The organism is Mesorhizobium sp. WSM4308 (genome assembly GCF_002294905.1).
In the GTDB taxonomy this organism is placed as follows: Bacteria; Pseudomonadota; Alphaproteobacteria; order Rhizobiales; family Rhizobiaceae; genus Mesorhizobium.
The window spans coordinates 1-57,671 of the sequence record NZ_NSFW01000028.1 but is presented as its reverse complement, the minus strand read 5'-3'; the positions used below and the strand labels follow the sequence as shown (position 1 = coordinate 57,671).

At 61.4% G+C, this 57,671-nt stretch carries 45 protein-coding genes and 5 pseudogenes (1 of these 50 running past the window's edge); 20 read left to right on the top strand and 30 right to left on the bottom strand.

The window, feature by feature from the left end; all coding sequences use genetic code 11:
- The 11 genes and pseudogenes from trbE to CK227_RS34305 all read right to left on the bottom strand — a co-directional run.
- A protein-coding gene (gene trbE / locus CK227_RS34350) for a conjugal transfer protein TrbE (protein WP_063169232.1) crosses the window boundary here: on the bottom strand, positions 1-1,633 show its 5' portion. It extends 818 nt beyond the left edge of the window; the window shows 1,633 of its 2,451 coding nt (coding positions 1-1,633); its start codon is at positions 1,631-1,633; its stop codon lies beyond the left edge, outside the window.
- Positions 1,627-1,899, bottom strand: a complete 273-nt coding sequence (locus tag CK227_RS34345) for a VirB3 family type IV secretion system protein (RefSeq protein WP_024502852.1) — start codon at positions 1,897-1,899, stop codon at positions 1,627-1,629. Before CK227_RS34345 ends, trbE begins: the two co-directional genes overlap by 7 nt.
- Complete coding sequence (locus tag CK227_RS34340) at positions 1,899-2,207, bottom strand: TrbC/VirB2 family protein (protein ID WP_024502851.1); 309 nt, start codon at positions 2,205-2,207, stop codon at positions 1,899-1,901. Before CK227_RS34340 ends, CK227_RS34345 begins: the two co-directional genes overlap by 1 nt.
- Before the next feature lie 12 nt (positions 2,208-2,219).
- On the bottom strand, positions 2,220-3,188 hold the full coding sequence (gene trbB, locus CK227_RS34335; RefSeq protein WP_024502850.1) for a P-type conjugative transfer ATPase TrbB: 969 nt from the start codon (positions 3,186-3,188) through the stop codon (positions 2,220-2,222).
- Positions 3,185-3,598: a CopG family transcriptional regulator gene (locus CK227_RS34330; RefSeq protein ID WP_063170364.1), complete on the bottom strand. Its 414-nt coding sequence runs from the start codon at positions 3,596-3,598 to the stop codon at positions 3,185-3,187. Before CK227_RS34330 ends, trbB begins: the two co-directional genes overlap by 4 nt.
- Positions 3,599-3,714: 116 nt before the next feature.
- Positions 3,715-5,739: a conjugal transfer protein TraG gene (locus CK227_RS34325; RefSeq protein ID WP_063169233.1), complete on the bottom strand. Its 2,025-nt coding sequence runs from the start codon at positions 5,737-5,739 to the stop codon at positions 3,715-3,717.
- A 219-nt stretch (positions 5,740-5,958) separates the two neighbouring features.
- Positions 5,959-9,423: a Ulp1 family isopeptidase gene (locus tag CK227_RS34320; RefSeq protein WP_063169234.1), complete on the bottom strand. Its 3,465-nt coding sequence runs from the start codon at positions 9,421-9,423 to the stop codon at positions 5,959-5,961.
- A gap of 833 nt (positions 9,424-10,256) precedes the next feature.
- Positions 10,257-12,563 (bottom strand): S9 family peptidase, encoded by a 2,307-nt coding sequence (locus tag CK227_RS34315; protein WP_063169235.1) that lies wholly within the window; start codon positions 12,561-12,563, stop codon positions 10,257-10,259.
- Positions 12,564-13,230: 667 nt separating this feature from the next.
- Positions 13,231-13,462 (bottom strand): annotated as a pseudogene (locus CK227_RS37660) (IS5/IS1182 family transposase); the annotation flags it as partial.
- A gap of 86 nt (positions 13,463-13,548) precedes the next feature.
- Positions 13,549-14,593: pseudogene (gene fni, locus CK227_RS34310) on the bottom strand (type 2 isopentenyl-diphosphate Delta-isomerase).
- An 88-nt stretch (positions 14,594-14,681) separates the two neighbouring features.
- A pseudogene (locus CK227_RS34305) lies at positions 14,682-15,575 on the bottom strand (hypothetical protein); the annotation flags it as partial.
- A 902-nt stretch (positions 15,576-16,477) separates the two neighbouring features.
- Here CK227_RS34305 and CK227_RS34295 point away from each other — a divergent pair.
- Genes CK227_RS34295 through CK227_RS34280 form a run of 4 tightly spaced genes read left to right on the top strand, consistent with a single transcriptional unit; the run spans position 16,478 to position 19,432 of the window.
- Positions 16,478-16,774: a DUF2604 domain-containing protein gene (locus CK227_RS34295; RefSeq protein WP_024505654.1), complete on the top strand. Its 297-nt coding sequence runs from the start codon at positions 16,478-16,480 to the stop codon at positions 16,772-16,774.
- A complete protein-coding gene (locus tag CK227_RS34290; protein ID WP_024505653.1) occupies positions 16,767-17,384 on the top strand; it encodes a putative metal-binding protein in 618 nt (205 codons plus the stop codon). The genes CK227_RS34295 and CK227_RS34290 overlap by 8 nt, the downstream gene beginning before the upstream one ends.
- Positions 17,381-17,869 carry a Mov34/MPN/PAD-1 family protein gene (locus CK227_RS34285; RefSeq protein WP_024505652.1) on the top strand — a complete coding sequence of 163 codons (489 nt, stop codon included), beginning with the start codon at positions 17,381-17,383 and terminating at the stop codon, positions 17,867-17,869. Before CK227_RS34290 ends, CK227_RS34285 begins: the two co-directional genes overlap by 4 nt.
- A 3-nt stretch (positions 17,870-17,872) precedes the next feature.
- Entirely contained in the window at positions 17,873-19,432 is a 1,560-nt protein-coding gene (locus tag CK227_RS34280; RefSeq protein ID WP_024505651.1) for an E2 ligase fold family C protein, read from the top strand.
- 206 nt (positions 19,433-19,638) lie between these two features.
- Here CK227_RS34280 and CK227_RS34275 read toward each other — a convergent pair whose 3' ends face one another.
- The 7 genes from CK227_RS34275 to CK227_RS34245 all read right to left on the bottom strand — a co-directional run bounded on the left by CK227_RS34275 (position 19,639) and on the right by CK227_RS34245 (position 27,606).
- A complete protein-coding gene (locus CK227_RS34275) occupies positions 19,639-22,107 on the bottom strand; it encodes a S8 family peptidase (protein WP_063169237.1) in 2,469 nt (822 codons plus the stop codon).
- Positions 22,108-22,124: 17 nt separating this feature from the next.
- The gene (locus CK227_RS34270; protein WP_024505649.1) at positions 22,125-23,111 is read right to left on the bottom strand and encodes an ATP-binding protein; all 987 of its coding nucleotides are present in this window, start codon (positions 23,109-23,111) and stop codon (positions 22,125-22,127) included.
- 355 nt (positions 23,112-23,466) lie between these two features.
- Complete coding sequence (gene rlxS, locus CK227_RS34265; RefSeq protein ID WP_063169238.1) at positions 23,467-25,437, bottom strand: relaxase/mobilization nuclease RlxS; 1,971 nt, start codon at positions 25,435-25,437, stop codon at positions 23,467-23,469.
- Between the two features lie 178 nt (positions 25,438-25,615).
- Positions 25,616-26,299 carry a lytic transglycosylase domain-containing protein gene (locus CK227_RS34260; RefSeq protein ID WP_024505647.1) on the bottom strand — a complete coding sequence of 228 codons (684 nt, stop codon included), beginning with the start codon at positions 26,297-26,299 and terminating at the stop codon, positions 25,616-25,618.
- The gene (locus tag CK227_RS34255; RefSeq protein ID WP_024505646.1) at positions 26,287-26,835 is read right to left on the bottom strand and encodes a S26 family signal peptidase; all 549 of its coding nucleotides are present in this window, start codon (positions 26,833-26,835) and stop codon (positions 26,287-26,289) included. Before CK227_RS34255 ends, CK227_RS34260 begins: the two co-directional genes overlap by 13 nt.
- On the bottom strand, positions 26,832-27,101 hold the full coding sequence (locus CK227_RS34250; RefSeq protein WP_024505645.1) for a helix-turn-helix domain-containing protein: 270 nt from the start codon (positions 27,099-27,101) through the stop codon (positions 26,832-26,834). Before CK227_RS34250 ends, CK227_RS34255 begins: the two co-directional genes overlap by 4 nt.
- 181 nt (positions 27,102-27,282) lie before the next feature.
- Positions 27,283-27,606: a DUF736 domain-containing protein gene (locus tag CK227_RS34245; protein WP_024505644.1), complete on the bottom strand. Its 324-nt coding sequence runs from the start codon at positions 27,604-27,606 to the stop codon at positions 27,283-27,285.
- Positions 27,607-28,616: 1,010 nt separating this feature from the next.
- Here CK227_RS34245 and CK227_RS36520 point away from each other — a divergent pair.
- The 3 genes and pseudogenes from CK227_RS36520 (at position 28,617) to groL (ending at position 31,041) form a co-directional block, all read left to right on the top strand.
- Positions 28,617-28,964, top strand: coding sequence for a hypothetical protein (locus CK227_RS36520; RefSeq protein WP_063169239.1), 348 nt, complete (start codon positions 28,617-28,619; stop codon positions 28,962-28,964).
- 62 nt (positions 28,965-29,026) lie between these two features.
- A pseudogene (gene groES / locus CK227_RS34240) lies at positions 29,027-29,320 on the top strand (co-chaperone GroES); the annotation flags it as partial.
- A 65-nt stretch (positions 29,321-29,385) separates the two neighbouring features.
- The gene (gene groL, locus CK227_RS34235) at positions 29,386-31,041 is read left to right on the top strand and encodes a chaperonin GroEL (protein ID WP_063169240.1); all 1,656 of its coding nucleotides are present in this window, start codon (positions 29,386-29,388) and stop codon (positions 31,039-31,041) included.
- A gap of 157 nt (positions 31,042-31,198) precedes the next feature.
- On the opposite strand, the gene CK227_RS34230 is transcribed toward groL, so the two are convergent.
- From CK227_RS34230 to CK227_RS34220, 3 genes are all read right to left on the bottom strand, one after another.
- On the bottom strand, positions 31,199-32,200 hold the full coding sequence (locus CK227_RS34230; RefSeq protein WP_063169241.1) for a zincin-like metallopeptidase domain-containing protein: 1,002 nt from the start codon (positions 32,198-32,200) through the stop codon (positions 31,199-31,201).
- A gap of 732 nt (positions 32,201-32,932) precedes the next feature.
- The gene (locus CK227_RS37655) at positions 32,933-33,217 is read right to left on the bottom strand and encodes a thioredoxin domain-containing protein (protein WP_224570942.1); all 285 of its coding nucleotides are present in this window, start codon (positions 33,215-33,217) and stop codon (positions 32,933-32,935) included.
- A gap of 171 nt (positions 33,218-33,388) precedes the next feature.
- On the bottom strand, positions 33,389-34,603 hold the full coding sequence (locus tag CK227_RS34220) for a cation:dicarboxylase symporter family transporter (protein WP_210326676.1): 1,215 nt from the start codon (positions 34,601-34,603) through the stop codon (positions 33,389-33,391).
- Between the two features lie 706 nt (positions 34,604-35,309).
- Here CK227_RS34220 and CK227_RS34215 point away from each other — a divergent pair.
- Positions 35,310-35,699, top strand: coding sequence for a hypothetical protein (locus CK227_RS34215; RefSeq protein ID WP_024505560.1), 390 nt, complete (start codon positions 35,310-35,312; stop codon positions 35,697-35,699).
- 189 nt (positions 35,700-35,888) lie between these two features.
- On the opposite strand, the gene CK227_RS34210 is transcribed toward CK227_RS34215, so the two are convergent.
- The 3 genes from CK227_RS34210 to CK227_RS34205 all read right to left on the bottom strand — a co-directional run bounded on the left by CK227_RS34210 (position 35,889) and on the right by CK227_RS34205 (position 36,906).
- Positions 35,889-36,134 (bottom strand): hypothetical protein, encoded by a 246-nt coding sequence (locus tag CK227_RS34210; RefSeq protein ID WP_063169243.1) that lies wholly within the window; start codon positions 36,132-36,134, stop codon positions 35,889-35,891.
- 174 nt (positions 36,135-36,308) lie between these two features.
- Positions 36,309-36,443 carry a hypothetical protein gene (locus CK227_RS37935; protein ID WP_256754986.1) on the bottom strand — a complete coding sequence of 45 codons (135 nt, stop codon included), beginning with the start codon at positions 36,441-36,443 and terminating at the stop codon, positions 36,309-36,311.
- The gene (locus tag CK227_RS34205; RefSeq protein WP_224570941.1) at positions 36,436-36,906 is read right to left on the bottom strand and encodes a hypothetical protein; all 471 of its coding nucleotides are present in this window, start codon (positions 36,904-36,906) and stop codon (positions 36,436-36,438) included. Before CK227_RS34205 ends, CK227_RS37935 begins: the two co-directional genes overlap by 8 nt.
- 599 nt (positions 36,907-37,505) lie before the next feature.
- Here CK227_RS34205 and CK227_RS37650 point away from each other — a divergent pair.
- Complete coding sequence (locus CK227_RS37650; protein WP_063169245.1) at positions 37,506-37,754, top strand: DUF6074 family protein; 249 nt, start codon at positions 37,506-37,508, stop codon at positions 37,752-37,754.
- A 365-nt stretch (positions 37,755-38,119) separates the two neighbouring features.
- Here CK227_RS37650 and CK227_RS34195 read toward each other — a convergent pair whose 3' ends face one another.
- From CK227_RS34195 to panB, 4 genes are all read right to left on the bottom strand, one after another.
- Positions 38,120-38,752, bottom strand: a complete 633-nt coding sequence (locus CK227_RS34195; RefSeq protein WP_063169246.1) for an acyl-homoserine-lactone synthase — start codon at positions 38,750-38,752, stop codon at positions 38,120-38,122.
- 92 nt (positions 38,753-38,844) lie between these two features.
- Positions 38,845-39,564: a LuxR family transcriptional regulator gene (locus CK227_RS34190; RefSeq protein WP_063169247.1), complete on the bottom strand. Its 720-nt coding sequence runs from the start codon at positions 39,562-39,564 to the stop codon at positions 38,845-38,847.
- A gap of 98 nt (positions 39,565-39,662) precedes the next feature.
- Positions 39,663-40,571: a pantoate--beta-alanine ligase gene (panC, locus tag CK227_RS34185; protein WP_063169248.1), complete on the bottom strand. Its 909-nt coding sequence runs from the start codon at positions 40,569-40,571 to the stop codon at positions 39,663-39,665.
- Positions 40,568-41,404: a 3-methyl-2-oxobutanoate hydroxymethyltransferase gene (gene panB / locus CK227_RS34180; RefSeq protein WP_063169249.1), complete on the bottom strand. Its 837-nt coding sequence runs from the start codon at positions 41,402-41,404 to the stop codon at positions 40,568-40,570. Before panB ends, panC begins: the two co-directional genes overlap by 4 nt.
- 171 nt (positions 41,405-41,575) lie before the next feature.
- Here panB and CK227_RS34175 point away from each other — a divergent pair, with 171 nt between their 5' ends.
- The 10 genes from CK227_RS34175 to CK227_RS34130 all read left to right on the top strand — a co-directional run bounded on the left by CK227_RS34175 (position 41,576) and on the right by CK227_RS34130 (position 52,969).
- Positions 41,576-42,538, top strand: a complete 963-nt coding sequence (locus CK227_RS34175) for a membrane protein (protein WP_024505567.1) — start codon at positions 41,576-41,578, stop codon at positions 42,536-42,538.
- Between the two features lie 62 nt (positions 42,539-42,600).
- A complete protein-coding gene (gene nadA / locus CK227_RS34170; protein WP_063169250.1) occupies positions 42,601-43,575 on the top strand; it encodes a quinolinate synthase NadA in 975 nt (324 codons plus the stop codon).
- Positions 43,572-45,113: an L-aspartate oxidase gene (locus tag CK227_RS34165; RefSeq protein ID WP_063169251.1), complete on the top strand. Its 1,542-nt coding sequence runs from the start codon at positions 43,572-43,574 to the stop codon at positions 45,111-45,113. Before nadA ends, CK227_RS34165 begins: the two co-directional genes overlap by 4 nt.
- A 1-nt stretch (position 45,114) precedes the next feature.
- On the top strand, positions 45,115-45,996 hold the full coding sequence (gene nadC, locus CK227_RS34160; RefSeq protein WP_063169252.1) for a carboxylating nicotinate-nucleotide diphosphorylase: 882 nt from the start codon (positions 45,115-45,117) through the stop codon (positions 45,994-45,996).
- Positions 45,997-46,170: 174 nt separating this feature from the next.
- Positions 46,171-47,139 carry a biotin synthase BioB gene (gene bioB, locus CK227_RS34155; RefSeq protein ID WP_224570943.1) on the top strand — a complete coding sequence of 323 codons (969 nt, stop codon included), beginning with the start codon at positions 46,171-46,173 and terminating at the stop codon, positions 47,137-47,139.
- Positions 47,136-48,275, top strand: coding sequence for an 8-amino-7-oxononanoate synthase (locus tag CK227_RS34150; protein ID WP_024505572.1), 1,140 nt, complete (start codon positions 47,136-47,138; stop codon positions 48,273-48,275). Before bioB ends, CK227_RS34150 begins: the two co-directional genes overlap by 4 nt.
- Positions 48,272-48,907: a dethiobiotin synthase gene (bioD, locus tag CK227_RS34145; RefSeq protein ID WP_063169254.1), complete on the top strand. Its 636-nt coding sequence runs from the start codon at positions 48,272-48,274 to the stop codon at positions 48,905-48,907. Before CK227_RS34150 ends, bioD begins: the two co-directional genes overlap by 4 nt.
- Positions 48,907-50,172 (top strand): adenosylmethionine--8-amino-7-oxononanoate transaminase, encoded by a 1,266-nt coding sequence (locus tag CK227_RS34140; RefSeq protein WP_063169255.1) that lies wholly within the window; start codon positions 48,907-48,909, stop codon positions 50,170-50,172. Before bioD ends, CK227_RS34140 begins: the two co-directional genes overlap by 1 nt.
- Complete coding sequence (locus tag CK227_RS34135; protein WP_063169256.1) at positions 50,169-51,152, top strand: beta-ketoacyl-ACP synthase III; 984 nt, start codon at positions 50,169-50,171, stop codon at positions 51,150-51,152. Before CK227_RS34140 ends, CK227_RS34135 begins: the two co-directional genes overlap by 4 nt.
- A gap of 173 nt (positions 51,153-51,325) precedes the next feature.
- The gene (locus tag CK227_RS34130; protein ID WP_063169257.1) at positions 51,326-52,969 is read left to right on the top strand and encodes an MFS transporter; all 1,644 of its coding nucleotides are present in this window, start codon (positions 51,326-51,328) and stop codon (positions 52,967-52,969) included.
- Between the two features lie 234 nt (positions 52,970-53,203).
- On the opposite strand, the pseudogene hemN reads toward CK227_RS34130, so the two are convergent.
- Both hemN and CK227_RS34120 read right to left on the bottom strand, forming a co-directional pair.
- Positions 53,204-54,530: pseudogene (hemN, locus tag CK227_RS34125) on the bottom strand (oxygen-independent coproporphyrinogen III oxidase).
- Positions 54,531-54,994: 464 nt separating this feature from the next.
- Positions 54,995-55,351 (bottom strand): hypothetical protein, encoded by a 357-nt coding sequence (locus CK227_RS34120; RefSeq protein ID WP_024505577.1) that lies wholly within the window; start codon positions 55,349-55,351, stop codon positions 54,995-54,997.
- Between the two features lie 681 nt (positions 55,352-56,032).
- Between CK227_RS34120 and CK227_RS34115 the strand changes: the two genes are divergently transcribed.
- Positions 56,033-57,172, top strand: coding sequence for a porin (locus CK227_RS34115; RefSeq protein ID WP_063169258.1), 1,140 nt, complete (start codon positions 56,033-56,035; stop codon positions 57,170-57,172).
- Positions 57,173-57,671 lie beyond the last annotated feature (499 nt).

Here is a 57,671-nt window from a genome sequence, read left to right as displayed (position 1 = left end):
CCTCCGGCGTGACGGTGACGTTCTCGTGGGCAACAAGGCTGGCGATCCATTCGGCCGCCCAGCTTCGGCTAGCCTGGTCGTTGATGCTGCGCAGTGGCTGAAAGGCAAGGGAACCGTCCGCTCCTAGCGCGTGGTGTTCTCCACCCATGGCAAGTGTTGCAGCACGGGCCGAATTGCCTTTGTCGAAGACATAAACCTGGGCGCCGGCGTAGCGCCTGAACTGCAGAGCAATCAGAGCAAGCAGAACCGACTTGCCGGCGCCGGTCGGACCAACAACCAGCATGTGGCCGACATCTTCGACGTGGGTGGAAAGCCGAAACGGTGTCGACCCACTGGTCTCGGCAACGAAAAGCGGTGGCGCTTCGGTTTGGGTGACTTTCGCGAGATGCTCGTTTGTCGCAGGACCGGCCCAAACCGACGACAGCGGCATGAGATGGGCAAGGTTCAATGTATGAACGAGCGGTTGGCGAACGTTAGCGTAGACATGGCCAGGCAATGAGCCGAGCCAAGCCTCGACCGCATTGACGCCTTCTCGGATCGTGGTGAAGCCGAGCCCATTGATGATGCGCTCGACCGCGCGAAGCTTCTCTGCAGCGGCTTGGCGATCCTCGCCCCACACCGTCACGGTGGTGGTGAGATAGCCGAAACTCACATGATCACCGCCCAATGCCTGAAGGGCTTCGTCGGCATCGAGCGCCTTGTTGTCGGCATCGCTATCGACAAGCGGGACCGGCTCGTTGGTAATGACCTCGCGTAGGATTGCCACGATCGATTTGCGCTTGGCAAACCACTGCCGGCGCAATCGCGTCAGCGTCTTCGTGGCTTCCGTTTTCTCGAGCGGAATGAAGCGCGTCATCCAGCGATAGGCGAAATCCTGATGATTGAGGGTATCGAGGATTCCGGGCCGGGTGAGGTTCGGAAAGCCGAGGATGGTCAGTGTGCGAAGATGCTGCTCACCCAGCATCGGCTCCAGGCCACCGGTAAGCGGCGCATCGACCAGGATTGCATCCAGATATATCGGCGTTTCCGGGGCCATGATAGGATGGCGACGAGGCGAAATCGTGCCGTGGAGGTAGGTCAACGTCTGAGCATCATCGAGGACGCGTACTTCGGACATGAAACCCGAGAAGAGATCGAGCACGCGGTTGGTCTCGTCACGGAACCTCGCCAGATCCTGGCGCCAGTCTCTTTCTCCTCGGGAATAATGAGAGTCGACGAGCGTGCTTTCTGCGCGCGCCTGGGCGTCCGGCGGTGGCATAAACACCAAGGTCAGATGATAGCGGCTCTCGTAGTGCGCTACCTTCCCCTCGAAAGCAGCGCGGCGTTCTTCGTCGACCAGCCACGACGCGGCGTCAGGAAAATGCGAGTTCGGATAGCCCAGCGCTTCTGTGCGCTCGGCCTCAAAGAACAATGCCCAGCCAGAGCCAAGGCGTCTGAGAGCATTGTTCGCCCGGGCGCAAATGCCGACGAGTTCAGCCTCCGTCGCACTTTCGAGATCCGGGCCGCGGAACCGCAACGTCCGCTGAAAGCTGCCGTCCTTGTTGAGCACGATGCCGGGCGCCACCAAGGCAGCCCAGGGTAGATGGTCGGCAAGCCGGTCGGCTTTGCTTCGATATTCCGAAAGGTTCAGCATGCAAGCCACCCCTTCAGACGTAGGTGGCGCACAAGCACGCTGGCGAAGTCCGGATCGCGTCTTGCGGCAAACACCGCTAACGAGTGGCCTGCGATCCAAAGCACCAGACCAGCAATCCATTGCTGCAAGCCGAAGCCAATGGCCGCGGCCACTGTACCGTTGAGGATCGCCACCGCGCGCGGAGCCCCGCCGAGCAGGATCGGCTCGGTCAGCGCCCGGTGGACCGGTACTGCGAAGCCCTCGATATGCTGCTCCCCGGCGGCCATCAGACGAGCGCCCCACCACCGAAGGAGAAGAAGGAGAGGAAGAAGCTCGATGCCGCGAAGGCGATCGACAGACCGAAGACGATCTGAATCAGGCGCCGAAAACCACCGGCGGTGTCGCCGAAGGCAAGCGTCAGGCCGGTGGTGATAATGATGATCACCGCAACGATCTTGGCGACCGGTCCCTGCACGGACTCCAGGATCTGCTGCAGCGGCTGCTCCCACGGCATGCCGGAGCCGGCGGCATAAACCGGGGCCGTGATAAGAAACGCGAGCGCTGTGGACGAAAGAAAGCGAAGCTTCTTGCGCATGAGGAAGGCCTTTCAAAGCTGCTGGAGTTGCGAAAGCGTGAGCGGGGCAACGGCGTAATCGCCGCTGCCGTCGAGACCGGTGACCTCGGCGATTGCGTCGATGTGGCGCGACGAGCCGCGTCCCGCTATGAAGACGATCAGATCTATCGCCTCAGCGATGAGCCGGCGGGGAACGGTGACCACCGCTTCCTGGGCGAGTTGCTCAATGCGATAGAGAGCCGAGCGCGCGGAATTGGCGTGTACGGTAGCGATGCCGCCTGGGTGCCCGGTGTTCCATGCCTTCAGCATGTCGAGCGCTTCCGCGCCCCTCACCTCGCCCACGATGATGCGGTCCGGCCTGAGCCTCAGCGTCGAGCGCACGAGATCGGCAAGGGTGACCGAGCCCCGCCTTGTTCTCAGGGCAACGCAGTCCCTGGCCGCGCACTGCAGTTCGCGTGTGTCCTCGATCAGGATCACCCGATCGTCGCATTCGGCGACTTCAGCCAGCAGAGCGTTGGCGAGTGTTGTCTTCCCCGAGGAAGTGCCGCCGGCGATCAGCATGTTGCGCCGCTCGCGGACGGCCTTTTTCAGCGCATCGGCCTGCAGCGGCAGCATGATGCGTTCGGCAACATAGTCGGCCAGGGTGTAGACTTTCGCGGCGGGCTTGCGGATGGCAAAACATGGCGCCAACACCACAGGTGGCAGCAGGCCTTCGAAGCGTTCGCCAGACGGCAATTCGGCACTGACGATCGGGTTGTCGGCGTGCGCCTCGGCGCGCACGTGCGAAGCAACCAGGCGGATGATACGTTCTGCCTCGGACGGGTGCATGTGAACGTCGGTATCGACCCGACCTTCGCCTAACCGGTCGAGTCGCAGCGCGCCGTCGGGATTGACCATCACCTCGATGACGGACGGATCGGCCAGGGCTTCGGTGATTGCCGGACCCATGGCGGTGCGCAGCATGACACGCCGCCGGTGGTCGGCCTCGGGATGAGAGCTCATCCTTCCCCTCCCCCACCATTGTCTTTGCTAAGCGACTTTTTGCCGGAAGCGATCTGGCGGCCGACCTTCTCAACGAATTTCTCGAAACGCTCTTGGGCAATAGCCTGCGTTGCCCGATCCGGGACCGGCGTGTGGGCGTGAAGGGTGATCGAAAAGCGGATGAAGAGCGCCAGGCTCTCCAGGATCACCTCGGAATCGCGCCTGACGTGGGCAAGATCGCGGGAGAGCCGGTCAAGCCTTACGCCGTAGCGCCGATCGAACTCGCTCTCGCCACGCCGCTCGATGAACGCCTCGATCGCCTTCCCCACGATCGCTGATTTGGTCGTTGACGGATCGCGACTGAGGTTGTCCAGTTTCTCGCTGAGCTCCGGCTCAAGCAGAAACTGATGGCGAATGCGGTGCGGCTTCATGCGGATCGTTCCGACGGCCCGGCGTTGCGCCGGCGACGGGAGAAGCATCGGCCAGACGCTCAAAATTGCTTATGGCCGTTATCTACGCTGAGGTGCGCTCTGCAACTCAGCGGACTTCAGAAGCCGGGAATGACATCGTCGCCCCTGCCCTCGTTGATACCGTAGACGCGGGCCGCAGTGGAAATCCGATCCATGACACGCTTGTCCGCGAGCGCTTCGCTGTCATCGTCTGCGGGCTTGTACAGATCGGCCTGATCGGGCTCTTGAGAGACAACAACGTCTTCTTCGGGCAGGCTTGGATGGCGTTGCTGCTGAACGCCTCCCTCGTCTTCAACTGGCGCGTCGGCGCTTTCCTCGTCCGCAGCAAGTCGGCTATCGACGCTGCACACTTGTCCAGTCCAGCCGTCCGGGCGTGATGCAGGGCAGTCCGCATAGGGTCCGTCGTGCAGCACCGGCGCAGGCAGCACCCGATCTGTGAAATTCTGATCCTGATAATAGCGCAGCTTCTTGGCGCGGATCGGCGGCAACCCAGAAACCAGGACCAATTCGTCTGACGGCGGCAATTGCATCACCTCGCCTGGCGTCAGGAGCGGGCGCGCGGTTTCCTGGCGGCTCACCATGACATGTGAAAGCCAGGGCGCAAGCCGATGGCCCGCATAGTTGCGCATCGACCTAAGTTCGGTTGCGGTGCCGAGGGCATCCGAGATGCGCTTGGCCGTGCGTTCGTCATTGGAGGAAAAGGCAATTCGCACGTGGCAATTGTCGAGAATAGCATTGTTCTCGCCATAGGCCTTTGAAACCTGGTTCAAAGATTGTGCGATCAGATAGGAGCGAATGCCATAACCTGCCATGAAGGCGAGCGCCGTTTCGAAGAAGTCGAGGCGACCGAGCGCCGGAAACTCGTCCAGCATCATGAGCAGCTGATGCTTACGGCTCTTCTTCGGGTCCCCCTCCAGACGCTCCGTCAACCGCCTGCCGATCTGGTTCAAGATCAGTCGCACAAAAGGCTTGGTGCGCGAGATATCCGAAGGCGGCACGACCAGATAGAGCGACAGCGGTCGCTCTCCATCCACTAGGTCAGCGATGCGCCAGTCGCAGGACGAAGTGGCCGCCGCGACCGTTGGATCACGATAAAGCCCGAGAAAGGACATGGCGGTCGAGAGGACGCCTGAGCGCTCGTTTTCCGACTTGTTCAGGAGTTCGCGAGCCGCCGAGGCCACTACGGGATGGACCTGAGGGTTATGCCCCGTCCCGAGATGGTTTGTCGTCATCATCCGCCGTAGCGTTGCGGCAAACGAGCGTTGCGGGTCCGACAGGAAGGTGGCGACGCGGGCCAGCGTCTTGTCCTCTTCAGCGTAGAGCACGTGCAAAATGGCGCCAACTAGGAGTGAATGGCTGGTCTTCTCCCAGTGGTTCCGTCGCTCCAGCGCGCCCTCGGGATCGACGAGGATGTCGGCGATGTTTTGAACGTCCCGGATCTCATCTGGGCCTTTGCGCACCTCCAGCAGCGGGTTGTAGCGTGCCGATCTCGGGTCGGTCGGATTGAACAGAAGGCAGTACGAGAATTTCGACCGCCAGCCGGAGGTCAACTGCCAATTTTCGCCTTTTATATCATGAATGATGGCAGACCCGGTCCAGGAAAGTAGCGTTGGAACAACCAGCCCCACGCCCTTGCCCGAACGCGTCGGCGCAAATGCCATGACGTGCTCCGGGCCGTCATGGCGCAGATAGCGATCGTTCAGCCTACCGAGGAAAACGCCCGCCGGCCGTAACAACCCTGCCGTCTCGACCTCATGAGTCGTGGCCCACCGTGAAGACCCATAGGTCGTAACCGACCCGCGCTGTCGCGCGCGCAAAAGCGAGCCAGCGATTGCGGCGGCACAACCCAGGAATCCGCTGGCGCCTGCAAGCGTACCGGCTTTGTCGAAGACCTCCGGCGCATAAGCATCGAAGTGGAACCACCATTCAAACAGCTTCCACGGCTTGTAGATTGGCCAGCCGGCGAAGAGAAACCATGGTGCGCCGAGAGGCGTCTGGTAGGTCAGCATTTGAGCGCACCATTGGGTTGCCGTCCATACGCCGATAATGACAATTGCGCACACAACGGCGATCTGCCCGATCAGTAGCTTCGTAGGTGTCATCGGCTTGGCCCGCTGAACAACGCGACCTAGCATCGCGCGGCGCAGCCGGGACAGGAATGTTCCTCACATACGATTTGGGAGCAATGAACGACTTCCTACGTATGCAGGTCGGTCAGCACGCGTGTTGCGCCTTCACGCGACACCATCCGCCACTCCATCCTTTCCATTCACCCTGAGGCCCGGCGCCGCCGACAGTTGCGTGACCGCTCCTCCGCAAAGTTATCTTCTGCGTTCAGGGAGCCACGGCGCCTGGGCTGGCTGATGAACACCGTCCGCTCGCGCATGTGGGGTCGAATTGATTTGTGCCCAAGTGGAGGCAGGCTCGTCTTCCAACAGTTGCCGCAGTTCCCCTGGCTCGAACGCCATCATCGGTGGGGAAGCGGGTTCATCCTCCAACAGTTGCCGCAGTTCCCCTGGCTCGAACGCCATCATCGGTGGGGAAGCGGGTTCATCCTCCAACAGCTGCCGCAGTTCCCCTGGCTCGAACGCCATCATTGGTGGGGAGGCAGGCTCGTCCTCCAACAGTTGCCGCAGTTCCCCTGGCTCGAACGCCATCATTGGTGGGGAGGCAGGTTCGTCCTCCAACAGTTGCCGCAGTTCCCCTGGCTCGAACGCCATCATTGGTGGGGAGGCAGGCTCGTCTTCCAACAGTTGCCGCAGTTCCCCTGGCTCGAATGCCATCATCGGTGGGGAGGCGGGTTCATCCTCCAGCAGCTGCCGCGGCTCTTCCTCGTGCGGCAAGCGCCTCCTTAGCCGGTCTTGCAGCGCCTGCCGATCGGCAACGAGGTTGTCGAGGGGCAGCGGCTCGTGGTCTGGCCGCTGCCCTTTCACCAATCGTTCAACCAGCGCCCACGTGCCCTCCAGGACAAATACGCCGCAATCATAATGGTTCGTCTGTCTGGCCATGGGGGCTGGCGCCAAGGTGGCATTCAGCAGTCCTGCGAGCTGTTTTGCAGGCACGTCGTTATATCCCTCTCGCTGGAGGGAGTCGTAGTGATAGGCGAACCGCCTTTCCGGGTCGCGGCGATCAACGAGCAGCAGCGACCAATGGGTGCCGGGGCTAGTAGCCGTGCCATTATTCACTGGCAAGAACAGGAAGTCGGCTGTGGCGTTGTTTTGATTATAGATGGACTGCAATATGCCTCGAGCGTCTTGCGGCGACGTGTGTCGCAGTAGATGGGATACGGAAGGATCCACCAGCCGAGTCCGGGCAGCGAGCGCCGGATTGATCCCCTGCAGTTGCCCCTCCAGCAAATTGTAATCTCTCTGGATATGGGCGTCGCTCAGCCATTCGGCGGCGCCGAGCACCCGCCCCGTTGCAACGTTGGACGGGGCTGTCGGATCGAGCGCCCCGATCTGAGCCCCAGAGGAACTGGTAGTCAGTGTGGTCACATCAACCAGTGGAAGGCCGCGGTAGGTGCCTGGCAGCCTAGCGGTTGCTGGCGAGGCGGGTTGGGGAGCTCTTGCCGGTGCCGCTGGCCCAGCTTCAGCAGCGGCCCCAACGCGCCTGGTGACTGCGTCTGCCGGATGAGCAGAAAGGACAGTTTCGCGCCCGAGCACAATGCGCGGCAGGATATCCCGGAGGTGAGCCAATGCAGAACTGATACTTAGCCTATTACCATAGGAGACAGCCTTGAAGCTCTCAACATCTTTATCCAGCGATTTGTCGTGAATCCGAGCCGCAATCCCAAGCTTGTTATTTTGACGCAGGTACTGACTAAAATGTCTAAGAAAATTTGTATAGCCGCCCACGGTATCTGGATTCCGTCCGGTCGCAGGCGCTGCCAGGTACTCCTTGGTCGAAGCGGCTCTGTAATTTCTAATGAGCTCGGCATCGTCAGGATAGGGGATCACGACAGGGCGAGCCATAATCGGGGCTCCGCCTGTCGACTTCTTGAGGTAACGCAGTGCGCCAGCCACGGTGGAGGAACCACCCGTACTCTCGTACTCCTTGAGATCCTGATCCAGCGACGAATGGTAAAGCCGAGCAGCAAACCCTGGCTTGTTGTTTTGAAGGAGCCACCGACTAAAGCCGAAAAGAGAATTTACATTGTAAGTGACCGTGTTCGCTTTGGCCTTACCCGCGTGGAATGCTGCCCTCAGCCCTTCGATAGCGGTCGCATCGTTGGAATAGACAGGACGCTTGTCGGCACCGTCGGGGACTACAATTGGACGATCCGGCTGCACTGTCGAGGGCATCGACCCACCACCTCCGGGATGCGGTGCTGGGGTGGATTCGTGCTCATCCCTCTGCCTGACGAGCTGCGCCTCACATTCCGGTGTAGCCACCTCATGAGGATCCTGCATCGGTTCGATCCCCTCCATCTCCTGCTGCAACCAAGCCAAAGCTTGGCGAGCGGCCTGCGCGGCTTCATCAACCGCGGAGGATGTCTCCACACCTCTGGCGGACGCCGGCAGAGCCTGCTCCGCCCGCCGTCGAAAGAGCTCTGGCGAGGCGGATTTCTCCGCCCACAATCTGGGCTGCGTAGCGAGTCCCCGTCCAGATTTATGTGGCACCGCCTCGCTTGGCAGCGGGCTGCTCCTGTCCCGTGCAGCTACCAGCTCCTCCGGGGCGCCCTGGTCGCCGTGGCGCCAGTTCAAGTGAGGGACGGCCTCTCCAAAGTCGGGCGCTTGGTGTTGGTGCGCGGTTGGGGCGAGAGACAATGGTAGATCGGTGCCCTCCTTATAACCTACCGGCAGGAGCTCCTCTGGCCAATCGAATCCCTGCTGTGGTGCGGTATGCTGAGCAGCGTCGCCACGGGGACGAGCCTCCATGCTGACCGCGTTTTCCAGATGATTCCCGAGTATAACGCGCGGCGGGTTCTTGCGGAGATAAACCAGCGCAGATTCGATCGGAGCTCCACCATTAGAGGAGGCGGCCTTGTAGCTCTCAACATCTTTATCCAGCGATTTATCGTAAATGCGACCCGCAATTCCGAGCTTGTCATTTTGACGTAGGTAATGACTGAAATGGTTAAGAGCAGTTGCGTAGCCGCTCGCGGATCTGAAATGTCTGGTGAGCGCGGCGTCGTCAGGATGGGGGTTCAGGACAGCGCGACCCACAATCGGGCCGGCTCCGCCCATCGACTTCATCAATTGACGCAGTGCGCCAGCCACGGTGGAGGAACCACCCCTACTCTCGTACTCCTCGAGATCCTGGCTCAGCGACGGATGGTAAAGCCGAGCAGCAAGCCCTGGCTTGTTGTTTTGAAAGAGCCAACGACTAAAGCCGAAAAGAGAATTTGTGCTGCGAGTGACCGTGTCCGGCCTGGCTTTACCCGCAAGGAGTGCTGACTTCAGCCCTTCGATGGCGGTGGCATCGTTGGAATAAACAGGACGCTTGTCGGCACCGTCGGGGACCACAATTGGACGATCCGGCTGCACTGTCGAGGGCATCGACCCGTCGAGATGCGGTGCTGGGGTGTATTCGTGCTCGTCCCCCTGCATCACAAGTTGCGCCTCCCGTTCCGATGTACCCACCTGATCGGTGGGGAGTTGCATCATCACGCGAGCGCCTGAGTTGCCAACCTCACCTGGTTGCCGCTCAGTGACAGCATGCTGCAGATTGCTTTGGATCCTCTGCCTCTTCGTTGGTCTCAACTCACCTTTACCATGCGAGCCATTGACGAGGACCTCCTCGCCTAGCGCACCCATCAACTCGTCCGCCGCCTGCAGTTCGCCCAAGTGCTGCTCAAAACCGGCTTGGCCGGCCTGTCCGCTTGCTCGTGCGGTACGGCGTGCTGCACCTGCAGCCAAGCTGCCACGATGAATGTCTAGTTTGTACGGGTGCACGCTATCCTCACTTCCACAGATCACATGAGCAACCTACTCAGGCAAGCTTTCGAGAGGCTGACGAGGTCCGCCGCCGCGGAAGGCGAAGGCTGGTTTTCTGCTCAGCGGTTGACGGCCTCGCGTGTTGCGGCCGCGCCGGGTATCACGCCAATCAATCTGAATAGTCGATGCGTCAAACGAACCAGGATGGGATTTTCGTAGCGGGGCTGCTCTACTCACTCTTGTCCTGAGGGCAGAATTCAACCATATCGCCGAGCAACTGGATGCCGATTGGATACCCGATCCGGAAAGCTTCAGCTCATATGTGACGCGAGGATGAGAATCGTGGCAGCTCCAGACCGACGGGCTGCCACCCACAGCGGCGATGACCGACGAGGGTCTTCTATTGCCAAGGCAATCGTCCGTTCGGGGACCTATGTGTTCCAATGCTCGTCGAGCGGATCGGTGGGCCGCACCGCCGTAGCGTTACGGCGAGCGGAAGCGGCGTTGGGTGCGGCTTTTCCCCTGAACGCTTCACACCAGGCTGATAGGGGATCTTGCAATCGCACACACGCGGTCTGCAGGCGTGCCTATCAAGCAGTTTGCTCAGACCAACGTCGCGGCGAGCCGATCCTCAATACGCAGCGCAAGTCCTAGACTCCACGATCGTCCTTCGGTGCAGATTTGCTCGCGCCTCGCCCTGATTACAGCTGATAAGGCGAGCTAACAATTGCAAGAGCCACAAGCTATTCCAGCTCGATCGGTTTGGTGTTCCAGTCGGGCGGGGTCTGACCGAGAATGTTGCGAACGAAGAAGTCTAGGAGTTTGCGCTCGGTGTAGGTGCCTAGAGTATGGTGATTGGCACCAGGAACGTAGACCATGTCAAAATCTTTTCCTGCCTTGATGAGTCGATCGGCAAGCTGGAACGAGCAAAACGGATCGACATTATCATCCATTTCGCCGACCGCGATCATCAGCTTGCCCTGCAGCCTGTGAGCATTGTCAACGGCGGAGGATTGCGAATATTCAATGCCGACCGGCCACCCCATCCAAAGTTCGTTCCACCAGGTCTTGTCTATCCTGTTGTCGAAGCAGCCGTTTTTGGCGACGGCGACCTTGTAGAAATCGGGGTGAAAGAGCAGCGCGCTGACTGCACTCTGGCCGCCGGCGGATGCGCCAAAAATGCCGACGTTGGATATGTCGTACCATGGATATTGCGCGGCCGCCGCCTTGTGCCACAGAATGCGATCGGGAAATCCTGCGTCCTTCAGATTCTTCCAAGCAACATCATGGAAGGCGCGGGAGCGGTTGTTGGTGCCCATGCCGTCGATCTGAGCAACGACGAAGCCCAGCTGCGTGAGCGGCTCTGTCCACCGCGAGAAGGATTTTGGGACGAAGGAGCCGTGGGGTCCAGCATAGATATTCTCCACAACCGGGTATTTCTTCGTCGGGTCGAAGTTGGCTGGCAGGTGGAGCACGCCCCAGATGTCAGTTTTGCCGTCGCGCCCCTTGGAATGGAAACTGAGCGGCGGCTGCCAGCCTGCGGCGACGAGCTCAGAAATGTCGGCCGTCTCGATCTGCTGGAGCTTGGCATTGTCGCTGGCGCGGTAGAGTGCCATGCGCGGGGGCAGATCGATGCGTGACCAGAGATCGACATAATAGCGCCTGTCAGGCGAGAACTCGATATGGTGGTTGGCCGGTTCGGGCGTCAGTGCAGTCAGTCCCTTGCCGTCAAAGCCGATGCGGTAAGCATGGACCCAATAGGGGTCCTCCTGCGAGTTCATCCCGCTCGCCTCGAACCAGATCTGACGCTTGACCGGATCGACATGGTTGACCCTCCGGACGACCCACTCACCTCGCGTGATCTGGTTTTCGAGCGCGCCTGTCCGGCCGTTGAAAAGATACAAATGCTCATACCCGTCGCGCTCTGATGCCCAGATGATCTCCTTCCCGTCATCGACATCGTAACGGAAGATTTTTCCGGCATCCTCCTGGCCATGCCCCAGCGGCAAATAATCAACGAATGTCTCGCTGGTCTCATCGATCAGGGAGCGCCCGCGGCCCGAGGCGGCGTCTACCTCGACCAGGCGATAAAGCTGATGCCCGCGCTGGTTATATTCGAAAGTGAAGCCGCGGCTGTCCGCCCACCACCGGAGAGGGGAAAGTTCGAAGACGTTCGAGAAGAGGGCACCGTCAATCACGATCTGGCGCCGGCCGGCAATGTCGAACAGGACTGGCTGGGGCAGCGGAAGGACATCGCCCGGCCTGGGATAGAATTTTGTTGAATATTCCCGCTCCAACTGGTCCGTCGAAGAATTGAGGTAGCGGACCTCTCGCCTATAGCCGGGGCGAACAAGGTAAGCGGCGAGGTGGCGCGAGTCCGGCGACCAGCTCAGCGTCGAAAAGACGTAGCAATTGCCTTCGGCTCCGTCCCGGCTCAGAGGAACATCCTGCAATCCGTCCTCGCTGCGCAGGAAAACGTTGCAGTTCTTGATATAGGCGATCCATTTGCCGTCGGGCGACGCGTTGCTCTTGTCGGGGTTGTTCTCCGCTGGCGGCGTGTAGCGGTGGCTGAGCTCCCTACGGTCCCCTTTCCTTGCATCGAATGTGGTGCTGGTACAGTCATAGCTTGCAAGGTCGCAGCTCCACCGGGTGTCTTCAATCTGGAAGTCGAGCCTGCGACCATCCTCACTCAGTTCGAAACGGTCGAACGGAAGATTGCCGGCTTGATAGCTCTCATGGCTCACCTTGTTTAGCGCTGCCGCCAGACGCGCCTGATCGAAAGCGGGCCGCTTGAAACCCGTGGCAGCATCGACCTGCATGAACTGCTGCTCGCCGTGGCTAGTCCGGCGGTAGACGAAGGCTTCACCCCCGGTCAGCCAGAAAGGCATTTTGGGGACATTGACAGTGAGCCCGCCATATCGATCGTTGATCGTAAGTGCGCGCTTGAAATCGGCCGGCGCTAGCGTCGGGTGTAAACTTTTCGAACCCTTGGCCAGCGTCTGAGTTGCCGATCGCCATGCGGCGCGCGTCAAAGCGCCGATCCTGGACATACCTGTTCACTTCTTTCGGTTTTCGGAATGCTAATTTTGAAGTTGGGTTCTCGTCGCCGGTCTGCAGCAGCGCCGAAGCGTCGCCTTGGAGGAGAGCCAGCACGCGGGTGCAGCCAGGCACGCGCAACAGGGGCGCTCCTTGGACATCCAGGCACTGGTTCGGGTGCCGATTGAAGAGTTGGCGTCCGCCGCCGAAACAACCAGGAAAGAGCGTCCATGCAGCCCTGACGCGACTATTTCCCCGCGAGTATGGCCGCTTGCTTTTCTGCATCATCTGAAAGGTCCTGCTCTAGTCGGGCCGGATGTCACCCCGGCAGAAATCATTGTGCTATTTCGACAATCTCCGAGCGATTGCCGCCGGCCCATGACGAGGTTTACCGATAGGGCGCAATATGCGTGCCAAAGGAAAAGCGGTTTAAATACACGGCAATCCGCCTATGTCGCATCCCCAACATCGTCGCACACCGGACAATGCCGGACGAAATTGTCCCGGGGCGTCAAATTGGTTTGATGGTGACCCAAGGAGTTCTGGCTTTATCTGAGGCGTTCGGCCTTTTTCGAAAGCCGGACTCTTCGCGCGTTTCCGACGGCCCGAAGCGCCTGATCAAAGCTGACGGCATTCCCGGGTCTTGGCCTTGCCACAGCAGCACCTGCTGCATCAATTCCGACGGACGCTGTAGAACACCTGCAACACACGGCCCGCAGCAATTTCTCCGGCGCAACGCTGGGGCGACCGCCTTTGGCACTGCAGGCGTACATGCCGGAAAGGATGCCGTCTAGCCGCACCAGCGCTCCATTGATCATCAGCCGGTGCGGGCACCAGGATGACCGGCTGGAACGAAATCTTCCAACCGCTTCATCGTGAACAGCTGCTCCATGAACACATCGCTCCCGTCAATCGAGCCGTCTCGCCAGGGGGATCAATAGTCTGTCTTTGGCGTAGGTATTTCAGCAGCCTGCTGTTAGCGTGCGGACGACGCCGACATCAACCGGCGGACAAATGCGACGAGGGCAACAAGCGCGCCTGACGCAACGCCGCCAGATCAGCCGAGCCCGTGCAGAAGCAGGCGACGGCCAACTGGCGGATGACGATCTCGAAATGCGCGACAACGGCCCCGGTGGACACTGTCGCCGCGCCCAGCACGCTGGCCGCCTGCCCGGCGATGTCCGCGCCCAGGCGGATGGCCTTGGCCACGTCGACGCCATCGCGGATCCCGCCCGACGCGATCAGCTTCACCGTTGGCAGCGCCCGACGCACCGCCTGCACGCTGGTCAGGGTGGAATCCCCCAATCGGCGAATGACATCGCCACTGCACGGTCGGCGGCATTGCGGGCGCGCTCGCCCTCCACTGCGGCCCAACTGGTGCCGCCGGCGCCGGCGACATCGATTACCGCCACGCCCGCCTCGACGAGCGCACAGGCACCGAGGCGGACAGGCCCGCCCCCACTTCCTTGGCCACCATCGGCACGCCCACGATGCGCGCGGCGCCAGCGATCAGCGCCAGGACGCCGCGCCAGTTCGCGGTCGCCCTCCGGCTGTACCGCTTCCTGCAGCGGATTGAGATGGACGATGAGCCCATCGGCCTCCAGCGCGTCCACCGCGCGACGCGCCAGGTCCAGGCCGTCGGCCTCCCGCAGTTGCGCGGCGCCGATATTGGCCAGCAAGGGAATGTCTGGCGCCAGGCGGCGCAGCGCGCGCGTTAGCCCCTGGGAGTTGCGGGATTGCAGGCTCACACGCTGCGAACCGCACATGGCGATCCCCAAGGCTTGCGCTGCCTCGCTCAAATGCCGGTTGATGGCCTCGGCCCGTGGCATGCCGCCGGCCATAGAGCTGATCAGCAGCGGCGCGCGCATAGCCTTGCCCAGCAGCGAGGCGCGCAGGTCGATCTGCGTCAGGTCCAACTCGGGCAGTGCGCAGTGTTCGAGATGGATGTACTCCCAGCCAGCGGCCACCGTGGCCGGCGCCGTTCGCCGATCCAGCACGATGTCCAGATGTTCGTCCTTCCCCGGCTCAGGGCGGTGTCGCTCATGCTCGCTCCATCCGTAGCAGCGGGCGACGGCGTTGCGTCGGATCGAACCGACGGCAGCGCGCCCAAGCCGCCGCCTCCGGCGCGTCCAGGCCGACGCACGCTGGCCTCCCCCTGCAGCGTCGCTGCGATAGCGGCTGGTCGAAGTCTGGTAGTACTGCGCGCGGATCGCCGCCATCGCCTCGATCAACGGTCCCCACGGCGCGGGAAAGCATTCTTCCGCCATCACCCGGTGCAGCATGCGCGTATGGCCGGCCAACTCGTCGTTGAGGAACTCAACCACAGGCATAGCCGGATAGCGCTGCAGAAGCAGGATCGCCGCGTTATCGCCGGCCGACCTGTCCTTGTCGCGTCCATGCAGATCGTTCTGCAGGCGCCCTATCACTGAGATGAGCCGCAGGACCTGGCGAAACGCTGGACGCGCGCGCAAGGTCGCCATGTCCAGCCCCCACAGCAGCGACAGGCAACAGAACACGGTCCCGTAAGCGATCGAATCGATGCCGTTGTGCAGGTACTCGGCGTAAGACCAGCGTCGCGCCCCTGCCGCCTGCGCGTGTCCGGCGCGCAGCGCCGCGCAGTAGCACCGGGTATAGTCGAGAAGCCGAGCATAGTCGTGACGATCGTAAGCGAGCGCAGCCAGCGAAGCGCGCAGCTGAGCGCAGCCCTCGAATCCGGAGAGCACGCACGGTACGCCGTGCCCCAGCGCCTGCTCCAGGGCGGCGAGCTGCTCCGGCGCGATCAGGCCAACGTCGTTGCAATCGTCTAGCCAGAACAGCAGCGCCAGTTCGCGATAGAACGCCACGATCAGCGTTTCGTCCTGCGGATCGCGGCCGGTGCGGGCGCTGGTGTCGCGCAGGCTCGGGTGAATGCGTTGCAGGATATACTGGCCGCCCCTTACCGCTTCCTCAGCATGCTCATCCGCGAAACCGGTCAGGGCACGCCCCCACTCAAGCACCTGCTGCAGCGCGCGTTCGGTCTGGATCATGGCGCCGCCCCTGCTCCCTCGGCTACGACGCGCCGCCCACAACGAAGCGCCAGCCACAACCCGGCGAGACCGCATCTCCGCGCCATAACGGCGATCGCGAAGTTATCGATCCGATTGCCAGTTGCTGATGCAAGCTCTTGTGAACGGCCGTTAGGACCGGCCCGCAGCCTCGCCGGCAGTATCGAGCAATCCGCTTGCGCCGGCTCGCCATAGCAGGCGAGGACGGCAAGGTCGCCGGCGGCAAACGCACGCGAGCACATTGCAAGCGACATCCGCGAACGCGGCGCCGACTGGTCAGCCTCCGCCTCGGTGCCCGCATATGTCCGCGAGTCGAGCAGCGCCTTCGCCACGAAATGAGCAGAACGCCTTACGAGCATCGACCGCCGGCTGCTGCGCATGCGCGATGATGAGGCATGGTCTCGCAGCGGACCCGTTCCGACAGATGCTGCACCAGGGACGAGGCGACCTTATCCAACAAGGCACCACTTGCGCTGTTTGTGGAGACGAGCGTCGGCTGCATCCATGCGGCTGCTTGAGTGGTGAAGACTCTGAACGACGGTTCCTACGGCGCTGCCGGCGCAATCGGCTGCTTGGGGGACGCGTGACGCAGTCAAAGCTCCCCTTGCCAAGCACGGAGCAGGCGAGTGAGAGAGCAGATGAATAGGCGTGTCGCCAATATTTTTGCATTGCTCTAATCGATTATAGTTGTGAGGAGCAATTTGAGACCATTTACTTGCGGCTCAAGTCACCCATAAAAGAAGGCAAGCACCGATTCGGTAGCTTATCCCCTGTCTTTCGCGTACTCGCGGCCGTGGCGCCGGGTGAACGATTGAAGACCGCCGGTCTCACTCGCAGGTGGGCGCCAGGGCGTGGGGCGGTTGGCAAGCCACAGGAGTAGGACAATGTCGAAGGATTCGGGTAAGGGCGATAATCACGGCGGCGGACCGGGCAAGATCGAGATCACGGTGGTGGTGAACGGCCAGCCCACGCAGGTCGAAGCCAATCCCAACCAGCCGCTTCACGTCATTCGTACCAAAGCCCTTGAGAACACGCAGAATGTCGCCCAACCAGCCGAGAATTGGGAATTCAAGGATGAGGCCGGCAACTTGCTCGATGTCGACAAGAAGCTTGGCGACTTCGGTTTCCCGAATACTGTGACCCTGTTCCTCAGCCTGAAGGCGGGCGTCGCAGGTGCCTAAACACCAAAGTGTGGATCCGGAGGTCTCCCGAGCGAAGTTTGATCGGGAGATCGGCCGGTTCCGGCCATATGCTGATGTCTATCGGGCTCAGGGCTGCTTCTTGATCGAGGCGACCTTTCCGCGCGCTTTCTTCATTTTCGCCAGCCCCAAGTTAAAGCCACGGGTGGTCAGCGCAGCGAGCGAGGTCGACTTCACCGACTACGACTTAAGACCACCGTCCGTGGTCTTCGTCGATCCGTTTACGCGTCATCCGATTGCCCGGAAAGATCTATACCTGAAAATGCTTAGACGTCCGCCGCTGCCCGGAACGCCGCCGGAGATGATAGGAGCTCTCATCCAGCAGAACGCCGTGCCGCTGACGGACTTCATCCAGGCCAACAGTCCCGAGGACGAACCATTCCTGTGCATGGCGGGCGTCCGGGAATACCACGACAATCCAGCCCATTCAGGTGATCCATGGCTGCTTCATCGGGGTTCTGGCGAAGGCTGTTTGGCCTTCATCCTGGACAAGATCATCAAGTACGGAATCGTTCCTATAGAGCAGTTGCAGATTCAACTCCAACCGACAATCGTAGGAATGGTGGTATCCCCTCAGGCGATACAAGAATGACTGGTTTGAGAGATGTAACGATCGTGACTCTCCCGCGCGGCTGCATCTCGACCACGCATGGGCATCTGCGCTCAGTTGGTCGCGAGGGCAATGAGGGGATGGCGCTCTGGGTCGGCGTTCAGCAAGAGCGGCACTTTGCCGTAACAGAGACGGTTATCCCGGCGCAGCGTCACATTCGGACAAACGATGGCGTTTGCGTGATCGTTGCGGCCGAAGAACTGCACCGGCTCAATGTCTGGCTCTACAAAAGCGGCCTGAAACTCTTGGCCCAGATTCACAGCCATCCGGGCCGCGCCTACCATTCGACGACGGACGACGCTTATGCGGTTGCTACCACGGTTGGGTGTCTGTCGCTGGTAGTGCCGAATTTCGCCCGCGAGCCTTTCGATTTTGCTCGGGTCGCCGCCTATCGGCTTGACGAAAAGGCCAAATGGAATGCGCTCCCTCCCGCGGCACTGTCGCGAATGATCATGATATCGAGTTGAACAATGGCATTCGCTAACTTCATCGATCGCGCCGCCACGGCGGCATCTCAGGTCCTGGCCGATTTTCATCTGGGAGACTTCAAAGCAGCTCTTGAAAAGCAGGTCGTGGCAGTCGCCTTCGACCATCAGGCCGCTTCCTGCGCCGAAGGCCAGGCGACACTAGATCTTGCGGTGAGATTGCTCGCTAGGCTCTACCCGGTTCTGGCGATACTCCCGCTGGACAGCGCGGCGAGCTCTCAAGCCCAAGCGCTGGAGCGCTTGGCAAAGTCGATCAATCCAAAAGTCGGCATCCGGCGTTCCGGCAAGTCTGCCACCGTCTGCGTCGTTGCAGGGGTAACGCGCCCATCACTCCGGTGCCCGATCTTTTTCGTGGGATCGGACGGTTGGGCGGCAAAGCTGTCGCGTACGGACCCGGTGGGCTCTGGCCCAAGTCTGCTGCCTTATGGAGCTGGCGCCGCCAGTTGCTTCGGCGCCGCCAACGTCTTTCGAACTATCTTCGCTGCCCAGTTGACCGGCGCCGAGTTGGACGAAACCATCGACCTCTCGCTATGCAGCTACGACAAGACCAAAGCCGGAGAGCCTGGCCCGATCGACTTCCCAGTCGACCTTGGCGAAACCCACCTCGTTGGGCTCGGTGCGATAGGCCATGGCTCGCTTTGGGCGCTAGCGAGACAACCCGATCTCAAAGGTCGTCTGCATGTAATCGATCACGAAGCGATCGAACTCTCAAACCTGCAGCGCTACGCATTGGCTGGCCAGGCGGAGATTGGTATGTCCAAAGCGGTTCTTGCAGCCACCGCCCTTAGATCGACTGCCCTTGAGGTCGAGGCGCACCCTCTGACGTGGGCAGAATATGTTGCGCGCCGGGGCAATTGGGTCTTCGACCAAGTGGGTGTGGCGCTTGACACCGCCGCCGACCGTCTGGCTGTCCAAGGTGCACTGCCGCGATGGATCGCAAACGCTTGGACGCAGGAGCACGATCTCGGTATCTCCCGGCATGGTTTCGATGACGGCCAGGCTTGCCTTTGTTGCATGTACCTGCCATCCGGAAAATCCAAGGACGAGCACCAGCTGATTGCCGAGGAACTCGGAATACCGGAAGCACACGAGCAGGTGAAAACGCTCCTGCAGACCAATGCCGGAGTTCCCAACGACTTTGTAGTTCGCGTGGCTACAGCGATGGCTGTGCCGTTTGAACCGCTAGCCCCGTTTGTCGGCCAGCCCCTGCGCTCCTTTTATCAGCAGGCTATCTGCGGCGGTCTGGTGTTCCAGCTTAGCGAAGGAAGTCGCCGCGTTCGAACTGTGGTTCCGATGGCCTTTCAGTCGGTGCTTGCCGGGATTATGCTTGCCGCGGATTTGGTCAAACATAGTGCGGGGTTTCCCATGAGCCCGACGACGAGCACTCGGGTGAATCTTCTGCGCCCCCTTGGCTCTCACTTGCACGATCCGAAGGCCAAGGACTCCAGCGGCCGCTGCATCTGTAGCGACGACGATTTCATTGCCGCTTACAGGCGCAAATACGGCGAGCGCGTTGATCAGGTAAGCGATGTCTCGGCCGCCTAAACAGACGCGCACCTCTCCGTAGACGCAGGGGGCGCGGCTTGTGGGCGTGACCATGGGCGCCATTATCACACGCTTGGCCCGCTCCTTTGCCGGCCTATCGTCCTCCGCGCATGATCCCTGTTGCCGACGTGATGATCCAGCACCAGCCGCCATGGCACCAGAGGCTGGTCAAACCTCCGTTGTTGGCCGATTTGGACAGTGCTGCATCAGGTCTCGACCGACGTCTCGACAGTCAGGGCTGCTTCGACGGGTGTGAAGATGTCAACATCGACCCCAGGCGCCCGCATCGTCACAATCAGGGCGTACCGAGCCAGAGCGTCGACGCGTTCCAGGTAAGGCTTCTCCTTCCACCAGCCCCCGACCGGGAACACGCCGATCGCATCACGCTCGGCGAGATCGGCGGCGCTGCCCGACCAGAAATCGGCGTGCAACGAGCCGCGATCGCGGAAGGTGCCGAGCAGCCACTCTTCTCCGCCTCCAGCAGGCGCCCCTTCCTCCTCGTCCCGAGCGGCCTGATTGATGCGGGCTCGGAATTCGTCGACTGTCTCGGTCGCTGACTTTACTCTGAACCGAAGACCATGGGACGCGTAACGATGCCGGCGGGTCCATCCGCGTTCACCGGGGTTGGGTTCGATGAAATAGGACAGCGTGACGCGGAGCTCGACCTGGGCAGCGCCGAGCGCCGCGAGCTGCTCCTTCGGCCAAGGCAGGCGATGCAGCTTCATGTCACGCGTTTTGGCAGCCGCGCCGCCCTCGCGCTGGAAAGGCTGAAGCTCATCTTCAACGATAAGCGTGAGGTCGTTCACCGTTGACAGAAGCGCGCGCCCAAGATCTGGCACGCCGTAACCATAGCGCCGCACGAGCGCCTGGATCTCGCCCTTCGCTCCGTTGCACGCATCGATGCGTGCGCGCATCGCCGGAGTCCATTCGGCCGAGTGGACGATCAGGGCGCGAACCGTTTCAGGCCACAGCTCGGGGCGCGCTGATAGAATTAGTCCCGCCATCCGTGCGGCATGGGCCGTTGCCGCGCTCGTATCTCCGAGGGTGGTGAAGTGGCGCAGTTCGGGTCGATAGAAAGTGGTCAATATCTGCAGATCGTCGATCGGCTCGCCAGGCAACACACCGTCATGGGCGAGATTGCCGCCTTCGAAGACGACCTCGGGCTTCACCGGCCACTGCCTGTCCCAAACGACCGAAGTGCGACTGCGCGGCGAGAGCTCGCCGACCGGCGCGATCGGAGCGTAGCCCGCAAAGTCGGTGTCAATGATATCGACCTTTTCTGTGAAAGCGCCGACCGTCAGCGCATTCCAGGCCTGAGAAGGATCATCGACTGCTTCCAGATCGTTGCGCGTCAAATGCTCGGCCGGCATGAGGTCATCGCCGATGTTGCCGGCAGAGAGAACGATCAAGCGTCGCTGCTCCTCTTCGAAACAGAGTTGGTCGATAGCGGCAGACCACGATGTGGGCCTTCCACGCGCCGGACTGGCGCTTGTCACAGCCATTGCGATCGCGCGGCGGCGCTCCGGCGCCTGCACCTCGGCGCGGGCGATCGCTTCCGCGGTGATCGAGCCATAGAGTTCTGGATCGTTTGCCTCGTCTTCTGGCGGAAGGATACGGACACTCTCCAGCCGAAAGGGCAATGGAACTGGATCGCCTCCGACCAGGAGCGGGACCAGATCACCGTACAGGCCGACACCTGCCATTCGCGTCCCGTGGCCGCTCCACGCAGGTGTGTCGTCGCTGCCCCATGCCGGTTTGACGGTGTGCCAGTCTTCAACGGCAAGTGCGGGTTCGATCAACGGGTGGGTGCGACGTACGCCGCTGTCGAGAATGCAGACCGCAATATCGGATTGAGGCGGTCTGACGCGCCCGAGAAGCTCGTCGCTCCAGTCCCTTTGCTCCGCGCCGCCAAGGCCCATGAAGAAGGACGGCGTATCCTTCGCGCGCCGCAGCTCGGCGACGACATCGCTGTGCGCAATCATGCGGTCGAGCATTGCCGTGCTGGCGAGTGCCAGCATGACCACCCGCTCCGGAAACCTGACCGCATGCGTGCGCAAAGTGATGTTCAGGGCTTCGGCAATGTGCTCGAAGTTCTCGCGGCGACCGTCGCGCAGCCAGACTTCCCACCACACCTGCTCGTCAGCGGCCTGGGGGAAGAGGTCGTCGTGGTCGGTAAACAACGATCGTGCAGTCGCCAGCCTGACTGTCTCCATGCGGGAGACGAGCGGCTCGTTGCGCGGTCTGCCGCGGTCAGTGTCAACGTCTCGATACGCCTCGACTTTCCGCAAATAATAGGCTTGCGCGCTTTGCGGCAGGAACACCGACGCTGTGATGGGAGCACCGGGTTGAGTTGGCTCATGGACGGCGACCAGCTCCATGTGCTGGCGACGATCGGCCAACTGGTCGAGGGCCGCCCGTCCGGACATGGGCAGATCGATCTCGAGGTAAAAGCCAGGCGTGCCGACCGACAGCTGGGGGTCACGCGCCGCAATCTGCTGGCGTGCACTTTCGACCGCTTGTTCGATGGATTGCGTCAAGGCCGCAGCATGCGACGCCCGATCACGCGCCGGCAGCGGCGGTGCATGTATAAGTTGGTTGGGCCGCCGATAGGCTTCCCGAATGCCGTTGTTGCGAAGGTGGATATGGGCGCGGTCGCGCGGAAAATCGTCTGCCATTATGATCTGTGCTGTCGCTACTCAGACAGCGAAGCCTGCCGGCGTTCCTTCAGAGCGTCGATGAGCGCTTCCGAGGTGATCCGCTTCCCCCCCCGCAATATGATGGTTTTTGCAGCGTCGTCGGCCGCGCGGGTGATCTCGGCCTGCGACAGTCTCTCTGCCTGAGAGATCGCCTCGTTCCAGGCAAGCCCTCTGGTGTCGAAGCGGTCGAGTCGAGCCCGAAGCAGCGCCTCGATAATCGGCCGATCGGGCACGGCGTATTCGATGACATCGTCGAAACGGCGGAACAAAGCTCTGTCGAGCAGCTCGGGATGATTTGTTGCCGCAATAATCAGGCTGTGGCTGTCGTCTTGCTCGAGAAACTGCAGAAACGAATTCAGCACGCGCCGAATCTCGCCAACATCCTGGCGTTCGCCTCGACGCGCGCCGATGGCATCGAATTCGTCAAAGAAGTAGACGCCCCGCGTCGCCTGCATTGCATCAAAAACAAGCCGCAGCTTTCCGGCAGTCTCTCCCATGAACTTGGTGATCAAACCATCGAGGACGATCATGAAAAGGGGCAGATGAAGCTCCCCGGCCAATGCCGATGCGGTCATCGTCTTGCCTGATCCTGGCGGGCCGACCAGAAGCAGTTTGCGACGGGGAACAAGCCCGTGCTCGCGCAAGCTTGCTTGTTGGCGCTGCTCTCCCAGCACGCGGTGCAGGCGCGAGCGCAGACTGTCCGGCAAAATCATGTCCGTCAGTCGCAGGTCCGGATAGCGCACATGCAGGAGGCCTGCGAGTTCGCCCTTTGGCTGAAAAAGGGGAACCGGCCGACTGCTCTTGGCAATCCGGGCGTCCCTGCTCTTGGCTGCGTCGACCAGATCCTTGAGCTCCTGAGCAAGCTTGCCATGGCCTTGACGTGCCTCATGCGCAGCAAGCTGCATCGCGATAGAGAGGAAACGATCCTCGTCGCCGGCAATGTGGCTTTTAAGCAGCGTCACGATATGGCGGGCCGTGGTCATGGCTCTCTTCTGGGGTATCCGTTTACTTGGCGAAGCGCATGCAACCTAAACGCTTTCAACGGCGATTTGTAACGCGCAATGGTGTTTTTTCTCTTGTCGATGTTCGCCCGTGGCAACTTCAGCGGTGAACTGTTGCGCCGCGGTCATAGGCCAGCCGGAATAACGCCGGCCAGCAGACAACAGTCCGCATCTTCGAGCGCTCGAAGTCTGGCCACTCACGCAGCGTGTCGGGTCCGAACGCTCCAAAGCCGCCCCGCCTGGCAGGTCCATGCGACCGATTGCGGGCGTGCGGCCATAAGGTCTACGCGGGCTCGCATGGCTGCCCGCGCCGCTGGCTAAAAAGCTGTACACCATCTCACGAAACACCAGGTCCGCTCCTTTGCCGGCCGACGGTCCATGAAATCCCCTCCCCACTCACGACACCGGAGACCTCCTTGCCCACATGGCGCTCAAGCACCGGCCGCCATGGCACCAGCGTGAACTCGCGCGACTTTTCAACGACGGCATATTTTCCGCTGGCAAGCTCGACGGAGCGGCGGAGCGTACCCTCTACTCGTCCTCCGAATCGCGCTTCGGCATAGGGCAGGCCAAGTTCCTCCGACAGTTGGCCAGCAACACGGTTCAGTTCTCGCTGGCGCAGGATCGAAAGCATGTTGGCTCGATAGACGATCCCATCCTGTTCTTTATGCGCGAGGCCTTGCGCGATCAGCCACTGCCGCCGGCGAGCTTGCGCCTCTCTCACGTCGCGGCCGAAGCCGGATCCGTGCAAAGGCTCGGGTCTATCGGCAACCAGCTCCCGGTCGAGCCAGGTGGCGCCGTTGAAGCTGACCTGTCGCTCCAGCGCCATTGAGGAGAGCTTGTCGGCAACGACAGGCTCGGCCCTGGCCCGCTGGCCCTCATAATTCGCGACGCGATCGAGATGGTCCGGCGCGATGAGCCAGGTGCCGTTCGGCTCTCGCTCAACGCCGCCGGTCGCGCGGCGGATCGCCTCCAGCCGCCGCACATGCGTTCGCGCAAAGCTCTCGGTGGCGGATGGGTCATGCTTCAGGTGCATATCGACGTCGTAACGGCCGCCATGCGCGGCGGCGATTTCGGCGATGGTACGATCGACCTGCCTCGGCTCGGTGTTCCTTGGCGCGACACGCACGATGCAGCCATTAGGCATCGTTTCCATCGCCTCGCCTCTACCGATGTTGATCCAATGGCTCTTACCGTCGACGGCGTCGACGATCATGTAATGGCGGTCATTGATCTCGTCGGCCAGTCCACGCGCGACAACGCGACCGACGAGAGACTGGACGGGCTCGCCGGATCGATCGTGGATCACCCAGTCGGCGGCCCTGCGGGCAAGCCCCTTGCCGGTCAGTTCGCGGTGCATGGTCTTGATGATGTCGCCGCGTTCGCCGGTGCGGCGCAGCGTGGCTTCGAGCTCATCGTCGAGGCGCCAGGAGCCAGCGCCGACCTCCGCGGCCAGACCCATCCGCTCGAGCTTGCGCAGCCGTCCCTGGTGCAGCGTCTGGCGAATGGCGTCGGGACCGCCCGGCGAGACCAGGCCGTCATCATCACGCATGCTGAGCAGCCGACGGTCGATGCTGGTGAAGCGTTCCTGCTCCATTTCCCGGCGCAGGCGAAGCTCAATCTCGCGGTCGGTTCGCGGACCGAGATCGAGGCTGACCAGCTCGGCCGCCCGCTCGCGGATGCCAGATGAGATATATTCGCGCGCGATGACCAGGTTCTCGCCACGGTCGTCCCTGCCACGGACGATGATGTGGCTGTGCGGGTGGCCGGTGTTGAAATGATCGACCGCGACCCAGTCGAGCTTCGTGCCGAGGTCTTCCTGCATCTGCGCCATGAGCCGCCGCGTCAGCGCCTTGAGGTCGTCGTACTCGATGCCGTCTTCGGCAGCGACGATGAAGCGGAACTGATGGCGGTCGCCGTCCGCGCGATCGATGAACGCCTTGCCGTCGACGCGGCCGCTGTCGGCGCCGTAGAGCTCGCCAGGTTCACCTTCGCGGGTGACCCCGTCGCGCTGAAGATAGCGTAGATGGGCACGCGCCCCGTCCGCGCCCTTGCCGGCGAGCTTGACGACCCGCGCCTTGACGATCACCCGGCGCTGGCGGAAGGCGGCATACCGGTCGCGCGATTTCAGCAGTGCGGCGGCCGCCCCGCCGCGCCCTGTCCGGCTTCCTGTGAAGCGACCACCGCGTTGCGGCCGGCCGCCAGCCCGGTTGATCGCCGCACGAACCTGGCCGGCATAGCGTTTGCCGGCCTTCGAGCCGCGCGACCCGATTTTGCCGAGCTTCGGCCTGAACTCGTCATCCTTAATGCGAGCCTCCCAGACATATCAAGCAAAATCAGACACTTACACGTCAAACCCTCTTGGCACCGGCGGCAGCCTCCCGGAAAAACGATGTGCAGACAAAGATTTAACCGCCTCCTGGAGGCGGTACCTTTATCTTGCCTTCCGCGCCCAGCCCCGCCAGACGCGCCCCCGTCCGCCATGGCTAACGCACCGGCTCCTTCGGCTGCGCGCCGTCCTTGCCGAGCGGCACGAAGAGATCGCCGTTTCGCACGCCTGAGTGAACACCGTCATGAATGAAGAACAGCGACCGTCCGAGAGGAGCGATTTGCGCCTTTGGAGCGACAGATTGGCTTTCGAACGCCTCGATGTCGGCCGCCGAAACTCCGGCCGCCTTGAGTTGGTCGAGGTACTCGACGGTCTCTTCTGGCAGCGGTTTGCCACGCTTCAAATGCTCGTCGTAGCGCTCGGGACCGGCATTGTAGGCGCCAAACAGGCCAGGAAATCCGAAGCGGTCATACATGGCACTGAGATAGGCCGTGCCGGCCAGGATATTGTCGCGCGGATCGTGGGGGTTAGGCCCAAGGCCGTGTTCGACCCGCATCTCTTCATAGGTGCCGGGCATCACCTGCATGAGGCCCATGGCGCCAGCGGGGGAGGTGATGGGGCGGCCGCCGCGCATTGTCTTGCCGCCGCTTTCGGCAGCCATGACGGCATAGATCCAGGCTTGGGGAATATGGAAGCGCCGGCTTGCTTCCGATACCAACGTCTGCCACTTTCGCAGCTGCGGACTTTGGGAGATGGCGACCGGCTCAGCGCCGGTCGAGGCGGAACAGGCGCATGGCGCAATGGCGATCATGCCCAACAAGAGGAGGGTCACTCGGTCCATAGTGGTACGAGCCTCCCGATGACATTTTGAGTGGGAACAGGCCCGAAATAGCGGCTGTCGAAGGAGCGGTTTTTGTCGCTGCCGAGCAGGAAAACCTCGTTATCCCCGAGCGCTCGGCAGCCGTTCCACCATGGCAAAGGTCGGCCTTCGGCGTCGATTTTGAGCCGGCGCGCGACGATGTCGCCGCCGATGATGATGGCGTCATTGAAGGCGCAGACATTATCGTCCGGCAGCGCTGCAAGACGTTTTGCCAGCGGCACATTGCGAGGCAGATAGCTGCGCTCGGCGGCGAGATACGCCGCGTATTCAGGCGGGCGCACGAGCACGAGATCGCCACGCGCCAGCGCTCCCGCAGCGATGCGGTAAAGGCCGATCGGCGCGCTGGCCGAGGCGTTCCAGACCAGCCAAGGGGCGGGCTTTCCCAGCGCCGTGAAGCCCAAAAGACCGAGACCGGCCGCGGCCAAGGCGACCGTCTTACGGGCTCGAACACGCCTCAGGCGGCTGCCGATCAGATGGATGGAAGGGCGCCGCCTCATGAACGGCCTCCCGTGCCGCCCTGGCCGGAACCGGCCTTGCCATCGCCGGCGATGGAGTGCTGCGGGTGTCCTTTCGACCAATGGTCGAGTTCGTCGATGTGATAGCGGACATAGCGGCCGTGCTTGCGGAATTTCGGGCCGCCGCCCTTGAGCCGCATCTTTTCGAGCGTGCGCTGGGAGAGCCCGATATAGAAGGCGGCTTGGGCTGTGCTGAGAAACGGGCTGCCCTTTTTCGCGCGGGCCGCGCGTTCGTTTTCGTCGTCCATGATGATCCTCGTTTCGCTTCGGACAAGCGAGGGCGAGGATGGGCGAGGGAGATCGTCTCGGGGACGGGCGAAGAGTCGGGGGAGAGTTTTCGCCGCCCTTTAGGGCGGACGGGGTTTGGGTGGAACTCCTGGGAATGAGCCCCGCGCCGGGGCTGCGGCGCGAGGCTCTTATCTCGGCCGGTCAGTCGGCCGGGTTCCAGATGATGGCGTAGGTGTCGTGATCGTCCTGGCCGGCGGCTCGGCCGAGATTGGCGTAGAGCTTGCGCGGTCCGAACTCCGGCGCTGCAATCGACAGGCTCACATAATCCTTGCCGGAAGTCTCGCCGGTGCGGATCCAGCCAGCGCCGACTTCGACCCCTTGCGTAAGCACCCGGAAGTCGGGATGGTTATCGGCGCTCTTGGCCTGGTTGGGGACGATATCGATGTCGGCGCGGACGCTGAGCGTCTTGAACTGGCCCTTGTAGGCGCCGTTTTCCTGCTTGTTGACGTAACCGATCGCGGTCATTTCGAAGTCTCCTTTTGTGGTTTCGCCGGGGACCATCCCCTGCGATGGCGCACCGTAATGGGCGCGTCAGGACCGCCTGAATCCGACAGGGCCGCAGCGACAGTGAAGGACCCGAGCGGGCAGCTTTTTTGTGAGCGAAGCGGCGCGAGGAAGCCGCCGCAGGCGGCGGGGAAAAAAGCTGATGGCGCGAGGGTTTCGGGCGGCCGGACCCGCCCATAGGTCGACAAGCCAGCCGCAGGGATGGTCCTTGGAGAGAGCATGGAGACCGCTCGCCAAGTGCGGTCTGTCAGCCAAGCAGGACGCCGGGATGAAACGGCCTGCAAAGATGCTGCGCCCTTATGCCGGATCGAGATCGTGCCAGCGGGTCGGGCGCCAGAGCAGACATCCGGCATGGTGCGATCTATGAAAGCAGGGCTCGCCAGCGGGAATTTGATACGCGAGGGGGCCAAAGTAAGGCTGGATGAGAAGCCGGTGCTACCTGCAGGTCCAGTGTCATGTGGCGGCGCTCGGGAAACCGCTACGCAATGTAACGCGCTCTTATGAGGCGAACAGACCGGCCCCAAAACCGATCGACCGGTGGTCGGCGCGAAACGCGTCATGCCTGTCCGAAAGCTGACAGTGGCAGAAGACGCATGTCGGGTTCCGCACAATTGACCATGCTGGATTTGTGAGGTTTTCAGGGAGAGCCATGCGTTCACTTCCCAGTGAGCTTTGGCACGGCATTTGCTCTTGATGTGGCAACACGGATCGAAGGTTGACTGCATGCACAAGCGCGAGATGAGCAATGCTCTCCTTTCCTGGAGGCTTGGCAGCAGATTCGATTTGACGTTGCGAGGAGCTTCAGCCGCTCGCGGCGGAAGTGATCTCAAATCTGAAGGCACCGTTGGGGCCGCAGCCATCAAACACATCTTTCTCTTTTTCGCAGCTCGTCTTCAACGCGATGCGGACTTCTTCGCGTCGACGGCGGCCGAAGGTGGAGAAGGGGCTCGACTTGCAAAAAGGAGTTGTCAATGACGTCTTACGTTCGCACCAACAGCCCGGCGCAGGTGCGCTCACTGTCCACCTTTGGCAAGCATCTGCAAAGGAGCGTGCTGACGGCGACGCTGCTTGCCGCGGCTTCGACGGGAAGTGAAGCGCAGCCCTATGTTCGTGCTGACGGCAGCACGACTGACGACTTGGAAGCGGCGCGAGCAAGTTGGCGTCATGACGCCGAATTCAATGGAAATGTGGGGCTCGCAGCCATCAACGCGGATGCCGCGTATGCGTTGGGTTCCACCGGGGAGGGGGCCAGAGCTCCTCGCCTGCCCTCGTCCGTCTTGACGAGTGCCCGCTTACAGCCTACCTCACTATCGCGTTAGCACTCGTCCATCGCGAGTGCTAACAAAAACCCCTCAACAGCGCACCAGGGAAAAATCCGAAAATGGCAAAGTCGAAGTTCCGCCCGCTGCATGACCGCGTGGTCGTTCGCCGGGTCGAATCCGAATCCAAGACCGCTGGCGGGATCATCATCCCCGACACGGCAAAGGAAAAGCCGCAGGAAGGCGAGATCATCGCTGTCGGCTTCGGCGCTCGTGACGAAGCTGGCAAGCTGGTCCCGCTGGACGTCAAGGCCGGCGACCGCATCCTGTTCAGCAAGTGGTCGGGCACGGAAGTCAAGCTCAATGGCGAAGACCTTCTGATCATGAAGGAATCCGACATCATGGGCATCATCGGCTCATATCAGGCCCTTTCGTCAACTGAATTCCCGGGCTCGATTGAAGCCCCTGCCAGGAGCTAAAAATGGCTGCCAAAGACGTAAAATTCTCCCGCGATGCCCGCGAGCGCATGCTGCGCGGTGTCAACATCCTCGCTGACGCGGTGAAGGTCACGCTCGGCCCCAAGGGCCGCAACGTGGTCATCGACAAGTCGTTCGGCGCCCCGCGCATCACCAAGGACGGCGTCACCGTCGCCAAGGAAATCGAGCTTGAGGACAAGTTCGAAAACATGGGCGCGCAGATGGTCCGCGAAGTTGCTTCGAAGACCAACGACATCGCTGGCGACGGCACCACGACCGCGACCGTTCTGGCGCAGTCGATCGTCCAGGAAGGCCACAAGGCCGTTGCCGCCGGCATGAACCCGATGGACCTGAAGCGCGGCATCGACCTCGCGGTAACCGACGTCGTTGCGACCCTGATCAAGAACGCCAAGAAGATCAAGACCTCCGAAGAGGTTGCCCAGGTCGGCACCATCGCCGGCAACGGCGATGCTTCGGTCGGCAAGATGATCGCCGAAGCGATGCAGAAGGTCGGCAACGAAGGCGTCATCACGGTTGAGGAAGCCAAGACCGCCGAGACCGAACTCGAAGTCGTCGAAGGCATGCAGTTCGACCGCGGCTACCTCTCGCCCTACTTCGTCACCAACGCCGACAAGATGGTTGCCGAACTCGAGGACGTCTACATCCTCCTGCACGAGAAGAAGCTGTCCAACCTCCAGGCCATGCTGCCGGTTCTCGAAGCCGTCGTGCAGACCTCGAAGCCGCTGCTCATCATCTCGGAAGACGTCGAAGGCGAGGCTCTGGCCACGCTGGTCGTCAACAAGCTGCGTGGCGGCCTGAAGATCGCCGCCGTCAAGGCGCCGGGCTTCGGTGATCGCCGCAAGGCCATGCTGGAAGACATCGCCATCCTCACCGGTGGCCAGGTCATCTCGGAAGACCTCGGCATCAAGCTCGAGAACGTCGGCCTCAACATGCTCGGCCGCGCCAAGAAGGTGTCGATCTCCAAGGAGAACACCACCATCGTCGACGGCGCCGGCAAGAAGGCCGAGATCCAGGGCCGCGTTGCCCAGATCAAGCAGCAGATCGAAAAGACCACTTCGGACTACGACAAGGAGAAGCTGCAGGAACGTCTGGCGAAGCTCGCCGGCGGCGTTGCGGTGATCCGCGTCGGCGGTGCGACGGAAGTCGAAGTCAAGGAAAAGAAGGACCGCGTCGATGACGCCCTCAACGCGACCCGCGCGGCCGTCGAAGAAGGCATCGTTGCTGGTGGTGGCGTCGCGCTGCTGCGCGCTTCGGCCAACATCAAGGCCACCGGCGTCAATGCCGACCAGGCCGCCGGCATCAACATCGTGCGTCGTGCGCTGCAGGCTCCGGCCCGCCAGATCGCGGCCAACGCCGGTGCGGAAGCATCGATCGTTGCCGGCAAGATCCTTGAGAACAAGGGCGCGACCTTCGGCTACAACGCCCAGACCGGCGAGTATGGCGACATGATCGCCATGGGTATCGTCGATCCGGTCAAGGTTGTCCGTACGGCTCTTCAGGACGCGGCCTCGGTCGCCGGCCTGCTGGTCACCACCGAAGCCATGATCGCGGAGGCTCCGAAGAAGGAGTCGGCTGGCGGCGGCATGCCTGGCGGCATGGGCGGCGGCGGCATGGGCGGCATGGGCGGCATGGATTTCTAATCCAGCTCTGGCAGCTTTCGCAACGAGAGGGCGGCATCAATGCCGCCCTCTTTTTTTGCGAACCTCGGTCCGATGAACGATCGACGCCAACGCCGGCCATCGGCGTTAGGGCAACCTCAAAAGAACTGTCGAGTTGGTTGCGCGCGGCTTTGCGTCATCAGAGGCGCAAGGCGGTCGCGTGTGAGGATTGCGCGCTCCCATAGGCGGTTTCGGCATGTGCCTCGCCTTCGACATCGACATTGCGGCCAAGCAGGAAATCGGCGGCTTTCGAGGCATGGCTTGCGGCGCGGAAGATGGCGCGGTTGTCCTCGCGCAAAACCGTCAGCCATGAGCCGATGTAGTCGGCATGGCGCACGGTCGGCTCGATGCCGAGACTGCTGCAGATGAAGGCTGATGCGATTTCGGCGACCAGTTCCTCGCGCGCATAGGTGTTGGACCCGAAGGAGCCGGACAGGTCGCGCGCGAGTCGCCTCGGGTGGCCGGTCCAGTGGCCAAGCTCGTGAAAGCAGGTCCGGTAATAGTCGATCTGGTGGAAGAAAGCCGGCTGCGGCGGCACCTGTATGGTGTCGCTGCCGGGCATGTAGAAGGCGCGCTCGCCGCCGACGCGAAAATCAGCGCCGGTTGCATGAATGAGCGCCTCGGCCTGCGGGACCATCTCGCGCTCAGGCAGAGGCTCGCCGGCGGCGTAAAGATGTTCGGGCAGATTATCGCACTGCGCGACATTGAAGACGGTGAAGCGCTTCAGGAAGGGCACCGCCTGCGGTTCGTCGCCATCGGTGTCGGCGCGTTGCTTTTCGTTCTTGGGAACAAAGCGGTCAGCGTGAACGATGGTGGTGCCGTGCTCGCCCTTCCTGACATTGCCGCCAAGCGAAAGCGCCTGCCGGAAGGTGAGCCAGTTCTGGCTGGGGAAACCGCGCTCGATGACCGCGCCCCACAGGATCAGGATATTGATGCCGGAATATCGGCGCTGGGTGGCCGCATTCCGCGGCAGGCCGAGGCCTGTCCTTGCCCTGCCCCACGGCTTGACCCATGGCACGGTGCCGCGCTCCAGTTCGGCAATGATGCGGTCGGTGATTTCCTGATAAAGGCTGGCGCCGGTGCGCCCGCCGCTGTCTGCGCCAGCCTGTCGGCTGCCGCAACGTTTGTTGTTTGCACGCATCGTGATGTCCTCCGCTCTACAATCGCGCGCCCTCCCCGGAAGCGGGGTGGGCGGCAAAAGCGACCGGAAAGGCCCGCCGTCGGAGGCGGACTGCATCAGCAGGACCGGAACGGAGTGGAGGACCCGAAAGCGACAAGCGAAGGGTTGCGGGACGCCGCGGCGGGCCTAGAAGGGAGTGCTGCCCACCCTGCGCCAGGGGGAAGGCCACAATAGAAAGACGCCGGCCGACAGGCCGGCGACCGTCAGCAGCCGAAGGCTGCCCCGCGCCAGGGGGCGATGCCGCAGGGCCAAGACCGCCTGAGCTTGCCGAAGAAAAGCGGGCTCGGTTCACGAGCACCCGGCCAGCGACTTCAGGCGCGGGCGCTCAGGATTGTTGTTGGCGCCCACGGCAGCTGGATGACCGCAACAAGATTACGAGGAGCGACAGCAAAGCCAGCTGCCACAAACGGCACGCTCCGGCAACAACAGCGTGGCCGGTCTACAGATGCTGCCCCGCACGAGAGCCAGCACGCTTTGAGCGCGCATCGGCGATGCAAGCGTTGCAAGCTGGCCATGTCCACAAGGTCGGCGACCACTATATCGCCGACCACCAACGCGGGCGTACCGTCTAAGTGCAGACCTTTCGCGAGTGCGCGGACGCGCGCATTTCATCTGCGATGGCCGGATCTTGCATTCCCGCTTGAGCTGCTCAACGTCAAGGCCTACACGCGCTGCGATCTTGAGAGTGACCCTTCAACTGGGGGAAATCATAAGGGCGCGGTGGAATTCGTCGAACTTTCCCTGTTTTCTCGAGGCGAGTGCGGCGAAGGCTGGGAATTGGGAATCCGGTCCCAGGACCGGGAACTGTTTGATCACAAGCTTCAGATTGGGCTCATGCTTGAAGGCTTTTTGGTAGTTGATATCAGCCAGTCTGCAATGCGGACAGTTGTGGTAGTCATTGAATATGACCAGAACGGCATCGCCTTGCGGGTTGCCGGCGATTGGCGAAGGAGATCGTTGTCGAATGCGCCGCTCCACTTTTGCCTGTCGGTCGACCACGCCTGCCGGTGCAGGTTCGCGCTATATTGGCTCGCCAGCAAGGCGAGGAGTAAAAGAAGAGCTGCGACAGTGATGGCAGTCGGCTTAGACATGAGTCTCCAATCCATGGACGGCGTGGCAGCAACGGCCGCCTTTTTGGTGTAAAATGGGTCAGTTTTGATCGTGCCCCGCAGTTGCTACAGGCGCACAGGTGCCGGTGCGATCTGGCGGTTTCTCAAATACGGCTTTGCGCCATCGGGTCCACCCCAATAGCTGAGCGTCGTTCGCACGGGGAATTGTGTTCACCACGCCGGGCGACTTGACCGTCCACCGCCAGAGCGCTGAACGGTCCGCTAGTGAGGCGCTCCCCGAATCGTCGTTTATCCCGCTCGCCCCGGACCGGGTGACAGCCAGCGTTGCCGCTACGCTGCGGAGAAAAACCGTCAGCGCGTGGCATTCGGACATAAGCTGATCGACGCCAAGAATAAGCCCCACGGAGGTGACCGGTGCGGCCGGAACAAGAAAGAGCGTTGCAGCCATTGTGACGAGGCCTGCACCGGTAATGCGGGTTGTTCCGTTCGAAGGGAACAATGCGACAAACAGCATGAGGATCCGGCAGCCGATCGGGAGATCAGTTTTCGTCGCTTGGGCGATGAAAAGGGCGGCGAGCATCATATTCGTGCCGTCCAGATTGAATGGAATGAGACCCACGACCGAATGCGTGGCGCCGGCCTTTTCCATCTTCTCCATGAGCGAGGCCAGCGCGGCCTCTGAGGAGGACATTGCGAGCAGCAGCTCGTCCTTGATGTATCGGACGAGAGAGAAGAGCGAGCGGCCGTTGTAGCGGCAGACCGCGCCGAACAGGATCGAGAGGAACAGGACCGAGAGGAACAAGACTTGCAGGATGTCGCCTTCCGCGAAGGCACTGGCAATCGTTGACGGGATGATGTTCATCAGGAAGCTGGTCACGGACTGCTCGTGAGCCGTGGCCACATAGCCCTTAACGGCTTCGACATCGAGCGAGGCCGGATCGATGTTGAGGCCGGCGCCAGGCTGAACGATATTCGCGACAATCAGCCCGACAAGGAGTGCTAGCGTCGAGAAGGTAAGGAAATAAACCATCGCCTTGGCGGCAACTCGGCCGACCTTCTGCAGATCGCTCATGCCGGCAATGCCGGTCGCCATTGTCAGGAAGATGACAGGTACGGTGATTATCTTGACGACATCGACGAAGGCATCGCAGAGCGGCTTCAGGCTGTGGCCGGTCTCCAAATGGAAATAGCCGATTGCGGCACCCAGGATTATGGCGGCAAGTACCTGCACGTAGGTCCGGGCAAAATGGCGCTTGCGGGGCGCTAAGATCGCGCGGGGAACTCTTGGAACCAACACCGTCTCTCTCCTTGACCGGATCGGGGTGGGGCTCCTCCCTCTCCCATGCAGTGCTCCGGTCGAACGCTGCGCCCACTTCGGCGCAAACGATGTGCCAAATAGCAAGAGGGGAAAACGCGCAGGACCTCACGCAATGCTTGCGATTCGCTCTCCCACACTCGTGCAGTGGTTGCCTGTCGCAACTATGGAAGGGTCGATTCTGGGAACTCCAAAGGCCGCTCTTTGCGTCGACGCAGCTTGGCTGCCTGGAAGGTTCCCTCTTTGCCTTGCGGTCTGCGAGCTGGGTCCAGATGGTCATCATTTGGCTGCGCGCTGCACGGGGCTCGAAAGATTCAATCGAGGACGGGTCCTCTTGGAAAACGGGGGCAGCGTTGGTCAAGCCCTTCCACCCTGCTGTCCCAATGGTGTTCAGAAGCTCAGTTCACGATCAAGCGATGGATCAGCGTCATCTGGCGTTTGCGCCATCGCGGCGGCGTTGCAACGGGTCTGCCAAAGATGAGCAGGCCGCGAGGCAGGGTCCGAGACCTAGACTCCAACCTCATAGCGCGCTCGGCTCGCGTTCGGAAGGTTCGAACCGCAGCACGATCAGGTGGCGACACCGTTGGTCGGAACCGGAACCCGACGAATGATCGTTCGTGACCGACATCTGTGAACAAGCAGTATGTGTCATTGCAATCACCACCCGTTGCGCGGAAATGCCCATATGGCCGTGAATGAACTGGATTTGGTGATTTTCCAGATGGCGGTGGAAAGCGTCCGCTTGCTCTCTTCAAGCTTTGATGAGAAGGCGGCTGAGATAGCCACGAGGAGCCGTGGTAGCCTTCTTTTTGACGTGCGGGTGGACGGTGACCTGGAGGTCCAGCGAGTCGCAGCCATTGGATATCCAGGCGACAAGATCGGTGTGGTGGCATTGGACCGAGAGGGCCTTGTTAGCTGTTGTTGCCTTGTCAATGGCACCTTCTCACCTTTCATTGCACCGTTGGAGAACTGGACCAGCATGCCCCTTTCGATGCAGGCCCAGATCGATGTCACAGGCTATGCGAGGCTCCTTCTGGCCGCCTTGCGAAATGCTGGACATATGCTGGACAGGTAGCATCGCGATGATGTCTGTGATGAGATGGTGCAAACGGCTGGATGAGGCGATCGCTTGCTGGCAGCTTTGGCAACAAAGCGATCGGTGAGTTCGCAATGCTGGAACACGTCCTTTAGACTCTGCAGTTAAGTTAGCGGACTACCATCTGACGAATGCCCTCTGACAGTCTGCATGGCGCGGCATGCCCTCTTAGGAATGCAGCCGTGGTTCTACACCATCGGCTGTTTTTGTGTCGAAGGCGACGGGCACGCCATGAACGAAGGAAGCGGCCGCCAACAGTTCCTCCAACTCGCGGTCGGTGGCCTTGCATGCCGGCATTAGTGTTCGGATGGCGCGGATCGCCTGCGCCATGGAGAGAAAGCGGACCCTTCCCCTGGAAAGGACATAGGCTTCTGCGGCTTTTTCGACGGTGACGGTGTGAAACGAATTGGTCATGACGAATTCCTCCCTGAACCCTGACCAACCCGACTTATGGCACGAATTCGACCGCCTTCAAGCCTATGTCCGATTGCGGACAATCGCTGCGATTCGTTCAAAACCGCTGATGCTTTTGGGCGACCTGGTGAGGGGCAAGGAGACGTCGGCTGAACCCGTTTCAACCGACATGCTTCAGGCAGCGGCCAGGCCGAAATAACGCTGCTCCTCCTTGTCATAAGCGCCATGTGTGAGCTTTATCAATCCGGCACGGTCGATGATCGTGATCTCGCCGCGCTTGGCGTGCACCAGTCCTCGATACTCAAGCATTTGCAGGGCCGTGGTGACCCCGGGCGGTGGGCGCGAGCATGGTCGCCAGAAATTCATGCGTCGGGAGGATCTTATCTCCTTCCGCACGGTCGTGGACCATCAGCTGCCAGCGGGCCAGCCGTTCTTCGACCTTGGAGTGGCCATTGACCAGTGCCGTCCGGCATGATTGGACGAGGAACGCGTGGGCATAGTCCAGCACTGAGGTGCGAAGCGACGGGCTAATCGCAGGGCGAAGGTTTTCAACCGGCAGGCGCCAGGTAGTGCTTTCCTTTCCGAGAATGACGGCAATTCCTTTCATCCCGTCATAGCCGACAATGCCGACTTCACCTTGCCGCCCGCCGGTCATGGTGGCGACCACCGACGCGATGCCCCTCTCGGGAAAATATACGTTCTTGATCGGCTGATGCGCGACCTCCAACTTGTCCTTGATGCCCGGTTCGACGTGATGCAGCGATGGTCGCAAAAGCGCGAAGTCCTGCGGGGTGAGGGCTTCAGCACCTGGTCGCGAAAGAGGGATCGGGCAAGGCTCTCTTCCAACGGGGCAAGAGCGCGTACGTCTTACTGTCGGCTGCACCGAAGTAAATGCCGGCCGATGCCAAAGCATAGGCTTCGAAACGCGCGATTGCAAAGCCCTGTCGGGGCAGTGCAGTCATGCTAGAAGTCGCGCCGCCTACGATAGGCAGCGGATGACATGATTCCCTTCTGCGGCGGCCACCAAGAACGGCTCGGGCACGCTTTAATCGTTCATACACAAGCTCGCAGGAATGTAAGCAGCGGAACAGTCGGGTGATTCGTACCGCCCTGCCCTTTCAGAGATCAAGTCATTGGACGTCAATTCGGCTGGAACGCCTCGTCGAACGGCCCAGGAAAATGCAGCCGGATGAGCAATGGTGGTTCACCTTATGTGCGGTCCCGGATATGCGGTCCGGCGGCTCATCTCCCAATGGCTTGTCGATGGGGAAGTGGAACTCGTCATGTCGCCGCGAACCGTCACCGCGCTAGCGGGGCTCTTTTGAAGACGCCGGTGTTTTTCTTTGTGGAACTGAATCTGTGAGGTGATTGATGCATGAATCAAACATTTGCGTATTTCCGCTGCATCGGCGACGTATATTGGTCGAAAGTATCGCCCAGGCCCTCGAGACCAAGAACGGCGAGGCGGCGAGCGCGTTCTGGCGCTGTGCCGCCAAGAAAATGCTCATTCAATTGTCCGATGTAGGAATTGCGCCAGAGCTCGCTGCGCAGGAGGTTGGAAGCCTTCTTCATGCGGTCTTGGACGACATGGCCAACCGAACGGTAATGCACAAAGCATAGGCTCGGGCGCTGTTGGACCGCGCGTCAGCTCGGGTCCTTATCGGGGGACTGCTCCGACTGGCCGACGGTCCGGCCAAACCGGCATACCGGCAAAGCTTTGAGGTTGCGATCGCTCACGGCGGCCGGTCCAATATTCTAAGACGACCTCAGAAGCCACGTTGGCTTCTTTGGACGAAGCGGAGGGGCGCCATTTTGGCGTGCTCACGCTGGACTGCGGGTTGCGCCTACGGAAATCCAAAGTCCGGCCGCGCGAGCCAATCGACCGGAACAGTCGAAAGCTCGTGGGGCGGGTCCGCTCACCCTCACGGCGGCGGTGGCGGCCGTGAGCAGACTTAACTCAAGTCACGGCTGAGCATCCGCAGGCGCTATGCCGATTGGATGAGAACTGGTTGCCACAACACCGGCCCGTTGAGGCGTCCCCTCCAGCGGATGCGCAAGAGACTGGCGTAGGAAATATCGAGGAAGCCGGCGACTGCCTCGGTGTTGCCGACCTGCTTGGGCTGTCCGATACGTGACAACGGCCAGGTCGCGAGACGAAGGATCCTTTCGATGCGCGTATCTGTCACCGTTACGATCCCGGAGAGATTGTTGGCCAAGCCGAATTCGATGATCCCCGCGAAGAGCTCGTAGGTTGCTTGGGCCAGGCCGCCAGCTGCCTTCGGCGCTGTCGCAGGGAGATCGAGCGCGAAACGACTACTCTCCCAGATATCGGCACTCGCAGGGACCACCATCTCATCCAGCAGCGTCGGAAACGTATCGCGCAACATTGTCGGTCCGGTGGTCGGCAAAAGGCGGACGCAGCCGCAAGTTCGCCAATCGGACCCCTTGAGAAGCAGGTAGACGGGGTTCAGGCTGTCAAACGAGTCCGTTTCCATTTCGCCTTCGGTCTGCACTTCCCAATCGAGCCGCTTCTTGAAAACCCGATACCTAAGTCCGTGCATTTCCTTGAGTTCGCTCGCAAACTCGGCGTAGCAGTCGGGTGTTATCAGCTGCATCATTGTCGTCTCCGTGCGGGATGTGTCCACGCAATCGAAGGGCAAAGCCGTCATGAATGCAGCCTGTAGACCTTTACAGCTAGACTTGGAGAGGATCAGGATCTCGCCCGAGCAGCCATCCGCACTACGGCCTGGTTGATGGTTCGCACGCCAAGCTTCGCCTTGGCGTTTTCCTGATGGAAGGTCACGGTGCGTTTCGAGACACCGAGAATCTGGCTGATATCCCAGGCCGACTTGCCGCACGCCGCCCATTTCAGGCACTCGAACTCCCGCCGGGTGAGCATTATGCCATCTACCACGCAATCTTCGGCGAGCCTGCGCCGGGCATGGATATGAACGTTGATCGCAACCAGTTGCATTGCTTTTTCGTAGCGCGTCAGCGACCTCAGAAATGGCGGATGCGCCTCGTTGGAGGCGAAGGTCAGTGCGGCGAACCGGCCGCGATGATCATGCATCGACATGGTCAGTCCGCCGCGAATGCCGAACTCAGCTGCTTTTTCCAGGACTTCCTGCTGAGAGGTCGGCAAATAACGGTGATCGCGGTCCACACCCCAGTCGAAGGTATCCCAGCCCCGCAGTCCCCGCAGGATCACGGGATCCACGCTGTGGTAGCGCTGTTGCAGGTAATGTGATGTCCATGATGATGGATAATTCGAGATCAATCGCGGCCTGTCGCCGGAAGCGGATGGGTAGGTGAAATAAGCGAAGAGCGGAAAGTCGAACCCGGCTGCGGCGGACGCCATTGCCTCATGGAGATCGACGGCATCGACGCTTGCAGAGAGTTGCTCGACCAAGGTTTCAAATACGCGATGCATCTGCGCTTAGCGTACCTCGCGGAGGTTGCTGGAAGCCGACGGAGACGTGGTTCTAAATGATGGCCTGTCCCTGCAGGGCATACGACGCGCCGCCGTCATCACCGCAATTGCTGTGCTGCTTCCGATTGGAGAGAGCTCCGCCCACCTGACCAACTACCGATGGGTGATATTGCGACGTTATCGATGAGCCGCGTGTCGCCAAGCCAAGCCGCAGCAAGCAAGCGTGCCGGTCGGTCAAGGCTTGCTAACGATTGCAGGTCTGTTTCTCCGCGAAGCTCCAGGTATTCGAGCTCGCGATAGCCGGCAGCCAGAATTGCTGCACGCGCTTCATCAAGCGTAGGCAGGATGGGGGAGCCGCGTGCAAGCCGCTCGGCCGTATCGAGCAGGACCGATGCTAGTTTTGGGGCAATGGCGCGTTGGGCTGGGGAGAGCCGCACGTTACGCGACGATAGCGCAAGACCATCGGCTTCGCGGACTGTCGGACAGGGCACAATAGTGATCGGAATGTCGAGATCCCGGACCAAGCGCCTGACAAGCTGAAGTTGCTGAAAATCCTTTTCGCCAAAAAAGGCGAAGTCAGCGCCGGCCTGCAGGAAGAGCTTGGCCACGACCGTCGCCACGCCATTGAAATGGCCGAGCCGGAATGCGCCGCAAAGGCATTCGCTGATGCCGGACACTGAAACGGCCGTGGCGAAGCCCACCTGGTACATTTCCTCTGTGTCCGGCACATAGAGCAGATGCGTGCCCAGCAGAGCGAGCTTGGCAGCATCGTCGCTTTCCGTCCGAGGGTAGGCAATCAGGTCGGCGGGGCTGTTGAACTGCTTGGGGTTTACGAACAGCGTCACGATCACCCGCTCGGCCCTTTCGAGCGCCTTCCGCACGAGGCTCAGATGCCCGTCGTGCAAGGCTCCCATGGTCGGCACAATACCGATCGTGGCACCCGAGCGACGCCATTGCGCAACGACGCCGCGCAGCTCGCTCACGGTTCGAGCGATCGGCACGCTCATGTGAAGTCACCGGCCTTCAAGGCGTTGACATAGAGATGTTCGACCGCCGGAAAGTGCCGGTTCCGCATATCGGTGGCGTAAGCGGCGATTGCCGCCTCAGCCTGCTCACCGAGCTCGGCATAGCGTTTGACGAACTTCGGCCGAAATGAGGTGAAGAGCCCGAGCATATCGTGGCTCACCAGAATCTGGCCGTCGCAAGCTGGCGAGGCACCGATGCCGATGGTGGGTATGTCGATATCGGCGGTTATCTGCCGTGCAAGCTGCTCCGGTATCTTTTCCAGCACCAAGGAGAAGGCGCCAGCTTCAGTTACCGCCCTGGCGTCGCGCCTGATCCGCTCTGCATCGGCTCCCCGGCCCTGCACACGATAGCCTCCAAACGTGTTTACCGCCTGCGGCGTCAGGCCCACATGGGCCATGACAGGTACGCCGCGCGCGGTAAGGAAGCGGATGGTTTCCGCGATGGTCTCGCCGCCCTCGATCTTTACCGCTGAACAACCGGTCTCACCCATCACGCGCGCAGCGTTGCCGAAAGCGTGCTCTGGGCTTTCCTCGTAGGAACCGAAGGGCAGGTCGACGACCATCAGCGCGTGTTCAAGGCCGCGGCGAACGGCCTGTCCGTGCATGATCATCATGTCGAGCGTGACCCCCAGCGTCGACGACAGGCCGTGCAGCACCATGCCGACGCTGTCGCCGACAAGAACGATGTCGCAGTGGCGATCGAGCAGCCTCGCGACCGGCGTGGTGTAGGCCGTCAAGCATACAAGTGGCGTCTGGCCTTTTCGCGATCGAATATCTGGAGGAGTCATCCCTTTTATCTCACCAGCCGCGCTCAACCGAGGCCCCTTCCCTTACGTTACCAACAGCGGGTGTCGCGTTTGGCATATTTTTGTGCGACTGCGAAGAGCTAAAAACAGCGCTTGAGTACTCCGGTGTTGACGTGCTGGCTTCCAAGGTTACATTCAATCGATTAAGGCGCTCCGTTGGGCCAACCCGCTTTCGCAAACATGGATCCTCAGACAAGAAGAACCAAGAAAGGCAAAGCCGCCGTCAAAGCTGACGAAGCCAAAGTGGACCTGACTGCCGTCGTGGTCGCCGTAAACGACAGTGAGCCCTGTGTCCTCACAGTCGGTCATGCGGACACCCTCCCTTCTGGACCTTTTGCCCTTGAGCATCGATCACTGCAGTCGGGTTTGAGGGGGTGGGTGGAGCAGCAGACCGGCCATGCACTTGGATACATCGAGCAACTCTACACCTTCGCCGATCGCGATCGCATCGGCACTGAGCGCCACCAGCGCGTCATCTCAATCAGCTATCTCGCATTGACCAGGAAGGAACAGGCAACGAACTCGGCCGCGTGCGGCTGGCAAAGTTGGTACGAATATTTTCCCTGGGAGGACCACCGCTTCGGCACGCCGCCTGTGCTGCTCGATAGATTGCGGCCCCGCCTGATTGAGTGGGCCGGCGGCGCCAGCGAGCCGACCACTCAACGCGAGCGCCGGCAGCGCGCTGCGATAGCCTTCGGCTTCGACGACCGCCATTGGAACGAGGAACTCACGCTCCAACGCTACGAGTTGCTCTATGAAGCTGCTCTGATTGAGGAGGCCGGTGGCGGCAGGGACGCGATTGCGGCCGCGGCTGGCAAACCAATGGTCGCTGACCACCGTCGTATTCTGGCAACCGGGATCGCGCGGCTGCGTTCGAAGATCAAATACCGGCCGGTCGTGTTCGAGCTTATGCGGCCTTCCTTCACGCTGCTGCAACTGCAGCGAACCGTGGAAGCTTTGGCTGGCAGGCTGATCAACAAGCCGAACTTCCGGAGATTGGTCGAGCAGCAGGAACTTGTTGAGGAGACCGGGGAGACCTCCCTCGACACGGGCGGCCGACCGGCGAAGCTTTATCGCTTCCGGCATGCCGTCCTCGACGACAGGGCTATCGCCGGGACAAAATTACCGCTGGCGCGGGCTTGACATACTTATAGTCAAGGTAGATATATTCCCTTATTGTCAAACCGAATATAATCGAGGCGCCAATGACTGGGGCGTTACCTATGGCTGCGTCCTTGTATGAGCGTGTCCGGCGGGTGATCCCACCCGTTGAATGGCCCGCGTTCGCCGGCGATATTGAAGCCATCTTAGCGCTGAAGCGTGAGCGCAATGCGGTGGTGCTGGCGCACAATTACCAGACGCCCGAAATTTTTCATTGCGTGGCAGACATCGTCGGCGACAGCCTGGCGTTGGCCCACAAGGCGGTGACGGTCGACGCCGACATCATCGTGGTTGCCGGCGTTCATTTCATGGCCGAGACGGCAAAACTGCTCAATCCGAACAAGACCGTGCTCATCCCGGATCTCCGCGCCGGCTGCTCGCTGGCCGAATCGATCACGGCAAACGACGTGCGGCTAATGCGGCTGCGGTATCCGGGGGTCCCCGTTGTTACTTACGTCAACACTTCCGCCGCCGTAAAAGCGGAGTCCGACATCTGCTGCACGTCCGGCAACGCCAAGGCGGTGGTGGAATCGCTTGGCGTGGCGCGTGTGCTGATGCTCCCGGACGAATATCTGGCGAGGAACGTGGCAGCCGATACAGACGTCGAGATCATCGCCTGGAAAGGCCATTGCGAGGTGCATGAGCGCTTCACCGCAGCAGACATCCGGGAACTGCGCGATGCCCATCCAGGCGTCATCGTGCTGGCCCATCCAGAATGCCCACCAGACGTTGTCGCGGAGGCGGAGTTCTCCGGCTCGACCGCGGCGATGTCGGATTATGTCGAGCGTGAGAAACCGAAGCGTGTCGTCCTTCTGACCGAATGTTCGATGAGCGACAACGTCGCGGTCGCGCATCCCGACGTCGAGTTCGTTCGCCCATGCAATCTGTGCCCGCACATGAAGCGCATCAACCTGGCCAACATTCGCGCCGCACTCGAGCAGAACCGGCATGAGGTCCGGATTGATCCCGAAATTGCCGGCCCCGCCCGCCGCGCGGTCGAGCGCATGCTTTCCCTATGAGTCTGGAGGTTCGCGAAATCGCGGGGGCGCCGGTCGTCATCGGCGGCGGCATTGCCGGCCTGATGACGGCGCTTCATCTGGCGCCGGAACCGGTCGTGCTTTTGACCAACGCGCCGCTTGGAACCGGAGCCTGCAGTGAACTTGCCCAGGGCGGTCTTGCGGCAAGTCTCGGGGGCGACGACGGCCCAGATTTTCACCTTTGCGACACGATAGCTGCCGGCGACGGACTCTGCGATGAGGCCACGGTGCGGCGAGTGGTACGAGCTGCACCCGAAGCGATTAGGACGATCCAAAGGTTCGGCGTCGACTTCGACCAGCACCCTGACCGCGCGTTGCGACTTGGGCTCGAGGCGGCACACTCGCGACGGCGGATTGTGCATGCAGCCGGCGACGCCACCGGTCGCGAGTTGGTGCGCGCGCTCGTCGCCGCGGTTCGGCGTACAGCCTCGATCACCATTATCGAAAATGTGGAGGTCCGCCGGCTGGTCGTGCAGGACGGGTCGGTCATCGCCGTGGTCGCAGCAGGACGAGCCGGCGCGCTCGCTCTGCCCACGCGTCGCGCGGTGCTGGCGACCGGCGGCGTCGGCGGGCTGTTTTGCGACACGACAAACCCCGCTGGCTCATGGGGTCACGGGCTGGCGCTCGCCGCATGGGCGGGGGCGGAACTCGCCGACTTGGAATTCATACAGTTCCATCCAACTGCGCTCGACGGTCCGCGCCGGCCGATGCCGCTGGTGAGCGAAGCCGTGCGTGGCGAAGGCGCGGTGCTCATCGATGAGCGAGGAGAGCGCTTCCTCGCCGACACACCTGGCGGTGAACTTGCGCCTCGCGACGTCGTAGCGCGCGCCATTTGGCACCAGCTTGCCGTTGGACGCCGCGTATTCCTGGACGCACGGCAAAGTCTCGGCCCGAGATTTGGCAAGCGTTTTCCAGGCATCGCCGAATTGTGCCGGAGCGCAGGAATCGACCCAGCGACCGACCTGATCCCGGTGCGCCCGGCGGCACATTATCACATGGGCGGCGTCGCCGTAGACAGCGCCGGCCGCAGCTCCATCGAGGGATTGTGGGCCTGCGGTGAGGTGGCCTGTACCGGCCTGCACGGCGCCAACCGCCTGGCCAGCAACTCGCTCACCGAAGCGGCGGTCACCGCGAGCTGGGTTGCCGAAAGCGTTGCCGGCACGTCGTATACCCGGCGACCGCGCAGATGCTCCACATTCGTCCCTCCACGACCAGACGCTTCCGTGGTCCGCCCGATTGTCTCCGCCGCCCTGGGTATCATCCGCGACGGCGAGGCAATGCGCGAAGCGGTGGCGACCCTGCTGCCGATCGCAGCCAATAGTGTCGCTGCCTCTGGTCCGGCTTTGGTCTCACTGATGATCGCCGCGGCGGCCCTGAGGCGGGAAGAGAGTCGAGGCGCGCACTGTCGGTCCGATTTCCCGCTCCACGATGCCAACGTGCGCCCATCACGGCTGACACTGCACAGCGCAATGCGGGCCGCGGCCGCACTCGATTGCCGGGCTACCATACGGAGCACTTGATATGACTTCATTCTCCCCCCTCCCCGCGACCCTGATCGAACCGATTGTGCGCGTTGCGCTCCTCGAAGACCTGGGCAGATCCGGCGACCTGACCACCGATGCGGTTATCCCGTATGATTGCACTGCCACGTTGGTGCTCAAAGCGAGGCAGGCGGGCGTCGTTGCCGGGCTCGATCTGGTCTCGTATGCCTTCCTTCTCGTGGAACCGGCGATCAACATCCAGATCTGGCGCCCTGATGGCAGCGAGGTTGGGGCCGGGGAAACCATTGCAAGATTGTCCGGACCCGCACGAGGCCTGCTCACGGCCGAACGCACGGCCCTCAATTTCTTATGCCGGCTGAGCGGCATTGCCACTGCCACAGCGGCCATGGTTGAGGCCGTGCGCGGTCACAAGGCGAGGATTGTATCGACGCGAAAGACGACGCCCGGGCTGCGGGCATTGGAGAAATACGCCGTGCGCGTCGGCGGCGGTGCCAATCACCGGTTCGGCCTCGATGACGGCGTGCTCATAAAGGACAACCACATCGCGATCGCCGGCGATATGCGCACAGCAATAGAGCGGGCGCGCGCCGCAGCAGGGCATATGGTGAAGGTCGAGGTCGAGGTCGACACGCTGAAGCAGCTCGATGCAGCGCTCGCGATTGGTGTTGACGCGGTGCTGCTCGACAATATGTCGGTCGAGGATCTTGCCCGCGCGGTTTCTATAGTGGATGGCCGTACGATCACCGAGGCGTCCGGTCGGGTGATGCCGAAAACGGCGGCGGCGATTGCGGCGACCGGTGTCGATCTCATCTCCATGGGTTGGCTGACGCACAGCGCCCCGATCCTCGACATCGGCCTGGACATGCCGGACCACCAGAACATCTGCAAGCACTTGAACTGAGGATTACGGCGTGAGGAGCAACATCAGCTCGGCAGGCGTAGGAGGTGCTGGAAAGACGTGCCGCAGCTCGCCTTTAGCGAGTGCGCCCCAAAGCCAAGAAGGCGTACCGGACTAGCAAACAAAGGTTTGACGATGACGATTGGAATGAACTCGGAGTTCGACGTGAACCAGACCATGCAATCGGTCGACGGAACGCCTCCGCGATGGAACCGCAAAGAGGCCGAGGCCATCTACGGCATGCCATTCAACGATCTGCTGTTCCTGGCTCAGACGATCCACCGCCAGAACTTCGATCGAAACCGAGTGCAGCTGTCGCGGCTCCTTAGCATCAAGACCGGCGGGTGCCCCGAAGATTGCGGCTATTGCAGCCAGTCTGCGCATTACGAAACCGGTGTGAAGGCGTCGAAGCTGGTGGACGTCAAGCATGTCATCGACGAAGCGGCCAAGGCGCGTGATGGCGGCGCAACGCGCTATTGCATGGGCGCGGCGTGGCGAAGTCCCAAGGAGCGCGACATGGACGTTGTGGTCGCCATGATTGAGGGCGTCAAGGCCCTCGGCATGGAGACCTGCATGACGCTCGGCATGCTCGATCTTGAGCAAGCTGCTCGCCTGAAGCAGGCCGGTCTCGACTACTATAACCACAACATCGATACCTCTGAGCGCTACTATGGCGAGGTTATTTCAACCAGGACTTTTGCCGACCGGCTGAAAACGCTTGGGCACGTGCGCGCGGTTGGGATGAAAGTCTGCTGCGGCGGCATTGTCGGGATGGGAGAAGAAAAGACCGATCGCATCGACATGCTGGTCACGCTCGCGAACCTGCCCGAGCCGCCGGAAAGCGTGCCGATCAACATGCTTATTCCCATCGAAGGCACGCCGCTTGCCGCGGCCGACGCCATCGATCCGATCGATTTCGTCCGCATCGTTGCGCTCGCGCGGGTGATGATGCCGAAATCCTATGTAAGGCTGTCCGCCGGCAGGACGGCGATGAGCGACGAAACGCAGGCGCTGTGCTTCTTTGCCGGCGCCAATTCGATCTTTGTCGGCGACACGCTGCTGACGGCGGGAAATCCCGGCGAGGACAAGGATACCCTTCTGTTCCGGCGCCTCGGCATTGAGCCTATGGAACTCGCCACGCAATGAAGGAGGCAATTCTTGCCCGCTATGACGCAACCTTGCGGGGACTGGGGCGCAAGGACCGGTTGCGGACGCTCGCACCGCGCGCCGGGCTCGACTTCTCGTCGAACGACTATATCGGACTTGCCGCCTCCAAAAGACTGGGCGATGCGGTTTCGACGGCGATTGCGCGGGGCACGCCAGTGGGCGCCACCGGATCGCGGCTGTTGCGCGGCAATGCACCGGAACATGAGCAACTGGAGGCGGACGCAGCGGCATTTTTCGGAGCCGAGCGTGCACTGTTCTTCGGCAGCGGCTATATCGCCAACTTCGCTCTGCTGACGGCCCTGCCGCAGAAAGGCGACCTGCTGGTCCTCGACGAGCTCGCTCATGCCAGCATGCATGAGGGTGCCCAGGCCGGGCGCGCTGAGTTCAAGCTGGCCGCGCACAACGACGTCGACGCTGTCGAGGACGCAATCACCCGCTGGCGCGCCGAAGGCGGCATGGGGCGGGTGTGGATCGCCTTCGAAAGCCTTTACAGCATGGATGGCGACCGTGCGCCGATGGAGAGCCTGGTCGCGCTGGCTGATCGGTACCAGGCATTCATCGTCGTCGATGAAGCGCATGCCACCGGCGTCTGGGGACCGGACGGCCGGGGACTGGCCGCCGCGTATGAAGGCCGCGACAACATCGTCACGCTCCACACATGCGGCAAGGCGCTTGGCGCATCCGGCGCGCTCGTTACCGGACCGCGAACACTGTGCGACTATCTTATCAACCGGTGCCGGCCATTCATCTATGCGACCGCACCATCGCCGCTGATGGCAGTCGCGGCACGTGAGGCGCTGACTATTCTGTCTGACGAGCCTATGCGTCGTGCTCAGTTGCACGAGCGTGTCGCTTTCGCGAGCCGGCAATTGGCCGAACGCTGCGGCGTGATGCCCAGCGGCTCGCAGATCCAGCCGCTTGTGATCGGCGATAACAGCCGCACCATGGCGGTGGCGGCAGGACTGCAGGCACGCGGCTTCGACATACGCGGCATTCGCCCGCCGACAGTGCCTGAGGGTACGTCGCGCCTGCGCATTTCGCTGACTCTCAACGTCGACGAAGCCGACATTTCCGCCATGGTCGAGGCTCTCGTCGGAGTGTTGGCCACAGCATGACCAAACGCATCGTCGTCACCGGAACAGACACTGGAATTGGCAAGACAGTGTTTTCGGCCGGACTTGCCGGGCTGCTCGACGGCTTCTACTGGAAGCCGGTGCAATCGGGCCTCAACGAGGAGACCGACAGCGAGGTCGTCGCCCGGCTTTCCGGCTTGCCCGACGGACGCGTGCTGCCCGAAGTCTATCGACTGACGATGCCGCTGTCGCCGCATCGATCAGCCGAAATCGACGGCGTCGCGATCGAGGCCGACGATCTTTCATTTCCGGTCCTGCCGACACCGCTCGTCATCGAAGGCGCCGGCGGGCTGATGGTGCCGCTCAATCGACAGACAAGGTTCATTGACATATTCGAACAATGGCGGCTGCCGGTCATACTGTGCGCCCGCACCGCGCTTGGCACCATCAATCATACGCTGTTGTCGATCGAGGCCCTGAGAGCCCGCTCCATCCCGCTCATCGGCATTGCCTTCATTGGCGAAGAGGTGGCCGATACACAAAGGACAATCGTGGAATTCGGCGGCGTGCCGCAGCTGGGCAGGCTGCCGCACCTCGGTCCGCTGACGGGTGAAACGTTGAGAGATGCAATGATTTCCGGCTTCGACCTGGCCATGATTGCCGGAGGCGACTGATGGCGGAGTCTCGAGTCTGGCATCCGTTCACGCAGCACGCGCTAGAGCCCTCGCTCCCTGAAATCGTGCTGACTGAAGGCGCCTATCTCCACAAGGCCGACGGCTTCCGCATCCTCGATGCGATTTCTTCCTGGTGGGTCGTCACCCATGGCCATCGCCACCCCCGCATCATGAAGGCCATCGAGACGACCGCCTCGAGCCTCGACCAGATCATCTTCGCGGGCTTCACCCACGAGCCGGCCGAACGGCTGGCCGAGGCGCTTGTAGGCATCGCACCCGCCGGCCTCCACCGGGTGTTCTATTCCGACAGTGGCTCGACCTCAGTCGAAGTCGCGCTGAAGATGGCGCTCGGCTATTTCCGTAACATCGGCGCGTCGCGTTCGCGCATCGCCGTCATGGAGCACAGCTATCATGGCGACACCATCGGCACGATGAGCGTCGGCGCCCGTGGCGTCTTCAACGCCGCCTATGAGCCTTTGCTGTTCGAGGTCGACACCATCCCCTTCCCGGCCGCCGGGCGCGAGCAGGAAACGCTGGATCGGTTCGAGGCCGTTAGCCGCGACCGGCGCGCAGCCGCGCTGATCGTCGAGCCGCTGGTGCTTGGCGCCGGCGGCATGCTGATGTATCCGGCCTGGGTTCTTGCCGAATTGAAGAGGATCGCCGAAGCCTCCGGCACGCTCGTGATCGCCGATGAAGTGATGACCGGCTGGGGGCGCACCGGAACCATGTTTGCCTGCGAACAGGCGTCCGTCTCGCCCGACATCTTGTGCACCTCGAAAGGTCTGACCGGTGGTACCATCCCGCTGGCCGCCACGATCGCCACCGATGCCATCTTCCACGCTCACTTTTCGGAGGATCGCAAGAAGACGTTTTTCCATTCGAGCTCCTACACCGCCAATCCGATCGCCTGCGCGGCAGCACTTGCCAATGTCGAGATCTGGCGTGACGAGCCGGTGGCCGAGCGGATCGCGGTCTTGAGCGCGAGGCAGGCCGCGGGGCTGCAACGCTTCCGGGACAATCCATATTTCACCGACTGCCGGACAACCGGCACCATCGCGGCACTCGACCTACGCACCGGCTCAGCCGGTTATCTGGCCGAGATCGGGCCAAAACTGCGCGCTTTTTTCCTTGAGCGCGGCCTGTTGGTGCGCCCGCTCGGCAATGTCCTCTATCTTCTGCCGCCCTATTGCATCACCAGCGACGAATTGGACGGGCTCTATGACGCGATAGAGGAGGCCGGCGAACGCTTCGGCTCGCGGCCATGAACCTATCGTCGCGCGTTCTCGGCTTCGGCCATCATGCGCCGACGCGCAAGGTCGAGAACCCGGAAATCGAAGACCGGCTCGGGCTTGAGCCCGGCTGGATCGAGCGGCGCACCGGAATTCGCTCGCGCTTCTGGGCAACAGACGAAGACACGCTGTCGGGCCTTGCCGCCTCTGCCGGCGACATGGCGCTGACCAATGCCGGTATCGACCGCGGCGACGTCGGTCTACTCTTGCTCGCCACGTCGACGCCCGATCACCTTCTGCCGCCAAGCGCGCCGCTGGTCGCACATCGGCTGGGGCTAGGCCGCGCCGGAGCGATCGACCTGACCGGCGCCTGCGCCGGCTTCATCTATGCGCTGATGTTCGCCGACGGGTTCACCCGCCTGCACGGCAAAGCGAGCCTTGTCATCGCCGCCAACATCCTCAGCCACCGCATCAATTTGGCCGAGCGCGCCAGCGCCGTGCTGTTTGCCGATGCCGCCGGCGCCATGGTGATCAGTCCTTGCGATGACCCGGATCGAGGCATTCTCGGCGCTTCGGTGGATTCCGACGGCTCGCGCTACGGGCTAATCCAGATTCCCGCCGGGGGAAGCAACACTCCGTTCCATGCCGACCTCGACCTCGCGCAGACACGGATGACGATCACTGACGGCCGTGAAGTATTCAGCAAGGCCGTGGAGATGATGACCGCCTGCTCGAGAGATGCGCTCACTGCTGCCCGACTGAGGCCGCAAGACCTCGATCGTTTCGTGCCGCATCAGGCCAATGCGCGCATTTTCGACGCGGTCGGCAGGAACCTCGGCATCGCTGATCACTCGATCGTCAAGACGATCGCCGAATATGGCAACTCTTCCGCCGCGACGATCCCGCTCTCATTGTCGCTGGCCCATCGGGCGCAGCCGTTTCGGCCTGGCGAGAAAGTCCTCTTGGCGGCAGCGGGTGCGGGTCTCAGCGGCGGCGCGCTTGTGGTGGGAATTTAGCAAAGCAATGCTTGCGCACAGGACTGCTCATGAATGAGACTATGAGAATGGCTCAATACGCAAATAGTCGCCGGCAAGCTCCATAGAGCTGGGGTCCGTGCGGTGCTCCGCGATGTCTAAGTATCGACCCGCTTGCTCAAATCGCAGCGCTCATCGAAGGCCAGCAATACCTCATGCAGAGCGAAAATCCCCAACCGCCCGTTTCAAAGACGCTCGCCCCATTTCGAAACAAGGTGTTTCGCTCAATTTGGGCGGCCACCCAGATTTCCAGCCTCGGTTGGCTAGTGCAAACGGTCGCCATCAGTTGGCTTATGGCAACGATTTCAGCGTCCGACCTCATGGTGGCACTCGTCCAGGCCGCATCCACATTGCCGGTGTTCTTCCTCTCAGTTTTCGCCGGAGCCATTGCCGACAACTTCAGCCGCCGGTGGGTGATGTTTGCGGGACACTGCCTGATAGCATCGGCGTCGACGACGCTGATGATTTCTGTGGGTCTGGGATTTGTCAGTCCTTGGCTGATTCTCGGGTTAGGTTTCCTGGCCGGCTGCGGCTTTGCCTTGAATGATCCGGCTTGGCACGCTTCGGTCGGCGATATCCTTCACAAACGCGACATTCCGGCCGCAGTGACGCTTATGTCCGTCGGATACAACATTGTGCGCAGCGTTGGTCCAGCCTTGGGGGGCGTGATCCTGGCCGTCTTTGGGCCGCTGGCCGCTTTCGCCTTGGCTGCGGTGAGTGATCTGGCGCCCATAAGCGCGATATGGCGCACCAAATGGGAGGTCCGCTCTTCGCCTCTCCCTCGTGAGAGAATGACGACGGCAATTCATGACGGAGTGCGCTTTACGGCGATGTCTTTGGAGATCAGGGCAGCGACCGCCCGAGCCGCTCTTTTCGGGTTGGCAAGCATCTCCATTCTGGCGTTGCTCCCCCTCGTCGTCCGGGATCAGTTGAAGAGTGGGCCAATTGTCTACGGTATCTTATTGGCCGGCTTCGGCATGGGTGCTTTCATCGCGGGTATGGGCAACGGCTTCTTGAGGAAGGTCACGTCTCAAAACAGGCTGGTGGCCTTCGCCTCTGTGGCTTGTGCAGTCTGTTGCCTCTCCCTTGCCCTTACATCGTCGCTTCCTGTGGCGGCCATTTCGCTGGCGCTCGGCGGAGCGGGTTGGCTTATCACCTGGACGGGCATTGACGTGTCGGTGCAGTTGGCAAGCCCAAGGTGGGTTGTAGGCCGCACGCTCTCCATTTACTACGCCTTGAGCGCAGGCGGTATGGCTGCTGGCAGCTGGATCTGGGGTTCTGTCGCGCAAAACTATTCCTTGACCTCAGCATTGGAGGGCGCCGCAGGCGCTCTGTTGCTGGTTGCAGCAGCGGGGATCGTGTTGCCGGTCCGTCCCTGGGAAGAAACCGATCAAGAAAGTTCAGTTTTTCATCCGCCGGACGTGGCTCTCGATCTGAAACCCAGAAGTGGCCCTATCGTGGCCAAGGTCGAGTATTTGATATCGGAGGAAAATATCGAGGCCTTTCTGGGCTCCATGCGCACGCGGCGACACGTCCAGAGCCGTGCCGGTGCACGAAACTGGACGCTCCAGCGAAATCTGCAAACACCGTCACTTTGGACGGAGACATTCCGCACCCCCACCTGGATGGACTTTCTCCGCCTAAATCATCGACTCACCGCAGCAGATAAGGAAGTCGCCCAGCATCTCCTGTCACTGCATGAAGGAGAGGTGCCTCCGCAGACAGTGCTTTCGATTGAACGGACGACCGAGGCAATTCGTACCCGTACCTCGACAATCTTTTCTCGTCCTCCAAGATGACGCCATCAAGCTGCTGTCCAGGGACAGGGTGGATCACCGGTGCTTTGCAGAGCACAGCCTCACACCGAGAGCAGCGTGCTCCGGGTTGTGCGCTTTCGCGCGCACCCAGGCGAGATGATGGTGAACGCGGCGTCAAGTGGAAGTCCCCTGCATACGCTTGCGGAGTCTTCTGCGAGAGCCCATGCCGACGAGCGCCAAACAAGGTCTGATGCCTTTCGGCGTCGTGGCCTCAACTCATCGATTCGCGAGAAAAGCATCGAATGCAGCAGCAACGGCGCGAACAACAAAGCGGTGCTCCGGCCGCACGCGGATGAAGCCGTTTTCGACGTCCAGGATCCCCTCCTCAGCCAGCGTCACCAAACTCTCAACTGAATCGAGAAAACGAGCTGGTTCGATTTCGTGGGCGGCACAGATGGTCGGCACGTCGGCCTCCAAATCGCACATCAGTCGCTCGATGATCGCTGCGCGCACCCGGTCATCGTCGGTCAGACGGTGACCCTTTGATGTCGCCAGACGTCCACTTGCGATGTGCCGGGCGTAAGAATCCCGTGTTACTTCGTTCTGAACATACCCCTCGCGGACTCGGCCAATAGCCGACGCGCCGAAGCCGATCACGTTTTGCAAGTATCGGCCGAGTATCCCAGCGAATTACGCCGTAGGCGCCCGGTCTTCTGGCGCTAGCGCAAGTTCGTCGTCCGGCGGAGCGAAATGATCGAGCCCGATCTCCCGGTAGCCAGCGCCAACCAGTGTCTCGGCGACAGTTGCAGCCTGTTCGGCGCGAAGATCGCCGTCCGGTAGACCTGCCTGCTCGATTAGGCGCTGATTCTTTATCACGGAAGGAATATGCGCGTATCCGAACACCGCAAGCCGGTTGGGGCGCATGGCGACCGCAGCCATCGCGGTCTGGATGCAGGACTGCACAGTCTGTTTCGGTAGACCGAAGATGAGGTCGAAGTTGATATGGCCAACGCCATGCCGGCGGAGATTTTGGACTGCAGCGGCCGTCTGCACCTTACTCTGGATCCGATTGATCGCCTTTGCACATCGGGATCAAAGCTCTGCATCCGATGCTCGCGCGGTTGACACCGTTAGCTGCCAGGGCTTCGGCCATTTCCGGTGTGAACGTTCGGGGATCGATCTCCACGGCGATCGCAGCAGTTTTGCTGAAAGCGAAGTGGCGGCGTAGAAATTCCATCAGCGCCAAGTGCTCGGCTGGCCCGATAAGGTGAGGCGTTCCGCCGCCGAAATGCACATCGCTCACCGGCAGCCCTTGCCGCACTTGCTCCGACACCAAACTGATCTCCTGACGCAGCACCGCTAAATAATTAAGGATCGGGCCGTTGCGACGGATGACCGCGGTAGGGAAGCCGCAATACCAGCACATGGATCGGCAAAACGGAATGTGGAAATAGAGCGACACCGATTCGTCGGCCGGGAGGCCCCCCAGCCATTCCTCATAATCGTCAGCACCAACTGCCGCAGAGAAGTCTGGCACAGTCGGATAGATGGTATACCAAGGCGGCCGGGGGTCCCGGTACTTTGTCAGGATTGAGGTGTGCAAGGAGCTGTCATCCCACGTCGCTCATCCATCATTCTTTCGTTGCGCGCTCGTCCTGGTCTCTGACCTAAGTCAGTGCGTCCCGCTTATGTCGCAGTCTCGTTTGGACAGGATGGGGTCAACCACGCCGGGGAGCGCGCGTGCCATGGTTGCGCCTGAGGTGATGGTGCGGTGCCGCATTCAACGTCTGAGTACGTGACGCCAGTGCAGTGTGCTTGAGGCGTCTGCGGAAGAACTTTGCAATGCGAAATTCATGTCCGACGCAACGGACCTGTCAAGCCTCGTTCAGACGCCATCCAGGTCCAGCCAGCGGCCTTCCCTGCCGGCCGAAAAACCATACCGGCTTTAGCCACCGAGACGCTCTAAAGCTGACGTCGGCTCATTTGATGAAAGGAGGACGCCGCTAGGGGGTGCACAAGGTTCCCCGGCTTGACGTCGCTTCGAGCGAAGAGCGGTGTGGCTTGTCGTCAAGCGCCGGGCAGCGTGCCCCCTACCGATATCCCGAAAAGATCGACCAAGATGGCCATGCCGACGCCACACGCGGTCTGGATGAGGCCGACCATGAAAATGCGATTGGCGCGTTCGTAGATGGGGCGCCGCAAGGAACTCATGTCGAGCAGCATGGACAGCGCTCTCATCTGCAGTGCGATGCCGAGCAGGATCGGCACTACGGCGAACAGATCGTAGAGTTGCCATGGCAAGGGGTTCGCGGCCCAATGAGTGAGGAAGCCGAGGGAAAAGGCAAGCAGGATACCCACGGCAGTGATTGTGCCGTTGCGGAAAATGGTCTCGATCGGTTCTTCCTTCGGATCGTGCTCGTCCAAGCGGCTTCCTTTCGTTGCTCTTTCCGTCGAGACTAAGTTCTCGAGAATACTGTTCATCGCCAATTACTCGAGGCGAGCCGTAGGCAGCCGTTTCAGGGTGCGCTCCCTCTCGCTTCCGGCCGCGCAATGTACCTGCACGGCGAACTTACAGCGGCGAAAAGGTGCTGCGGCCACCATGCGACGCCTCGGACGTGCACGCCCTCTGTTCCTGGCGCAGCCCTTGCGGAGCGTACGCGCAGTGATCCTTCTCGGTAGCGGATGGCGCGGCCTCCGTTGCGGTCAGACGGGAAGCCGTCGCTGTTAAACGAGACTGTCACATATCGAACATGGCGAACCGTGTCGCACATTTCTTTTCGCAGTGACCCTCAAAAAAAGTGATTCCAGCGAGACGAAGGCGCGTCGGCCCGATTTTGGTGTCGGCCGCATCTACGCTTCAGGTTGGCATGTCGCTTGCTGCTCTATTCGGAGAGCTGCAGCGGTCCGACCGGAGTGTTTCACATGTAAACGATAATGAATCTCCTAGCAGAAAACACTATTATAAGTACATGTGGCTTTTACGCTGGCTCACCTCTCGTGTCAAGCGCTTTGGCGTCCACATATTGGAGACAACACGCACAAAATTTAGAGGAAAAGCTTGCTCTTTCGCCTCTATCCTTTTTATTCCTTCATGGAGATCTAGACATGTACATCAAGAGTCCTCTTCTCGGCTTAACTGCTCTGATGACCATTTCCGTCGGTCGAGCAGCTGGCGCCGAGCGGGAACCGGCCGAGTACATCAAGATCTGCGACGTCCTCGGCTCGGGATATTCCTATATTCCCAACACCGAGACCTGCCTGCGCATCGGCGGCTATGTCCGTTACGATATCGGCCTGGGTGACGTCCGATCGTATGACAGCGCAAGAACCTCGGACGTGAGAACTGGCGAGGACCAAGGCACTTGGCGAAACAGCACACGCTTCACGTTCAAAACTTGGACCGGCCAGCAGACCGAGCTCGGCGCGTTGACGACCTATACCGAAACCCAGGTGAATTTTGGCAACAGCGCTAACTCGCATGACAGTCCTCAGAACTATGATTTCAACAGCGGCCTCGCACTGGCTTCTGCCTGGGTCGAGCTGGGAGGCCTGCGAGTTGGCAAGGAGGGGTCGGCCTTCGATACGTTTGCAAGCTACGCTGGCAACGTTCTCGATAGTATGCTCGTTCCGTCGGCCGGCTTCGACACCAACGTGGCTCAGTACCACTTCGACGCCGGCAACGGCATTTCGACTGTGATTTCGCTCGAACAAGGATCGGGCTCAGCCGGTACTATCGACAGCTATATTCCGCACGTTGTCGCCGGCTTGAAATACACGCAAGGCTGGGGCTCGATCATCGGCGTCGCGGCTTATGACAGCAATTACGAAGCTTTTGCCGGCAAGATCCGCGTCGACGTCGCTGTCACAAACCAGCTGTCGCTGTTTGGACTCTTCGGCTACGGTTCCAATGCCAGTCTCAACGAGGACTCAAACGGCGCAATTGCCAATCATGGGCGCGGCTCGTACAAAATCTGGAACGGCCAGTGGGCTTTCTGGGCGGGCGCCACCTACGAGTTTGACGAGAAAACTTCGTTCAACCTTCAGGTCTCGGGTGATCAGCTCAAGGATGCTGGTGTGGCTGCAAACGTCGCCTACATGGTCGTTCCCGGCTTCACGGTCACAGCCGAGGTCGATTACGACCACTACGGCAACTCTGGCCTCGGCCCTGCCGAGCCTACCGCCGTCAAGGGCACGAGCAAGCCGAACAGCGTCGGCGGCATTCTCCGCTTACAAGGCTCATTTTGAAATCTCTCCAGTCGCGAGCATGGCAAAGGCACTTGCCTCGACAACGCACGCATGGAGAGCTTCGTTCGCCATCTTGAAGTCTGCATCGACCGTCCACGGCCCATCGTACCAACTAGAAACTGAAAGTTATGAGCCCTGTGTACTACACCTAGCCCTTGACCTGCCCGATGAACCGGCCAGGGGCCGTCAGTTCAAATTCGGGGCCGTTTAGAGGGCAGTGTGAGGCCGTGTTAGGTAAGCGCCACTGCAATGTCGAGGCCGCGACACGCCTGTCGCTTTGGACGGCTGGAATTGCCCTTCGCGGCGCCATTCATTCTCTCAACATTTACGTGATAATGCACGCTGAGTCCGAGCCGCGTGGCAGCACCCATCCTAGGTGTGAGCTTTCGAGAGGTTGTCCATTCGGACCGGACCGAGGAGACTGGAGTTACCACGCTTCAGCATCCATCGGAGGGTCCGAATGAACATCCACAAGAATGCCCGTCTCACACCGCTGCGT

Excerpts from the sequence above, each read along its gene's own strand:
- CK227_RS34130 (WP_063169257.1), top strand. The coding sequence starts at position 51,326 with ATGCAGAGCGAAAATCCCCAACCGCCCGTTTCAAAGACGCTCGCCCCA.
- CK227_RS34255 (WP_024505646.1), bottom strand. The coding sequence starts at position 26,835 with ATGAGGCGGCGCCCTTCCATCCATCTGATCGGCAGCCGCCTGAGGCGT.
- CK227_RS37650 (WP_063169245.1), top strand. The coding sequence starts at position 37,506 with ATGCATGAATCAAACATTTGCGTATTTCCGCTGCATCGGCGACGTATA.
- CK227_RS34295 (WP_024505654.1), top strand. The coding sequence starts at position 16,478 with ATGTCGAAGGATTCGGGTAAGGGCGATAATCACGGCGGCGGACCGGGC.
- CK227_RS34230 (WP_063169241.1), bottom strand. The coding sequence starts at position 32,200 with ATGCGTGCAAACAACAAACGTTGCGGCAGCCGACAGGCTGGCGCAGAC.
- CK227_RS34210 (WP_063169243.1), bottom strand. The coding sequence starts at position 36,134 with ATGACCAATTCGTTTCACACCGTCACCGTCGAAAAAGCCGCAGAAGCC.
- CK227_RS34280 (WP_024505651.1), top strand. The coding sequence starts at position 17,873 with ATGGCATTCGCTAACTTCATCGATCGCGCCGCCACGGCGGCATCTCAG.
- CK227_RS34325 (WP_063169233.1), bottom strand. The coding sequence starts at position 5,739 with ATGACACCTACGAAGCTACTGATCGGGCAGATCGCCGTTGTGTGCGCA.
- CK227_RS34245 (WP_024505644.1), bottom strand. The coding sequence starts at position 27,606 with ATGACCGCGATCGGTTACGTCAACAAGCAGGAAAACGGCGCCTACAAG.
- trbB (WP_024502850.1), bottom strand. The coding sequence starts at position 3,188 with ATGAGCTCTCATCCCGAGGCCGACCACCGGCGGCGTGTCATGCTGCGC.
- CK227_RS34275 (WP_063169237.1), bottom strand. The coding sequence starts at position 22,107 with ATGGCAGACGATTTTCCGCGCGACCGCGCCCATATCCACCTTCGCAAC.
- CK227_RS34175 (WP_024505567.1), top strand. The coding sequence starts at position 41,576 with ATGGATCCTCAGACAAGAAGAACCAAGAAAGGCAAAGCCGCCGTCAAA.
- CK227_RS34250 (WP_024505645.1), bottom strand. The coding sequence starts at position 27,101 with ATGGACGACGAAAACGAACGCGCGGCCCGCGCGAAAAAGGGCAGCCCG.
- CK227_RS34195 (WP_063169246.1), bottom strand. The coding sequence starts at position 38,752 with ATGATGCAGCTGATAACACCCGACTGCTACGCCGAGTTTGCGAGCGAA.
- CK227_RS34215 (WP_024505560.1), top strand. The coding sequence starts at position 35,310 with ATGGCCGTGAATGAACTGGATTTGGTGATTTTCCAGATGGCGGTGGAA.
- CK227_RS34330 (WP_063170364.1), bottom strand. The coding sequence starts at position 3,598 with ATGAAGCCGCACCGCATTCGCCATCAGTTTCTGCTTGAGCCGGAGCTC.
- groL (WP_063169240.1), top strand. The coding sequence starts at position 29,386 with ATGGCTGCCAAAGACGTAAAATTCTCCCGCGATGCCCGCGAGCGCATG.
- CK227_RS34150 (WP_024505572.1), top strand. The coding sequence starts at position 47,136 with ATGAAGGAGGCAATTCTTGCCCGCTATGACGCAACCTTGCGGGGACTG.
- bioD (WP_063169254.1), top strand. The coding sequence starts at position 48,272 with ATGACCAAACGCATCGTCGTCACCGGAACAGACACTGGAATTGGCAAG.
- nadA (WP_063169250.1), top strand. The coding sequence starts at position 42,601 with ATGACTGGGGCGTTACCTATGGCTGCGTCCTTGTATGAGCGTGTCCGG.
- panC (WP_063169248.1), bottom strand. The coding sequence starts at position 40,571 with ATGAGCGTGCCGATCGCTCGAACCGTGAGCGAGCTGCGCGGCGTCGTT.
- CK227_RS36520 (WP_063169239.1), top strand. The coding sequence starts at position 28,617 with ATGACGTCTTACGTTCGCACCAACAGCCCGGCGCAGGTGCGCTCACTG.
- CK227_RS34270 (WP_024505649.1), bottom strand. The coding sequence starts at position 23,111 with ATGACCACGGCCCGCCATATCGTGACGCTGCTTAAAAGCCACATTGCC.
- CK227_RS34285 (WP_024505652.1), top strand. The coding sequence starts at position 17,381 with ATGACTGGTTTGAGAGATGTAACGATCGTGACTCTCCCGCGCGGCTGC.
- CK227_RS34140 (WP_063169255.1), top strand. The coding sequence starts at position 48,907 with ATGGCGGAGTCTCGAGTCTGGCATCCGTTCACGCAGCACGCGCTAGAG.
- CK227_RS34135 (WP_063169256.1), top strand. The coding sequence starts at position 50,169 with ATGAACCTATCGTCGCGCGTTCTCGGCTTCGGCCATCATGCGCCGACG.
- CK227_RS34260 (WP_024505647.1), bottom strand. The coding sequence starts at position 26,299 with ATGGACCGAGTGACCCTCCTCTTGTTGGGCATGATCGCCATTGCGCCA.
- CK227_RS34190 (WP_063169247.1), bottom strand. The coding sequence starts at position 39,564 with ATGCATCGCGTATTTGAAACCTTGGTCGAGCAACTCTCTGCAAGCGTC.
- CK227_RS34340 (WP_024502851.1), bottom strand. The coding sequence starts at position 2,207 with ATGCGCAAGAAGCTTCGCTTTCTTTCGTCCACAGCGCTCGCGTTTCTT.
- CK227_RS34165 (WP_063169251.1), top strand. The coding sequence starts at position 43,572 with ATGAGTCTGGAGGTTCGCGAAATCGCGGGGGCGCCGGTCGTCATCGGC.
- nadC (WP_063169252.1), top strand. The coding sequence starts at position 45,115 with ATGACTTCATTCTCCCCCCTCCCCGCGACCCTGATCGAACCGATTGTG.
- CK227_RS34315 (WP_063169235.1), bottom strand. The coding sequence starts at position 12,563 with ATGTCCAGGATCGGCGCTTTGACGCGCGCCGCATGGCGATCGGCAACT.
- bioB (WP_224570943.1), top strand. The coding sequence starts at position 46,171 with ATGCAATCGGTCGACGGAACGCCTCCGCGATGGAACCGCAAAGAGGCC.
- CK227_RS37935 (WP_256754986.1), bottom strand. The coding sequence starts at position 36,443 with ATGCTTGAGTATCGAGGACTGGTGCACGCCAAGCGCGGCGAGATCACG.
- CK227_RS34345 (WP_024502852.1), bottom strand. The coding sequence starts at position 1,899 with ATGGCCGCCGGGGAGCAGCATATCGAGGGCTTCGCAGTACCGGTCCAC.
- CK227_RS34115 (WP_063169258.1), top strand. The coding sequence starts at position 56,033 with ATGTACATCAAGAGTCCTCTTCTCGGCTTAACTGCTCTGATGACCATT.